Here is a 56,975-nt window from a genome sequence, read left to right on the forward strand (position 1 = left end):
ACGATATGATCCGGATTCCATTTCGCCACGGATACAAAGTAATCCGAAGGAAACTATTGGCAATAAAATCCCGATTTTTATTTTAAAAGAAGGAAAAGTTTTTAGAAACTTTAGAAATCGAATCTATAACCGACTGTATATTTGGTTTCCATTCCGGCAAAGGATCCGCTTCCGGAATATCCTCCCGAAGTTCCTACATTCGCAGGAAGTGCGGACAAGATCATCCCGCGGTTTTGACCGTCGGAAATTTGGACTACAGACTTCACCGAATTTGCAAAAAGATAAGAGTCGATCAAATTCAAAAGATAAATACCGCCTAACACATATAAGGCGCCTTGGTATTCTTTAAAATTCTTGTCCGCTTCGTCTCTTTTCTCGCGGACCAAGCTCATTTGATCGGTTAAGTAGGCATTCAGAGGAGAGAGGGGAGGGGGAGTAGAAGAAGTGCCTTGCCCTGTCGCAGCTAAAAACAAACTATCCTTAGTGTAAGGATTGTCGATATTTCCATAATCTCTTACTGAATTTCTATAAACTCTGAACTTATCGTATGCTATAAATGCGGCTGCAGCCATGAGTGTAGGATACAGAATTCCTTGAAACTTCCTCTCTGTATAAAACTGTCCCCAACCTGGAATAGCAGCGGATCTCATGAGTGCGTTTAGAGGACGTCTTGCTTGTTGTTTTCGAAGTTCTTCCAAACGGCGAGCCTCTTCTTCGGCTTCAGCTTGTTTTTTCAGATCTTCTTCTTTTTGTTTTTGTTCCTCTAATTGTCTTTGAGCAGCGTCTTTATCTTCCTGCTCTTTTTTATCATCCGCAAGTTTCGCTTCTTCTTCCTTGCGGATCCTTTCCTCTTCGTCATCATCTATATCATTGAACAGGACCTTCAATACAAGATCCTTATCTATCTTACGTTTCCCGGATTCGGTTTGGATCAAGATAGAATGTTGGTTTTGGGTGATAATATCACCTTTTACTTTTCCGCCCTCCCTCAATAGGACAGTTACGGGAAAAATTCCCATAGGCGCAAATACTAGTAATAAGATAGGGATGATTTTCCTGATATTCAATGACAACATTCCAGAATGACGAATACTCTTTTGAACCATATCAAAATTGGCCAATGCCCAAAGAATCCTTCCGATAATTGGACGAAAAGAAATTTATTTCCAAATAGGCCCTTCTACTAAAGAAACAGTTCTAGGACCTAGATATTTCAGAAAGAGAGTCAAATCGACTGAGAAAATACCTTAGTTTCCGGACTTTTTCTTCTGAGACGCATGTCCAGACCGGTGCATGCATTCCTTAAGAAGGGTTTTCCCGAATCCGTTAAGATCAGGGTTTTTCCGCTCCACTCGATTAAATTATCGTCTTCCATACTGGCCAAATAGAGGCGAACCTCTTCAAAAATCGATTCCGGCACTTCCACTTTTCCTAATGTGGAAAGTTTTAAGATCAATTCTCTTTGGACCAAGTCTTCAGAGTTTAATTTATGTCCCCTAAGTATAGCTTGACCGTGTTCCAAAATCCGCCTTTGGTATTTTTTCAGGATCTTTTCGTTCTGATAGAAACAATCCCAACTATCGGAAATTGCAGACACTCCCAGGCCCAAAAGTAGATCGGTGGACTTGGTAGTATAGCCCATAAAATTGCGATGTAGGTTTCCATTCTTATACGCAGAGTATAAAGAATCAGTCTCGAGAGCGAAATGATCCATCCCGATCTCCTTGTATCCCGCGTTTAAGAAAAGTTCCCTGCCGATCTCATACAGTTCTCTTTTTTCTTCTCCCTTGGGAAGATCCTCTTCGGTAAATAATCTCTGTGCGGCTTTGATCCAAGGCACATGAGCATAACTATAAAATGCGATCCGATCGGGTCGTAACTCCAACGTTTTTCGGATCGTCTCTCGAATACTATCTTTGGATTGTTTCGGAAGTCCGTAGATCAGATCGAAATTTACCGAATTATATCCTAGCTTGCGCGCACCTTCCGTAATAGTCGCCGTTTGTTCGTACGGTTGTATACGATTCACTAATCTTTGAACTTCCGGATCAAAATCCTGGACTCCCAAACTGATCCTTTTGAATCCGTATTTGGATAAGACCTCCAACTGAGAAAGACGAGTTCTTCTAGGGTCCACTTCCAAAGAAAATTCAGGGGAGTCGGATATATTCCAAGAATCTAAAATAGGTCTTAATAAACTTTCGAGATTGGATTCGGAGAGATAAGTAGGAGATCCTCCGCCCAAATGTAATTCTCTTAGCTCTCTTTTTGTGAGTTCAGGTAGCTCTTCCGTATATTTTCTGAATTCTTTCAGTACTGTTTCAATATAGGGGTCTTCTACAGAATGATTTTTGGTGATAGAAGTATTACATCCGCAAAAGGAACAGAGCGTTTCGCAAAACGGAATATGAAGATACAATGCGACTGCAGAATCGTCCGGAACAAGCCTTCTTCTTATAGCCGAGATCCACTCTTCTCTTGTAGGATTATCTTCCCAGTAAGGCACAGTAGGGTAGCTCGTATATCTAGGCGCCGGAACATCGTATTTACGGATCAGATCTGATTTTGGATTCATACGAACGCCTCTCGAATCGTACTTACGAAAGTTCTAATATTCGCTTCCGGAGTTTTCGGCAATACTCCATGCCCTAAACCGCAAACCCATCCTGCTCTTTTTTCAGGGATAAGATCCAAAAAAGGCCGGATCCAACGATTTAAGTATTTCTTAAATTCTCCAGGTTCCAGAAACAATAAGGCCTGGTCAAAATTCCCTTGTACAAAATGAGAGCCGTTCCCTAAAAAATGTACGATATCCGTTCTATGATCCATTCCGAATCCGATCAGCCCCGGAATTTCTCTAAGAGAACGAAGGGATCCAGGAGCCAAATTTTTGGCATAATACCCGATCTTTCCAGGAAACGCCTCAACAAGCAATTTGATTGATGGAAGTATACCTTCTTCAAAGAATACTGGAGACGCGTCCCCAGCAGCAGTGTCAAAGATCATCACGATCTCGGCTCCACCTTCCAACTGTAACCTTATGTTTTCTTTTAATAAGGCCAAAATTTTCTCGTAAAAACCTTCTCTTAGATCGGTGGACACTTTAGGAAGTATTAAATTTCCATCATGTTTTCCTTGGGTTGCATAACAAAACAGGGTCCAAGGCCCACCCACAAACCCGATCAAGGATTTATCCTTAGGGATCCTTTTGCGAGTGCGGACAACTGCTTCCTTTTGAAATCCCATAAACTCAACAGCTTGTTCTAACGGATAAAATTTCTGAAGATCTTCCACAGAAGAAAGATGCCATCCGAGCTTCGGCCCTTCATCTCCGAAGCGGAGCCCCATTCCGAAAGCTTCTAATGGAAATAATATATCAGAAAATAAAATTGCGGTATCAAAATCGAAATCATCCACAGGACCAAAGGCAACTTCCGCAGCAAGCTCAGGAACCTTACAAAGCTCCTCAAAAGAATATTTTTTTCTTAAATTCTGATAATGCCAATGGTATCTTCCGGCCTGGCGCATCATCCAAATCGGTGGTGTAATCTGCGGCTCTAAACGAACTGCAGCTTGAAATCGTATATTAGACATCTTTTAAGTCTCCGATCCATTGATAACCGACCCCTCTCACAGAACGGATCGCGTCTTCGCCCTTATCCCCAAAGGCTTGGCGTAATCTTACAATGGAATTATCTATAGTTCTATTTGTTGGGAATTTTTCCTCTCCCCAAAGGCGATCGAGTATTTCGTCCCGACTGACTGTCCGTCCTCTTTCCTCGACCAAAAAATTCAAAAGAGCACAATCTCTTTTAGAAAGGTGGATCTCTTCTCTAGTTGGAGTATGGATACAATATCCGTAAAAATCCAATAGGTATCCTTCGTATGAATATTTCGCCTGTTTGATGGAATGTTTATGAGATTCCAGCACATGTTTTACCCTAAGTAGGAGTTCCTTCAGATGAAACGGCTTCGGGATGAACTCTTCTGCACCCAATTCGAATCCTTTCAATCTTTCAGGAGCTCCCGAATGTGCTGTTAAAAATAAGAAAGGAGGGCAGTCTTTTCTGGACTTTAATTCTTCCGCGAGTTCGAATCCGTCCCCATCAGGTAGACGTACATCCAAAAGAATAAGGTCCGGCTTAGAATCTGCAGCCAAAACTTTCGCAGATTGAGCGGAGACAGTCCAAACCATCTCGTAACCTTCTTTTTCCAGGCGTTCCTTTAGAGTTTCTCCAAGAGAACGATCATCTTCTACTAATAATAATTTCGCTTTCATAATATAGTTCTGCTTTTAGAAGAATAAGAAGGAAGGATCAATTCTGCCTGGAATCCGCCGGACTCCGAGTTTTGAACGGAGAAGTTTCCGCCCATTCTTCCTGCTAATTTTTCCGCGATATACAATCCCACACCGGTACCGCTCGTACTCGTATGTCTTAAGAATAATCTTCCTAATAATTTAAAATTTCCGAGAAACCCTTTGCCATTATCTGCAAATAAGAATCTGATCTTATTACCCGGAAGCGATTCTGAAAGAATTCTAACTTTAGTCGCGCCTCCATGTTGCATTGAGTTTTCCAATAAATTCCTAAAAATACTTTCCAAAGCCCTTCTATCCGCCAACACTTTGGTCTCTTTCCACTCGGTCTGGATTTCCAATTCGGACCATTCTTCTTTTAGACTTTCTTCCCAACGTTGGAGGTCCAACTCTTCTAAATATAATCCTTCCGATCTCATTAAACTTGCGAGATATAATGCCTTGTCCATTTGGGATTCGATTCGATCCGAATCCTTAAGCAATCTATGGAGAAGTTTATCCTTTACGGGATCCACTCCTTCTTCTAAGAGGCTTTCCGCTTGCAAACGTAAACTCGCCAAAGGAGTTTTCATCTCATGAGTAACTGTGGAAAAAAAATCATGGATGAGCTTATTTCTTTTTTCTTCTCTGAATGTAAGCCAGACCAACGTTCCGCCCCCGCTTACTAACAAAAATAAGAAGAATGCCCCTTCCATTTTGATCATTGCGCTTTGACGTTCCAACTTTTCCAAAACTTCCTTTTCGATCCCAGGACCAAGTCGGAACGCAAGCTCAGTCGCCATTCTATTTTGGCGAAGACCCAAAAATAACCACCAAACCCCGAGAGAAACAGTGGTCAGTACCCAAATAACGGGTAAGACGATCTTTTTGGATTTGGTGTCTGAGATTTTCATACTTTCAATTTTTTTAATGCGGAGTCTGCCTTCTCTAAGGTTTCCGAAATAATCTTATCATCATGAGCATAACTTAAGAAACCTACCTCATAGCCGGAAGGCGCCAGATAGATCCCTTCGGATAATAGCGCATGAAAAACTTTAGCGAAACCTTCTTTGTGACCTGCAGGGATTTTTTCTACAGTCCGAATAGGGGACTGTGAACGTTTATGGAACCAAAAAAGAGAAGAATGTAAACTGGAATCCCAATTACCCTCCGGATCCCTTTCCTTTAAGATAGAAACCATTCCGGACACAAAGTTTTTGGTCCTTTTTTCAAGAATATCGTAAACATTCTCTTTTTCACATTTTTTTAATGTAGAAAGCCCGGCCCTCATTCCGAAAGGACTCGCGCTCAATGTTCCGGCCTGATATACAGGTCCCTGAGGAGCGACTAAATCTAAAAGTTCCGCTTTTCCTGCATATGCTCCTACAGGAAATCCGCCTCCAATGATCTTTCCGTAAGTCACGAGATCAGGAGAGATTCCGAGTTCACCGCTCATTCCCTTTAAACCGATCCTAAAACCGCTGATCACCTCATCAAAAAGGACAAGGCTCCCGTGCTTTTTCGCGATCTGGACGATCTTGGTTAAAAATTCTTTTCTCTGTATTAATAATCCATAATTTGCAGGCAAAGGTTCTATCACGAGGGCTGCGATAGTTTTGCCTTCTTGATTGAATAATTCCTCTACTGCGCCTTCATCATCAAGAGGCAAAACTAATGTATTTTTGATCAGTTCTGAACCGATTCCTGCGCTATCGGAAGAAGAAACTCCAGCAAGACCCGAGCCCGCCTTTACCAAAAGCGCATCTAAATGCCCATGATAACATCCGTCAAACTTCAAGATCTTATCTCTGCCGGTAGCCGCACGAGCAACACGTAACGCGCTCATTACAGCCTCGGTCCCGCTGTTTACGAATCTGATCTTTTCGACCCAAGGGATCTTGGACACGATCCATTCTGCAAGTTCCAATGAATAAGGCTCTGCAGCTCCGAAACTCCAAGCAAGCTCCGCAGTTTCAGAAACGATCTTCTGCACTTCTTCATCTCTATGCCCAAGGATCAAAGGCCCGAAGCTCAAACAATAATCTATATATTCTTTTCCGGAGACATCGGTTAATCTAGGCCCTTTGCCTGATTGAAAGAAAATCGGATCTCCTCCTACGGAACGAAAAGATCTAACAGGAGAATGCACTCCTCCCGGCGCCACTTTTTTGGCTCTTTCAAAAAGTTCCTTGGAACTTGGAAACATCAGCTTAAAATCTCCTTTCCTCTTCTTGCAGCATACGTAATCAAATACGATGCACCCGCTCTAGAAAATACGAACCAAGTCTCTCTAAGAGCATCTTCAAAATTACAAAATCCATTTTCTGCAAGCATAGCAATCGAAGCATATTCACCACTTACTTGATATGCGCCCACAGGCAGACCCGTTTGTTCCTTGATCGGACGGATCAAATCAATAGAAGTAAGTCCAGGCTTCACCATCAAAAGATCTGCACCCTCTTCCATATCTCTCAAAGAAGAAAGAAGAGAATCTTCTCTATTTCTAACATCTATTTGATAGGAAGAACGATCCCCATGACCTGGACTAGACTCTGCGGCCTCTCTGAATGGCCCGTAAAAATTACTCTTAAATTTTGTGGAATAACTCATGATCGGAACATGTTGAAAACCGTTAGAGTCCAGAATATTTCGATGACTACGAACCCTTCCGTCCATCATGTCGGAAGGAGAAATACCGTCCGCTCCCGCATCCGCATAACAAAGAGCAAGCTCTGAAAGCTTTTTAACAGAGCTAATATTATCGATTCGGCCTTTCGGATCCAAAAGACCACAATGCCCATGAGTTGTGAGAGAACATAAACAAGTATCTACCCAAAGAAAAATTTCCGGAAATCTGGATTTAATCCCATGAATTACTTTTTTATAAAATTCTTTCGGGATCGTTTCATTCGATTTTTTTTCAGGAACCAGGAACAGAAGAAAATGTTCCACGCCATTCTTTACATCCGATTCAATTTGGGAGAGAATAGATTCGGAACTATCCCGAGACACTCCGGGCAAAGAAGACATTTTTTCGGGAGATTTCAAACTTTCAGCCACAAAAATCGGCTGCACCAACTTCTTAGGGCCCAGACTCTCAGACGAAACCAGATTCCGGAGTGGAGAATTGAGGCGATTTCTCCTCAAGCCCAATAAACTCTCAGAACTCATATTGCACCTCTTTTAGTAAGAAAGTCCGGAACTTCTCCCTTGCAGGCCCTTTCCCAGGACTCAAAGTTCGGAAATGCAAAAATTTTCGCATCTGAACCTAATGTTTTTCTAATATATTTATACGTAGCTCCGGTTCCGCAAGAATGGATCTTCTCTGCTATTTCCGGATTTTTTTTATAGGCTCGATCAAACTGAGAAGCACTCATCCAAAAAAAATGAGAATATTCCGAAAGGTCCGGCTGTTCTGAATCGAAATCCACCTTATAGGTTACGAATCTTTTCCAAACACCTTCGATGATATCGCTTTCTTCATGAGTTAATTTGATAAATTCAGGATTTTGTTCGAAGAAACTTACGATCGTTTTTGCGTCTTCTTCTCCGAGCCCGTCTGTCGAACCGTTGACCCATACGTCTTTTGCAGCAAGCTTCTCCCAGGTTTTTGCACCTGCGACAATATAGATCGTCTCCGGCCCTGGCAATTCCCAGTCTCCAGGCAAAGAATCCGCCCGAGAAACAAACCAAAATTTTTCTTTTGGAACGGAAGTAGGCAAGGGAGAACGTTTCATTCTAAACCCTTGTCTTGGTTTTGGAAAAACAGAATCCAAAGAAGAAGGTTTAGGTAAAGCCTCTCCCTTCCAACGATCAAATGCATCTAATTCTACACCTGAATCCGTTTTTCCTCGTACGAATAAAAAATCTGCAGGGCCCCCGAGAATTACGGAAACACCTATCTTTTGATGGCAACCCCCACCAAAATAAGAGAGAATTTTTCTTTCTTCAGATACCGCTTCTTCTTCCTTTAAATTGAATAATGGAGATAAAAGTTTTTTCGTTCTTTCATCACCCTTTCTGATCTCCGCTGCGAGAGCACCTTGAGCAGGTGCATTCGGGTTTTTTGATAGAGGAAGAACCATGAACAATTCGCCAGAGATCGCAGATCGGATCTCTTTCCTAAGCTCTACATATTCTAGGTCGGATGAAAAAGAAAAATTTTCAGAAAGTAAACGATCCAGGGCGGCCTTTGCAACCACAAATCCTGAAATTTCAGGATCCGATTTCCATTTACGGATCCTAGTCTGCACATTTCCTCTTACAGGATGAAAGCTTATCTGCAAATTTTGCAGACGAAAGGGGAGGGCATTAGGAAGAAATGCGGAAAGATTATATTCTCTTCTAGGGCTAGAAGAATGGATCTTAATTTCTTTAGGAGGATGATCGAAAGAAGAACGTTTAAAAAGTAAAACATCCCTTTGATCTGCACGAGGAAGAACCATCAAAATTTCAGTCCCATCGTGGCCTTCCAAATCCAAGTCCTTATACGAGTGAACGACTAGATCCACATTACCTTCTACGAGTTCTTTGGTTAGATCCTGGGTGAATACCCCCTTACTTCCCATTTTCCAAAGAGGAGTGGTGAGATCTTGGTCCCCACTTGCTTCTTTAAAAAAAAGTTGGAGGTCCAACTCGGGATAAAACTTGCGCAAGGAGTCTTGTACGAGGCAGGTCTGTAATTTAGCGAGGGAACTTTTTCGGGAACCGATTCTTAAAACGTCGGACAAGGTAGGTCATCCCAACCGAATACATTTTGATGAGCCTCTAATTCTCTTTCTTCCAAAAGCTCATCCAATACGGATTTTAATTCTTCCCTTACTTTTTTAGTTCTCTCTTCCGTTTCTTTCAAGGAAGAAAGCATTTCTGCAAAGGAAATATAAATAATATCTGAAGGCCAGGACTCTTCCAAAGGTTCTTCCCTAAAATCCAGGACCAGGCTTCCGGGAGAAAGTTTGTCCATCCAGGAGGAAAAATCGATCGGAGCTGCGATCACGCAGGCCTCTCCCTTAGGAGACCAATCTTCCATTAAATGTGAAGAAGCACCGGAAACAGAAGATAAAAATTCCAAACGATGAAGATTACGGCCTATAATCTTTGTTTTTCTTCCGGAGCGAGAAAGCCAAGGTAGAAGTTTTTCTGCGAGTTGGCCAGTTCCGAATAAAGCGACTTCCTCAGGAGAAACTGCAGCGTTTGATAGATATTTTTCCGCCAAACCACCGTAAGATTGTTCTCCCAAATTTTGCAAATAGCCGGAACGTAACTCTCTACAATCTTCTATCAAATTATCTCTTAGCCTTGCGAGATATTCTCCAAAAGCCATATCAGGTAATTCCTGAAATCTTTGTCTGAATTGGGAAAGAACTTCTGTCTCCCCGAATAATTTGGATCTTAATCCGGAGATAATTTCAAGAAGAAGCCTGTAAGCTTCATAACCGGATTTAATTTCCCAATTTCCGGGAAGTTCTTCCGGTTGAAGATGGATCCTTGAATCGGAAACAAGAACAGTACGCATACAAGTCTTCCAGGAAAAAGCATCCGGTATAGAAAATGAATCACGATCAGATGATTCAGAATGAAGAACTTGTAGTGTGGACCACATCTCTATCTTCGATCATACCTAATTTAGGGCCTTATTTGTCAAAATACTGTCAGAGAGATCCGAAAAATATTCCTCTTGCCTGCATTGAGAACGAATTTCAAAATGACCTTATGGTTTGGGACATAGGATTCCAAGATAAAATCGTTTATTTGGTCGTGGGTTCCGCGGCGATTTATCTGGCATTTCCGCTTCTTTCTTCTTTCAAAACTATATTCGGAAAAACTCAAATCAAAGAGACAAGATTCGGCTGTTATGAAGACGCTTGCTCTAGCTGTGTAGTTATCGTGAAAGAAAGTCCGAAAGTTTTATCTAAAAGAAAGCACGGATAATTCCAAAAGGGTCATCGCAATCCCATCCTCATTATTCGAATATTTCGTAATATACGAAACTTCTTCTTTTAAGCTAGGTATCGCATTTTTCATCGCAAACCCAAATCCTGATGAAAATAGCATCTCTCTGTCATTCAATTCATCTCCGAAAGAAATGACTCCAGACTCGTCCAGGCCTGCGATCTTTAAATAGGATTGGATTGCAGTCCACTTAGAGACTCCCTTCTCCAATACTTCTAAACAGTAAGAGACTCCCGGAATTTTTGTGATCACCGTCCTGTATTCGGAAGACTCGGGTAAGGATAGAAGCTCTTTTTCGAGTTCGAGTAATTCTTCCTTCATTAAAGAAAGATAACATATCACCAGGGCCCGATCTCCGGAATGTTCCGACAAATCTTTCACTACCTTGGTCCTCGCAAGATCCCCACCCGAATAATGATGATATTTATCATCCGTGATCGGAGACTCGGTTAGGATATCGATCCCTTCTTCAAAACGATCCACATGGAGTAGGGGAGAATAACCCATTCTTTTGCCGAGAGACAAAACGAAATACGCAGCTTTTTCGGAAATATAAGTTTCCGAGATCCTTTGCCCGTCCGGAGAATTTCTGAGCACCTGCCCATTATTCGCCACCACGGTCACGTTTCCCCGAAACTCCTGTGCATACGGAAGTGCAGAAGAAAACCTTCTACCCGTAGCGATCACAATTCCCAAACCTTGGTCGAGCGCAGATTGCAAAACATAATGATTCAAGCTGGAAATAGAAGCTTTGGAGTCCAGTAACGTCCCGTCCAAATCCATCGCAATCGTATGAAAGGGGAAGGACCCGTTTAATTTAGGAAATTTTGTAAGATAAGAATTCTCAGAAATTTTCAAAGTGAGGGCCCAACCTTCCTCCAATAAGATAAGGTGCAGGAGTTCCTGCCTCCTTTTTTCGTTTTCAAAATTACGGAAACTGATTGCCTGGAAGAATGGAACTGAGTCTGGCATATTCTCCCTGCCCAAACGATACCTTCATCTTCTATCATCTGATTTCCGGAAAAACTAAGGCCCCTTTTTCTATCAAAGAAGAACTATACGATGTGGAACAACTGAATCAATTTGCGAACCAGGGGAAATTCCAAGCCACAAAACTTTCCTTCGCGGCATTATTCCATGTAGCCGATAAATATTCTCTTTTGGACAGCGGCTCTGCACTTGGAAGGAACTGCGGCCCGATCATAATAAAAAAAGCGGGTGCCTCGGTTGGAAATCCGAACGGGAAAAAAATCCTAGTCCCAGGACTTTGGACCACTGCAAATCTTCTCACTCATCTTTATCTAAAAGGGGACTTCACCCCGGTTCCCACTCGTTACGATCTTATCCTAGACAAAGTAAAAAACGGAGAAGCCGATTTCGGGATCGTAATCCACGAAGAAAGATTCACTTATGAAGCAAGGGGACTTGCAAAAGTAGAAGATCTAGGAGAATGGTGGGAAGGAAGTACCGGAGCTCATATTCCACTCGGTTGCATTGCGATCCGCAGAGACTTATCTTCACAGACCAAAAGCGACCTAGACTCGGCAATTAAAGAAAGCCTTTCTTTAGGATATCAAAACAGAGAGACTATGTATGATTATATTCTCAAACATTCCCAAACAACCACGAGAGAAGTAGCCGACGCACATATAGATCTATATGTAAACGAATTCTCAAAAAGCCTTGGGAAAGAAGGAGAAAGGGCCATCCGACTTTTACAGCAGAAGGCCCTCGAGACCGGATTACTCCCTCCGGAGAAAGAAAAGGAACTATTCGTTTAAGATTTCAACTCTCGAACGATATCCAAACTCGCAGGAGATTGGTTCAAGGTGTACAGATGGATCCCTGGAGCGCCCATTTGTACAAGCTCCCTGCATTGATTTACTGAGAACTGGACACTTCTTTTATAAAATTCTTCCGGTTTATCTTTCACTTCTTCTAGATCTGCAACTAACTTGTCCGGAAATTCACAGGCCGCCATCGATTTAAATCTTTCAATCTGGGAGAAAGAAGTGATCGGCATGATCCCAGGAATTACAGGTATAGAAATTCCTTTCTTACGGATTAGATCCAAAAAGGAAGCAAAGATAGAATTTTTAAAAAACAACTGAGAGACTAAGTAGGACGCTCCCGCATCTACTTTTCTTTTCAGATTATCCAGATCGAAATCTAGACTTGGAGCTTCCGGATGTTTTTCGGGATAACAGGCAGCGCCCATACAAAAATCAAAACCTTCATCCTTGATGAAAGAAATGAGTTCGTTCGCGTATCCAAATCCGCCTTCTACCTTTTTAAAAGTTCCTTCTCCTTTAGGAGGATCTCCTCTTAAGGCCATCAAGTTTTCGATCCCGGATTCTCGGATCTGTTTTAGAATAACTCGTATCTCGTCACGATTTCCGCCCACACAGGTAAAATGTGCCGCGGCAGGAAGAGAGAATTTTTTAGCCAACTCGGAAGTGATCCGGATCGTTTTCTCTCTGGTAGAACCTCCCGCACCGTAAGTAACGGTGATATATCCCGGCTCCACCTTAGACAATTCTCCCACAGCTTCGAATAATTTCGTTTCTCCTTCCGGAGTTTTCGGAGGGAAAAACTCGAAAGAGTATACGGGGCCCTTTGCCTCTTTATAAATTTCTAATATCTTTTTCATTCTAACCTTTCCCCACAATACAATACGTGAGGATTTTTATCAGCCGCAGCTTAATAGGACCGGAATAAGCCCTCGGCCATTTCTCTGTAAGCCTAAGGACTTAGCAACAAGCGCGCCCGGTTTTAAATTTTCAGGAGCGACTCTGACTGCAACCCCTCCGGTCAATCCGGAGCATAAAAGATCTCCCGGCTGGACTGGATAAGATTGAGCCTCTACATTCGCAAGAACTACCCCTGCGATCGCAACCAACCATTGCCCTTCCGCCTGAGGTTTTTCCCCCAAGACAAGAGCAGCGGATTTAACTGCAATCCCTACGATATTCGTAGCATTTGGCTGTTTAGATTTATGAAGTTTTCCATCTTCACCCATGGCAAGAAGATCTCCTTCTGCGATCACATCGGAAGATTGGACTGGGAAAAATTTTGCGATACAATCCGTTCCCTTTCCGGTTTGCAGATACACAGTTCCAAGAAAATCGGAATCACCTTCTGCCAAGATCGCTTTTCCGGATCCTGTTTCATTTAAACTTGGGATCCCCTTACCACTTGCATATACTGCATGTCCGGATCTAGAATGGAACCATCCACCAAATCCTCGTTTTGCTAAGCCTAAAATACCAGCAGATTCTTTTTCTCCGGAGGCGCTATCTCCTCTCACTCCGAATTTTTCTCCAAAACCGAGCACTCCCGAAAATCTTCCAGAGCCTACAATTCCGGAGCCTTTTTCACTCTCGTTCCTTGCATAAGCGAGGCCCGAATTCTCAGGAGGAGGGGAGATATTTGCATAAGGAGCCTCTACGGATCCCTTCAACCTTAAGTAACCTGTATGAGAACTGAAGTCATGCTCCTTAGGCGCGTAATCATGAGTATGTGGAAGAGGATGTCTTGCATCCGACAATCTAGGATCATCCGAAGAAACTACATGTCCCGGAATGGATTTGCCCTTAGGAGAAACGGTTACTATTCCAGGATATTCGGTGCTAGCGTTACGCAATCTTTCATCATTACCTTGAACGACTGCACCTTCCTTCGCTTCGCCCGAACGAGCAAGTTTCACAATCCCGTAAGATTGAGGAGTGGAAATTTTTAATCTCTTATCATTTCCTTGAACTGCCGCATCACCTGATTCTTCTCCATTAGAAGCGAATCTTAAAATACCAGGCGCTTCCGTGCTCGCGTGTCTCAATCTAGGATCATCAGAAGTGACTACCTTTCCTGGAGTTGGATCTCCTGGAGCAGCCAATTGTACTAAGCCGAACTTTTGAGTATTTGCATGTTTAAGGCGATCATCATTACCTTGAACGACTGTGCCTTCTTTTGTCTCACCGTTTTCAGCAAGTTCAACAATACCGAAACTTTGAACAGTCGAAGGTTTCAGACGATCATCATTACCTTGCACAACTCGATCTGCCCGATTTTCGCCATTGGCAGCGAGACGAACCAAGCCGTACGCGGCTTCAGTAGAATGTTTTAATCGTCTATCATTACCCTGAACGACGACTCCTTCCTTATCTTCTCCATCGGAAGCAAGTTCGACGATCCCTTTGTATTCAGTAGATCCGTCTCTTAGTCTTCGATCATTTGCCTGAACAGCAGCACCCTCGGAAGTTTCACCATCTACCGCCAGACGAACAAGTCCCGATCTAAGCACAGTAGCATAGGGAAGGGGCTCTGCAGTAGGCTTATGAGTAAGCTCGCTCAAATAAGGAGCGGCATATAATTCCACTTCGACGATGCTTGTGGAATATTTCTCCTTATTCTGTATTTTAAGAGGGCGAGATACAAATTTCAAAAATCTAATATTTGTAGGGAGAAATCTCCATTGGTACCAAGTGCCCAACTCGGAGAGGAATTGGTTCTCCTCTAATAACTGATTCCAGGTCAGATCGTCTTCACTATAATAAACGGTAAAAGTTTCCGGAAAATGCAAATGACCATCTTTCGGCGTAAGAACTCTAAGCTCATTGACCCGGCTAATAGAACCCAGATCCATAAGAAAAAATTCTTCCTTAGGTTGAGAAGATTCCACTGAAGACCAACCATAATCCGGTCTTTCATCGATTAGATTTTCTTTTACCCAAAATCTATCTTTCTCGGAACTTACTTCTAATTTCGTAACGCCAGAGATCCCGACTTCGAGAGCTCCGATAGAAACTTTGAATTTAGATCCGTCTTTCTCCGCAACCTTACTGACCAATTTTAGAAAATTAGCTCGGACCAAGGAGAAGTTCCATTGTCCTACTTTTTTATTTAAGCGCCTAAATCCGGTCTCTTGCAAGATCGGTTCCCAAACTTTTCCATCTAAAGAGATCTCGAATTTAAACGAGTCCGGGAAGAATGCACTTGATGCATCCGATTGATGTAACTTGATCTGATTAAAACTGGATCCAGGATTCAAGGCCAAAGTGAGAACCCCAACTCCGGCATGATCCAATTGTTCCGAATAAGAGCGAAGTCCTCCTTCCTTAAATTCGAACGTACCTTTGGTTTTAATTTCGTTTACTTTAACTTGTCGAGGATGGCTGATCCGGATGGATTCTTCATTCATAAGAGCTTTGCGTTGGTCCTTTTAAACATGTACCCGGTTTTCTTCGGCTTTTGCAGAAAATATAACCAGTATCGACGGGTGGATTTTGTCTGTGAAGTACTTTGTAATGATCATTCTAAGTGTCTCGGGAAGTGGATCCTTCACTAAAAGAGTCTTCCCGTCGGGCTCAACACGAACTTTTTCCAATACTTCCACGCTACTTCTAGATAAGTTTCCCTTACACCAATCTAGAAAACCGATCCAGGAGGCTTCTCTTCCTGAAGAAGAAGGGGAGGCTTGAGTTGTTGTTTGGGCGTGCTCAAAATTCGGCTGCTTGTTCCCAAATAAGTTTCTACAAATTCCGCGTATATAATGTAAATTTTCCCCTAGTCCCTGAGCCTTCGCGATTTCAGTTGCTTCAGACAAAATCTGTTCTCCGTATCGTTCTTTTAATCCATCCAAAGATAATTCTTTTTTCTCAGAATTACTAGGTTTTTGGTTCTGGGTATTATGGATGGTTATATTTATATTGTTTGGGTTTCCCTGAGCCCCCCTCTCCGGGCTACTCCCCAATCCCCCTGGGGTCGCCCCCTGCATCCCTCCGGGGGTTCCAAAAATAACCCCCTGGGGTGGAATCCTGGAACCGGGGTAGTTGAAGCAGAAATAGTAAGTTGAGTTCTTATGGCCAGTGCCTGGGACAAACTGTAGAAGGCCTGCTCTGACTAGGTCTTTCTTTCCTTCATTAATAGATTTTTTAGTCTTTAATCCGGTGAGACGAATTAGGCTTTCGTTGCTTGGCCAAACCGGCTTGAAGGTCTGGTCACTAAATTTAAGCAGGACAAGGTAAAGGGTCTTTGCCGCAGGGGAAAGACTGGCCCAAACTCCGGATTCAATGATATCCGAGAGGAATTTTATATATGGAAAATGCTCGCCCATACCTTGGATCCTCTTTTGCCCCGGGAGCAAAAAAATTAATTTTAAGCAAAAGTTTCGAAGGTAGTTGACATTTATCCGACATAAGGTTACTTATGTCTCATCCAACAACATTCCTTCGGGAAGGTCCGGCCCCTGGGCAAACCAGGGGAGTTTTTTTATCTCGGACCAACGGCAATGCTTCTTCCTTCTCTCTTCCGGGTTGGGAGAAAGTACTACATTTCCGTTTACAATATTATGTCACATATTGAAGATTTTTCCAGGCCTGTCAATCTCATTGAGCCAATTTTTAGAAGAGTACTGTAAAAACTTTTACTAAGTACATGTTTGTTTGAATTTTATTTCGCTTAACAATATATGCTAAGCGATCGGAATATTCTGTTGAGATATTATTTTCCGAATTTTTTGGAAATTTCTTTCTTAACGAATTTATGTAACTCGGAAAGGAAATCTTCGTTCTCAGTCGAGATGATGACAGACCCTCCCTTCTTTGTAATTTTATAAGGGTAGGGGGATTCCGCCGGTTCTTCTTTGGAGTTGGGCTTGGAACTGCTATGGCTGACCGGGAAAAGGCTATCTTCTGCTCGATTGAAAGATTTTGCGTCCTTTACGGTTTTTAATTCACCCGAATTAAACTTTTCAAGGAAGTCCTTTAAGGTTCCTTTTTTTGAAGCAGAGGCTGCTTGGACCAAAAGATTTTTGGATTCAATTCCGGCTTCTTTGCAAACCCGCAAGTCTTCTTTTGAAAGAGAGGAGATCCCCAGAAGCTCGGTCATATAACTTCTACTTTTTCCGAAAAGATTTCCGAGCTCCAGGTCCGTATAGGAGAATGAAGTTTTGAGATGGGTCATCGCCTCTATCTCTTCATATGGAGATAAATTTTCTCTCTGAAGGTTTTCTATGATGGCGAGACGGAAGGTTTCTTTTGCGTCCTTGTCTAGGATCTTACACTCTACTTCTTGCCATTTGAGAAGACTTGCTGCATGGTATCTTCTTTCTCCGGCAATGATCGTATAAAATTCTTCGTCCCCTTGTTTGGTGACCAGGATAGGTTGGAGTAGTCCGTCCTTATCTAAACTTTGGGCAAGCTCTTCTACGCCTTTTTTTCTTTCTTGTCTAGGCTGGCTCTCAGAAGGGCGGATCCTATCTAGGCGGATCTTACGAATTGTACCTTCTAGTTTTTCAGCCTGAAAGACGTCTGCAAGGGATCCGAGCCGTTTACTTTTTGAGCTCATTTAAAAACTCCTCTATGAAGCCTTCGTATTCCTGAGCCTGACGACTGGACTTATTGTACTCGAAAACTGATTTTCTGGCTAAGTGAGATTCTCCCACTGCCACTCCATCCGAGATGCTAGTATCAAAGATCCTAAAATATTTTGTCAGGACCGGAATGATAGTTTTAGTTAATAACGTTTGAGGCTTCAATTGGGTGACTAGAGCTCCCATAATTTCTAGTCCGGGATTGATCCTTTTTTTAATACTAGTGATCGTCTGCTGGAGTCCCAAAATCCCATCTACGGAAAATTTTTCCGCCTGAAGAGGGATAATCACATAGTTAGAAGCTACGAGTGCGTTGATGGTAAAAATAGAAAGACTAGGGGGGCAATCGATTACACAAAAATCGATTTCCTTCTCCAGGTCCGCAAGTGCGTCCCTCAGGATATATGGAGCGTCTACGATTGCCGCAACCGTCTCTGCTTCCGCGAGGGTAAGTCTAGAGGGAGCAATATTTAAATTTTCCACATGTGTTTGCACCATTACTTCTCGGACCTTTGCCTTGGACTGAAAAATATTATGCATGGACTTATCTAGCCCTTCCGGATTCAGAAAAATTCCTGTGGAATTTGCCTGAGGATCGATATCGATCAGAAGAGTTTTTTTGCCTCTTCTCGCGAGACCCCAGGCTAAATTCAGGGAGGTGGTGGTTTTTCCTTCTCCGCCCTTTTGGTTTGCAATCGATACTACAATCATTCTTTTCCCTTGTATCTCAATTGTCGGATGTCCGACATCCAGTCCTTTACTCGCTCCGCTAGAATTCAGAAGAATAAGTGAAAGGATTTTGAATAAAAATAAAAATTAGAAAGCCAGACCCAGATCGGGTGAGGCGATATATTTCCATCTAAGAGAAGGGGTGAGAGCATTCAAACTAATTCTTAAATTTCGAGAAAAATGATAACAAGAGGTCCCAAAATGTCGGACGTCCGACATTGCCTGAAAACTTCAGGTACATGGTTGACACCATGCTTAATTTTAAACATTTTCCCTCTTATGCTATCCGCGCCGGAAGAATTAATTTGGGGGAATCCAAATCCAGAAGAATTGAGATTTCTTCTGCCCCTTGCGTTTCCGGATTGGTTGAAATTTATGGGCGGCTTGGCGGGACTTGCAACTCTTGCTTCCGAATCGGATCCTTCTGCCCTGGAAGAAATCGGATCTTGGGGATATGGGGAAGAAGGATTCTTCTATCCATTTTTAGCAAGAGGATCTTCTGTTCGAGTGGAACTTGAAAAAAGTAAGGCTCCATTTTTCTTACCCAAATCCGATGAAATCGAGTTATTCAGAGAAGATTCTTTCGGCTGCCTACTTTCTTCCGTTTCCCATGAAAGCAGAATGGTCGGTTTTTTTCTGATCGAATTGGATAGGCCGGCGGACGAAAGACAGCTATTACTTTTGCATTTATTCTGCCAAAAGATCTCGGGACTTTTAAAAAAGGAAAATTCGAGACCTGCATTTATTCCGGAGCAGAATTTGAATCAAAAGGATCCTCTTGGAGACTTACTTTTTAAATTGGGGAAGGGGAACGAAACTCATCTGGAAAAGTTCCGGGAGTCCGGCGCCATCTGTATTTCCGCCCCTTCTTCTTCCGGAAAAAAAACTCTTTCGAAATGGATCCAAAAAAGGGAATTTCCGGGGCGGCCTATTTTGACTGTTTCCATTCTTCCGGAGCAATCTTCTAAGTTAGAAAAAGCACTTTTAGATTGGGAGAAAATGGCCGAGTCCGGGACTCTAATTTTAGAGAATTCCGAAAATTATTCCATCGGGCAGCAAAGAATTTTATACGAATATTCTCAGAGAAAGACCGGAAAATCCCGTCTTATTTTTTTAGAAAATCCGGGCAAAAAACCTAAGGAAGAGTTCTTATATTTTCGTTCGCTTTTGGATGGAAATAGGTTAGAATTACCAGCTTGGAAAGAATGGGCAAAATCGGACCGAGCGTCCTCCGTTTTGCCCATTTTTGAAGAAGTCTGCGAATTACATGGGCGTCCGGATCTGGTGCTTTCTGGGGAGGCGATTGAGTCTCTAACGGAAAGTGATTCTTGCCAAAATCTGGAAGATCTCCGAAACGCTATTGAAGAAGCAGTTTTAAATTCCGGCTCCGGGGAAATTCGAAATGCGAACCTTAAAAAAGAAGGTCCCAAGGGAATTTCTCTCCCGGATCCTGAGGACCTAGATTTGCGAAAAGCCGTTGAGGCAGTAGAACGCCAGAAAATTCTCCTAGCGGATAAATTATTTGGCGGAAATCAGATTCGAATGGCCAAGGCCTTGGGAATTTCTCGGGGTTCTTTGCAATATAAATTAAAAAACCTGGGTTTGGGTTAAAATTTTGGAATTAGATTCCTTATACGAAGAAAGAAAAACTCCCGCCGGCTTTTTGGTAAAAGTCCGTTTGGGGAAAATGACGTACGTAGTTTTTACGTCCAAGGGGCCCGAGGTCCCGAAAGGTGCCAGAAACCAATCGATCGTGGTCCCGGTTCCTAGAATTGCATTTTTAGGAGAGGATTTTGACCTCTCACATTTTAGGTTGGGCGATCTCAGTTTTGTGAATGTGAAGCAGGGGAAATTGGTTATTCCTTACCAACATTCCAGTTCCGGAAATGAGGTCCGGACCATCTTTTTGAACAGCGGAAGCGACTGCGATATTCTCCCGGTAATCATCTATCATTATGACAGGATTGATAGTCTTCTTCGCGCGCGGGATCAGGGGGTCGAAATGCACCACCTGGTTTTGGACGAAGAATTCCCTCGCCAGGAATTGGTTGCCCTGAAGATCAGATTCCCTTCCTTAAATATGTTGATCATCAAGAGGAAGGTGGCCCAGAAAATTGGGACGGCTGACGAAAGGCAAAGTCCTGGAAAAGAGGAGTTAGAAAAAAGCCTTAGGGCAGACTCGAATATCGTGGATTTCAATAAGGTCCGGGCTACCGACTTATTGGAAAAAGGGAATCTGAATATGCATTCCAAGAACCCGGTATTTTTAGCTAGGGTTCATCTTCGAAAAATGGAATTGGAAAAAGTAAAACAGCTACTTCTAGAGTTCACCTTGAAATCGGAAGAGGTTGCCTTTATTCGAACTTTCTTGGATGTGATGATCCGAAATGATGATGAGAAAGAAGAGTTAAAAGGCTGGGCCCCTAAATTAAAAAATTTAGATGAAGGCTTCCGTCTTGCGGGTTTAATTTTAGAAACTAGGGAAGAAGAGTTCGAGGCAGAACTGGATAAAGGATTTTCCAAAGACATCGCTAGTATGGTTTATGCACTTTTGGAAAAAGAACAAGACCGTGCCGAGACCAAAGAACAGGAAATTGTGCTTTGGGAATGGAAACTCAGGGCCAAAAGATTATTCCGGAAGATTGCCTAAAAACCTAGAAAAACGGTAAAAAAAGCTTCCATTTCCCTGAAAAATGGTTAAAAATGGGCTATATTACTATGTTTTTTCGAATGAGACATAATTTTTTGGCACAGTTCTTGCTTATTGCCGCCTTGGCTTTGGGCTCGAGTTCTGCCTTTGCAAATGAGGCGTCCGACGTAGATGCTTCTGAGCAATTTATGTCCGAGGCTCAAGAGTCAATTTCGGAAGAACTAAAATCTATCTATCAAGAAGAAGTGGATCAAATTTTATCCGAAGGGATTTCTTATTCGGAAGAAGAGAGGAACTCGGACTTTCCTGATCTAGATTCTTTACTTACCGATGATCATTCCGGATCCAGGATCGCAAAATCTTCCGGACCTAAAAAAACTGAGAGAGAAAATATTTCTCTTTCTGGCGTGAACCGGAAAGACCAAAGGATCGGGATCGAAAAAAACGCGAATTCAATTTGGGCGGCCTTTGGTTGCTTAGCCGGATCCGAAAATCTTCTTAGCCTAAGAAATTTTATCGAGCAGAATGGAGGGGGGTTCCTTCCACTTAAATCTTCCAAAAATGATGAAGTGCAAAAATCCGATATGGCCAGAGGCCTCGGCTATCAATCTAGGAATTTTATAATCTCGGTTTCCTGTGGATTGGAAAATCTCGCTACTTGGGCCATGGGCCAGCATTGGGTAGAAGGGGATTCTCTGGAAAATGATCAAAAACTCGATTTCCTTGCAGGAGTTCCTGCCATCCAGCTCTCACAGGTGGAATTCTCGGCCTACGGTAAGTCGAAGCTGAGAACAGTCCATTTAGGGGCAAATACTCTTGAAAGATCTGCAATCCACTCGGTAAGCTCGAGACTCGCTAAAATTGGCGGAGTAGAAGAGGGCGGGCTGTCCATTATTCTCCCAAGAGTTTCGAAAGTCGAAGGATACAGTGAGCAGGGAGATTTTGCAAAATTCGGGAGAGGTATAAGCCAAGAAATCGGAGAGGCCTCTTGTTCCTCAGGTGAGTATAAATTTTCTTCTGGTCGTCCGACCCCTGAAATTCTAACATAACAAAATATGGCCATTAAGATCAAACGAACCTCTTTTCAGAGGCTTTTGAATGCGATGAAAAAAGTCACAAGTGAAGTGAATGATCATGAAATTCTTCGCAGACTAGAGACTTTAATGGTCACAAGCAAAGAAGATTTAAATCAAGCAACCGTCCGATCTCTTCTGGAAAATCCTTTGGACTTCGATCCGAAATCAGTTCCCGAGCCTTATGCACAATATGTTCGTCACTTCGTATACATGGTGAAGAGAAACAAGAAGATGGGACTGGACGTGAATTTTGATGCAAGCTCCATCGATTCTAAAAAAGAGAAAAAGAAGTTAGTCGCTTCTTCAAAAAAATCAATTTCCGCTAAAAAAACCGCCCCCGCACGCAAAAGAGCTTAATTCCATCAAAACTCCCTGTGCTGCCCACAGGGGAAAATGCAAAGTCCTGACAACGGCGCCAACATGGTTTAAATGCCCGTAATTCGGCGCATACGATAGAAAAACGGCAGACTGCGCCCAGGATCGGGCTTTAGGGGCCGGAATTTCGACAAATAGCTAAATGCCTATTATTAAGCAATCCAAGTAAGGTAACTGCCTTTGAGATATGGCCTCTTCGATGCCGGGTCGAAGCAGGCCTTCTGCCCGCAAAGCTCAGATTCTCTCTACGTAAAAAATTCATCTCGGCGTCGAATGGCCTTGAACTCGGTGGGATAGCACCTGTCCATCCAGAAGAATTTTGCTATTGGAAGAGCTGCCCAGAATAGGGCACCCAGATTTGATAGCAAATGAGGGGTCGGAGCAGGTATTTTGAAGAATATTGGCTTTCTGCTCAGAAATTTCAAGCCCATTGAGAGTTTCTTGCACGAGGGCGCTTTTAGGCCCCAGGACGGGCGTAAAACAAGATAGTTTGAGGAAGTTCCTGTGGGAAGGCCATCCTTAAGAAGGTCCAATTTAGGCCCAGAATAGGGCGTTAGCTGGGCAATTAGCGAATTAAAGGGAAAATTGAAATACTTGGTTTGGCTTCAATCGCTTAAGGATTCCAGCGGTTATTAGTATATAAAACCTCCTTAAATAAGTGTCATAATGTCATGTGTATCTATTTTTCATTCCTATGTACAAATGGCAGCCTCAGAGTTAGTTTCTGGTTGCGAAAGCTGGCCCCATCGTAGATCCTCAACGAATGGCCGAAGTTATCAAATTAAGAGTTAAATGCCATGCCTGCTCAAATTTAATCGAAGGTTCGGCAAAGTATGGGGGCGGACATTATGTCCCAGAAGGCGTAAATTTCGAATTTGTCGCGATTGGGAAGGTGGAAACTCCTAAGGGAAAGAGGGTAAAAGCTGAAATTACGGCTGATTGCCCTAATTGCGGAGTCCGTTGTAAATGGACCATATAACTGCTTAATAATAATCTTTATTTTTACGATTATTCGATTGATAGTACTCATATTTTAGATTAAATTTAATCTTTTTGTATAATGCTTAAAATTAAGTAAATGAATTTCATCACTCCAATCTTTTTTCTCTTTTTTCTGCTTATATTTAGTCTAAGATGGGCTATTTCGTGTTTCCCTACTGTCCCAATATGGGTTTTAAGATTAATTCTTCTTTCCGGAAGTTATTTTTTCTATATGTCTTGGAATCCAAAATTCGGGGCCCTTTTATTAGGGACGACTCTACTGGATTTTTGGATCGGAAGATGGATGGAGAGCCGAGAGGGTAAGACAAGGGTTCTTCTTCTTTGCATTTCTCTCTTTGTGAATCTAGGGGTTCTGGCCTTTTTTAAATATTTTATTTTTCTTATGGAGTCTGGAAATGCCCTATTTTCGGCATTTGGGCTAAATTTGACTTTTCCTGTATGGCGCATTGTGCTTCCCGTAGGGATCTCTTTTTACACTTTTCAGTCTCTAAGTTATACGATTGATGTGTTTCGGAGAGAAATTCAAGCGGAGAAGAACTTTTGGAATTATGCATTATTCCTTTCTTTCTTTCCTCAGCTAGTTGCGGGACCTATCGTTCCGGCTAAGACATTTTTGCCTCAACTGAGGTCTTGGAGCAATTGGCAGGAACTCCCTCTTAAAGAAGGTATTGTACTCGTTTTGATCGGGATTTGGAAGAAGGCTGTTTTAGCCGATCAAGTATCCTTTCTTTCGGATTCTTTTTATCTTTCTCCGGACTCTTATTCTACTGCCTATGCTTGGGCGGCAGTTTTTGCATATTCTTTGCAGATTTACTGTGATTTTAGCGGATATACTGATATTGCTTTAGGTTGCGCTCTTTTATTGGGGTTTAGGTTAACTGAAAATTTCAGGATGCCTTATATCGCCTCCAGTTTTTCGGACTTTTGGAGAAGATGGCATATCTCTCTATCTTCGTGGTTGAAAAATTATTTGTACATTCCTCTGGGTGGAAATCGAAGATCAGAAGTTAGGACATATATTAACTTATTTGTAACGATGTTGCTTGGCGGCCTTTGGCATGGTGCGAGTTGGAATTTTGTGATCTGGGGAGGTTTTCACGGGATTTTTTTGGCAGTAGAAAGATTCGGAGCTCGATTTCTTTCTGTTCCTTTTTTCAAAAATGAGAAGATCTTCTCTTTCGGAAAATTCTCTTATCGTTTGATCGTTATTCTTGCGGTTATTCTTTGTTGGGTGTTTTTTAGATCTCCTGATTGGAATACAACTGGAATCGTTTTTCAAAAATTATTTAGTCTTTCTTCCGGAGCAGATCCTTCGTTTTCTTCTTTGAGAAATCTTTTCTCAACGTTTGCTCTTTTTTTTATAGCAACTTGGATCGGGAATAAGGATGAGGCTTCAGGTTCTTTTCGGAAATTTTATGAAAATTTACATCCGGTTTTGTTCGGAATAATAATCGGTATTGGCTTGGTATTTGCTGTGGTACTTTCTTCCGACTCTCAACCTTTTATCTATTTTGTTTTTTGAATCGGCCTTTGTAGATAATCTCTGATCTTATCCGTTTCTTCATACACCCAGATCTTTCCGTTTCCGGAGCTACATTCTAAGATCCTAGATGGTTCTCCATAAAATGATTTTACTCTAGATTCTCCTAAGCCGTCCGGTAATACTGCGACTGGGCCTTCTGGAGGAAATAAAAACCATTCTTTGTTGGAAACTGAATAAGATCCTTCTAGTGTGCTGAAATCTATCGGATAAGCTAAGACTCTTTTTTCTGAATAAGTCAGGATACGTTTCGCTTTTCTGGATTCGGATAGAACGAAAACGAAAGAATCTTTCTCTTTCCATTCATCCACACAAATGGTTTCTTCCGGTTGGATGGTTTGAGTCCAACTTCTGATATTTGTAGGAGGTTCTACAAATGCGCTTAGGATCCCCAAACTTAAAATAAGTCCTAAAAGTGCAAAATTTCTGGAGTGACCTAAGTAGGTCGGATTTTTGACGGAAGGTAAAATCCCGAAGAATATTGGTACGAATACGAAAGCAGGAATACTGTATTTTAGGGCGTTTTCACTGGAATATAGCCCGAATAAAGGAGGTAAAAAGCATAGGCTGAGTTGAAAATACCCTAGAAATCCGTAGCTATGCCCTGATTCTTTTCCTTTTCTCAGGCATAATATCCCGCCTAAAATCGCAAATAATAGGAAGATCGCTGAGAGCTTTAAGCTTAATATCCCGGTTATTAGGTCGTTTCCCCAATTAGATAAAGATTCAAGAGTAGGTATTTTGTTCGGAGAATTGACCGTTAAAAATACTTTTACTAGGGACTGAAGCCCTAAACCGATAAGCCCTGTTGCAAAAAATCGGATCGATATCAGTGGGAAAGAAATTCCCCATCTTCCGTATCTTCTCGCCCATGCCAAGACTGCCGGAAGATATAACTCTAAGATCAAAATTCGGTCCGAAAGTGTAAGGATCGAGAGTAACGGGAAAACGGAATATTTCGGTACCTTCTCCCTTTTCAAATATGGCCAGATCCATAGTGTAGCTAAGAAGGCGCTGATATGAACGGAAGGGAAATATAAATAGTATAGCATCGGGAACTTATCCGCGATCAAGAGTAACGAGGAAACAGTTAGTAAGCTCAGGCTATAACTATGGGTATAATGCATCTTTGGTTCCAGGACTCGGATAAATTTTCCGAGTAGGAATGTTAAGAGTGATGTTTGGAGTATTGCATACAGTAACAATGCTCGAAATACATTCTCGGTGATACTTCCGAATAGAAATATTACCGGAAGGTCCGGAAAAAAATACGGGGTTGGAGCGAAGGACCAGGTCCTTAAGGAACCTCCATCTCTGATTACGTCGATTAAGACGGATGGTAAATATAAGGCGTCAGAATTCCAAAAAATTTCTTTGGGCGAGGAAAGTAGGGAGAATATAAGTGAGCAGAGGAAGATTATAATCGAAGTCCAAAGCCAAACCACTCTGGAATCCTGGCGAATGGCTCATCCTGGGTAAAGTAGAAAACTAAACAATTTCTGGACAAAGAGGCATTTGCATCCAGTTTATGGTGCTAAAAACGAATGCAGTCTTCATCAAAACATCGTTACAAAATAACTATTTTACTTTCTATCACTCTCTCCGTTTTTCTGTCGGACTTCCTTCTTTTTAGATATTCGTTTTGGGAATTGCCGAACGAATCCTCCTGGGGTGCTGATTTTTTTTATAATTTCCTGAATGAAGTAAAGGTCCACGAACGATCTCAAAAGAAAAAATTCAGGGTAGTCGCTATCGGCTCAAGCGTTGCCGGGTATTCTTTTAATCCTCAAGGTGTGGAAGAAGAACTCCGTAAGATCACAAATAAAGACGTCGAAGTGATCCTACTTTCTTATGCGGGAATGCCGCCTCTAGATGCGTATTTAATGCGGAAAAAAATCCTAAGTTTATCCCCGGATCTAGTAGTATATCCGATCAATTTTGTGGATTGGAGATTATATCGAGCTTATGTTTTAGATCCGAAAAACGGTAAAAACGAAACGATGGAAGAAGGGAAACTGATCTTAGATGCATTGGATCTAAGGGATGCTCCTCAATCTAAAGTCATTTTTCCTTTTGAGACTTTTTTGGAATTTTGGGATCTACTCGGTTTCAATAAAAATGCGGAGTATCTGACTGCTTCTCTTTTCGGCTTTTATCAATATAAGGAAATTTATTGGAAGATCACTTCTGCTTTGTGGGAACATCGTTTCGGCAGAAATACGAAGTATGGAGAATACAATGGTGTCCAAATTCCGGAACGAGTCACTTTTAGAGGTTGGACCGGAAAATCTTTCTCTTTTCTGCCTAGATCCTATATGGCAAAGAAAGGTTTTTATATTCAGGTAGTAGAAGAGATCCTGAGAGAAGGAAAATTGATCGTATCTCTTCGAAATTCTTCCGGTAAAACTCAAGACATAGAGTTCTCAAGTCCTGGCTGGAAGAAGATCGTATTGAACCCTGCATTTTTGGATCTTCCAAATAAAAATAATGATCACCCGGAAATGGTCCAAGCGGAACTTTCCCAAACTTGGGTTCCTTATTTTGCAGGACCCGAGCATAAAGATTGGTCTAGAGATGAACTTGGAGTAAGGCTTCAGCAGATTTTTGGAATGGAAGACGAACTCCCCAGTCTAGATCGTCAGCCGGTAAGAGAGGAGAGGATAGAAGATCTTCGCTATTCTAAAATGTCGGAAAAGGAATACGAAGAATACTTTTACTTTCGAATGTTAACCGACTTGAAAAAAAGGCCCGGCCTCGGATACATCCAGGTGCTCGCGGATTCCAAAAAAAGGATCGCTAAAGAGAAGTTCCATCCGGCTCTACATTTTCGTTATATGAAACAACTGATAGGTTATTTTAAGGAGAAAGATTTACCTGTTCTTCTGATCAATAATCCTGAAAATCCTATCACTCTTTCTTGGTATGAGGGTTCGGATTGGTATAAGGACCATATCTCTTACCTAAAGGATATTACCGGAGCAGGGAATCATTTTGTGGATTTCAGTCGAGAGCTGCCTTCCCAAGACTTTTGGGATTTTCATCACCTTACTTTCCAAGGTTCCAAAAAGATGAATTCTAAATACGCAGTCGCCATATCTAAATTTGTCGAATGACATTCCATGGACTTGGAAAAAAATAGATAAAAAGAACGAATGTGGACTCTAAAGTCCAGGAGCGGTTGAATAAGTTTCTATGAGCAAAATTAACGTAGCTGTTTTGGGAGCCACAGGCTCCGTCGGGCAAAGATTCATCCAACTTTTGGAGGATCATCCTTATTTCCAGGTAACCCATTTATGTGCATCTGAGAATAGCGCTGGCAAAACATATGCGGAAGTTATGAAGAAACGTTGGAAGATCTCCAGTGATATTCCTAAATACGCTCGAGACATAATGATCACGTTGCCTGATCCAAAAGTGACCCAAGGTGTGAAACTAGCATTTTCCGGCTTGGACGCTTCGATCGCGGGAGAAGTGGAAACTTCTTTTGCTGAAGCTGGCATTCATATTATTTCGAATTCTAAAAATCATAGAATGGTGGAGAATGTTCCTCTTCTTTCTGCGGAAGTGAACGCAAACCATTTGGATGTTCTCTCAAGTCAAAAAACTCCGGGAAAGATCGTTACAAATTCGAATTGTACGATCATGGGAGTTACAATCTCTTTAAAACCTCTGCTCGAAAAATTCGGGATCGAGTCCGTTATGTTATTCTCCATGCAAGCGATCTCAGGAGGAGGTTATCCTGGAGTTCCTAGCATGGATATTCTAGGTAACGTGGTTCCTTTCATCGGGGGAGAAGAAGATAAGGCAGAGATCGAACCTCTAAAATGTTTAGGAAAGGCAGAAGGTGGGAAGATCGTGAATGCGGATTTCAAAATTTCCGCTCATTGTAATCGAGTTCCTGTGTTCGATGGCCACACGGTTTGTGTTTCCGTGAAATTCAAGAAGAAGGTGAGCGAATCCGAAATTCTAGAGGCTTGGTCTTCTTTTAAGGGAGAACCTCAAGAATTAAAATTGCCTTTAGCTCCGGAAATTCCAATTCTTTATCGTCAAGAAGAAGACAGACCCCAACCTCGCTTGGACCTGGATACAGGAAAAAGTATGACTACAGTTGTCGGAAGACTCAGACCGGATCCGATTTTAGATTGGAAATACGTGGTCCTAAGTCATAATACGGTCCGTGGGGCTGCCGGTGCCGCGATTTTAAACGCGGAATTAATGTATCGGAAAAACCTACTCTAGTCGAAGAGGATGACTCATGCTGGATCCCCAATCTCCGGAACTCAAGGTAGCTGATTATAACTCGACGTTACAGTTGACCCAAGCTCTAGAGGCCCGTGGGGATTTCCAGTACAAGGGAATTCATAAATTAGTCCTGATCGTAGGCGATTGGACTGAAAAATACGTAGCAAATAAGATCCTACCAAGCACAGAGCAGCTTGCGAGAGAACTTACCTTGGATAAAGAAAGGGTAAGCGCTTACCTCAAGGAAATGACCGCGCGTCATAATCCTCCATTGGTAAAAAAAATCTGCATGGTCGATTATAATCCGACGGGAGATTCTTCCGATGGTAGGATCACTTCTTTCTTAAGATTGATCACTGTATTCGCCAGGCCTTCTCAGACGGATGCCGGTTCTAGCCATAGATATGTGGATGGAGTCAATCAAACTTCATTTAGTTCTATCCAGAGATGGGTGAAAGAGAAGAGGCAATTCCCTGGAAAGGAAAACTTCCAGAAATGGATCTTTGATTGTATAGATAATAACAAACTTAGTGAGACTTATGCTTCTTCTGAGATCGGGAACCTTTTCCAGGACGGTTTCGACGTAACTCCCGTTTTGAAACAAACCACGATCAATATTCATCTAAAGCCGGTACTTAAAAAACTCGTGGATGCTCGCACTTTGTATTTTTATAGGAACGAGAATGCTTTAAGTCCAGGAAATCGTTCCGTCTTTTATTATAATGCTCATGACGAGATCATCGCGAGATTGGAATCTTATAAAAGATATCTAACAGAGAAGATCATTCCGGAATTACAGAGGATTGGTGTCCTTGGGAATTTTTCGGAACAGGACCTTCAAAATACTCGCTCAATCGCAAACCAGGTACTTCCTTTTTTAAGTCCTGCCTACGGAGATCAAAAAACTGCCGTAGAAGAACTTCTTTCTTTGATCCATTTCGAAGAAGAAGAAAAAGAGAAAAAAGAAAAAGAAGAGAAGAAGGCAAAACTTTCGGAATTATTAGATTATATAAAATCCGCGAACCGTCTAGTGGATTTGAATTACCTTCGTTTTAGAGGTGAGCCGATCGAAGAAGAGATCAGGAATTTGATCGTGAATCATGATATGATCTTAAGCGCGGAATTTGCCGACAAGAAAGGCATGTATATTTTCGTTTTGCATAAGGAATGTGTTAACGGCGCGGTAGAAACTGCAAAGCGTGTTTTTGCGGCGACTGGGAACGATAGCGAGATCCGAGTTTTAGCGAAAATGAATATTCGTGACCTGATGGAATCCAGAGAGGCTAGTTCTCAGTTCGAAAAATTAGAATATTCTTCCTTATTTAAATATCTTCCGTTTGTTACCCGATTCTTCCGATCTCTTTTCGGGAATAATGTGGTCCATAGGTTCGAAGCAGAAGAGATCCGTGCGCGACTCGCTGCGGAACAGAATAAAAAAGTCCTAGAAGCCAAAACTAAAGCAGCTCAGGAAGAGAAAGTAAAACTCGCCGAAAGAAGGATCAAGGATCGTGAAGTTGCGGAGGCCACTGCAAAAGCACGTGCTGCGGCTGCGGTTGCAAATTCGGACTCTGGGCCTTCTTCTTCCAGAAGTTCCGGAATGACCTCGGAACAAGAAGCAGAAATTAAACGTACTCTTTCTTCCGTTTTGGATGTTCTGGATCATGCTTGGGGGCACGACGAGCTTCCTGATAGAGATTATCTTTTGCAGTCATTAGGCGGAGATATGGATGAAAATACGCTCATCAACTTCCTGAAAAAGAATGCAAAAAAGGAAATCCATTCCTTTATGGTAAGAAATCAGGAAGAACAATATTCTTTTCCGATACTTGTTTCTAGAAGGTTTTTAAAAAAGAACGGCAAAGCTCTTTTGGATAAGGCTAAGAAGATCGTAGACGAACAGAAAAATGCCGGCATGCCGGAGCAGGAAAAGTTCGATTTTTATATTTCTTTGGAAGATTTTTTGAATAGGACCCTTCCTAAGATCTAAACGAATTAATTTTGTATCTTATATTAAATAAAACGTATATACATGAAGAGTGAATTAGTTAATTTCAGAAAGACTAAAATTATCTGTACGATCGGCCCCGCTACCGCCGATAAAAAAATGATCCAATCCTTGGCCGAGGCTGGGATGAATATCGCACGTTTGAACATGTCTCATGGAAATCATGACTTCCATAGGTCAATAATTCGAGCTATTAAATCCCTGAATAAAGATGTTTTAAAACATCCGATCGCGATCTTATTGGATACCCAAGGACCTGAGATCCGTACAGGGGATCTGCAAGTGGATCATCTCGATTTGAAAGTAGGGGAATCTTTTACTTTTCATATTATTCCTGGAGAAGAATCGGAAGAACAATCCGTTTTCGTGAACTATCGAGATATAGTAAAAGATCTGAAGATCGGAGATAGAGTAACCGTTGATAACGGTTTGATCAATCTTGTAGTCGAAGAGATCCAAGAAACTGCTTTAAAATGTAAGGTAGTCGACGGGGGAAAATTAGGTTCTCGTAAACATATTAATCTTCCTGGTATCCGAGTGAACTTGCCTTCCATTACTCAAAAAGATCAGAAGGATATTCTATTCGGATTGGAAGAAGATGTGGATTTTATCGCTCTTTCGTTCGTCCGCTCCGCAGAAGATATTCATCAACTTCGCAAAATTATCGAAGAGAATAATGGTCATACGGATATCATCGCAAAGATCGAGGATCAAGAAGCCGTTAAAAACATGGTGGAAATTGTAGAAGCCGCCGACGGAGTTATGGTTGCTCGAGGAGATTTGGGAGTTGAACTACCGATTGAAGAACTTCCTTTGATCCAACGCGCCATTATTCGAGAATGTGCGATCAAGGGTAAACGTGTAATCGTAGCGACTCACTTATTGGAATCGATGATCAATAATCCTTCTCCTACTCGTGCCGAAGTGACTGACGTCGCAAACGCAGTCTTTGAGGAAGCAGACGCGATTATGTTGTCTGGAGAAACTGCTGCAGGAAAATTCCCGGTTCGATGCGTAGATATGCTGCATAAGATTTCCGAGCGTGTGGAAAAAGCGCCTGGGCTTGGATACGTTTTGGAAAGAGTTCCTTCCAACAAGAAAGAAGAAATGGCAAGATCTGCGGCTATGCTCTCGGATTCCATCAAGTCACCCGCGATTATTGTGATTACGAGAAGGGGAACTACCGCTTTAAATGTGGCGTCTTTTCATCCTAGATTTCCTCTGATCTATGCCTTTACTAATATGACCACGGTTCGCCGAAAACTTTGGCTGACTCGAAGCGTAATTCCTTACCGAATCGATTTTTCTAGCGATCCGGAAAAGACGATTAAACTCGCGATTGAAACTTTGAAATCAAGTGGAAGAGTTAAGGATGGGGACCAGGTGGTGATCCTTTCGGATATTATTGCGGGTGCGGATCGCGTAGAGACCATCCAGATCCGAGAAGTCAAGTAAGGGGTGGAAGGAACTCCTTACTAATCTGCGATGTCCGGGGCATCCGGATTGAGTAAATTTAATATCCACTCTTGCAGACCGAGGCTTTGAAAAGCCTCGATTACCATTCCAGTATAGCTAATTGAAGATTGGAGCCTCTCGAAATTGATTCGAACCTGTAGCCTTTTTATTTGAAGGTATAGCTTGAGTTCTTCCTTGCTCATTTCGGAGGGATCTTTCCAGGGGATGTAATCTTCTCCGGAGAGTGGGTTTAACTTGAATGGAAGATCTTCTTTCTTTGAGCTGCCCATAGAGGGGAGTTCCTGCCATTAGGCCTTTAGTTTTCTGACAAGGGCCAGAACGCCTAAAAGTGAAATAAAGAGGCAAAGTCCTCCGGTGCCTAAAGCAGCCATAAGGGGATCACCTCCGAATTGTCGCTGTAGAAAAAGAAAGAAAGCAGCTAGAAAAAATAGAACACTTAAACAAATGAAAAATAATGCGATCCTGAAGAATATATAGGCTTGTATACCTATTACAATCTTTTCAGTTGCAACTTTTTTCGCGTAGAGAAGAAGGGTCTCAAAGTATTCTAAGATTGAATTGATAAATGCGAGCAGGTGTTCCTTCATTTCAAAATTTGAAAAGGCGGAATTTGCCTGCTCTTCGGTGTTTCCGTTTGGAAACTCTTCGGAATCCTTTTTCTTTGCAGCCAATTTGGGTTATGATTTCCGTTTTACTTTCTTCTACCGAGAAGCATTCCTATAACAACGCCAATGCCGACACCAACGCCTAAGCCGATCAAGGTTGCCTTTTGAGGATTTTCTTTGATATAAGTTCCAGTTTGGTCGATGATTTGCTTAGCCTTTTCGCTAGTTTCACCAGTAACTTGCTTTAATTTTTCTTTTAAATCAGATACGTGTTCCAAGTATTCCTCCCGAGCCTTTCCGGTAATTTTTTTGGCCTTATCTTTTAAAATTTGGAGTTCCTCGCTTAGACTATCACCTTTAGACATAAGAACGCCCTCCAATTACTTTTATGTTCTATAGCTTGCCAATTTCAAGAATTTTACATCTTGAAATCATTCTATTGTAAAAATTAAGGGCTTTAAATTTGACTGTGGTGGAAAATATATCGATATATTAGGTCTAACTGCAAAACGGCCAAGAATTTAAAGCGAAAACCATCCAATCTATTTAAAGGGATTATTTCAGGAGGATGGCATGAATTTGATATCTAAAATAGCTAAAATAAGAAGAACTCAAAAACAAAGAATTTATAATAGAGCCTATCGCCAGGCTCTAAAACATCTGAAGCGGGAATTTAAGGCTGAGGCGGATCGTCACGCTCAGGCAGAAAAGGAGCTTGAGAAATATTATCGAAAGGATGTTGATAGCGAGGCAAAAAAGACCCGTAAAAAAATACAAGAGTTGGAGAATTATAAACTTCTTCTGGAAAGGAAAGAAATGGAGATAGAGTCCAAACTTGCCTTTTTGAATGACCAACTACACAAAATAGAAGAGCTAAAGGCCAGAATGGATGGCGCAGTCAACTTGATGGCGAGAGCAGGTTCGTTATCAAACGGCGCAATTGATGATGCTGAGAAGATCAAACAAGCTTTGAAAAAGGTACTGTAATCCTAACCCTATATGAATGGGCCGATTCCCATATCTATTGAAAAGATGAGGCAGGAACTCCCTCCTTTATGGAAAGTAGACTCATCAACGGAAATTCCGAAGATTGTAAGAGTTTATAAACTTTCTAGATACCTGGATGGGTTACATATTGTGACTGAGCTTGCAATATTGGCAAACGAATTAGATCACCATCCTGATATTGCCCTTTCTTATGGGTCTGTTGAAGTAAATTTATATACTCATAACGTACGTGGGCTTTCAAGCTATGATCTAAAATTTGCGATTTCAGCAGAAGAGCGATTGAAAAGCAGGTATGAATAAAATTGCTAAGCTATCTTAGGTCCATTTCGATTTCTTATTTTGGGAGAAGAAGTCTTCGTAATTTTATATTCTAGGATCCATAACTCTCTAGAAAATGTATTCAATTTGAAGTTTGAATGTATAGCCGCCTTGATCTGCCAGATTACTTTTTGATCAAAGCCATCCTTATTGTTTTTATACTCTTCTATCATAAAAGCGAAGAGATAGCACATGGAGACACCGTGACTTAAGGCAAGGCCTCGTAGCTGAGCCCATTCCGAAGTTGTTGGTCTTGCGTTAAATTTTATATATTTTCTTTCCTTAGTTTTTCCACGCATTCTCTGATATTTGGTATTTGCTGATTCTTTATTGATCCGATTCCCTGTTTGTAAAATTCTACGTTGCGATTTTAGAGTTTTTCTGAGAAGAGATGTTGCTCCATTCGAACGAACATATTTGGCCAGATGTGGAGGAACAAGTAACGTAGAAACTTGCCGTTTCTTCTTTTGGTTCGATTCTAAGGATATATTTTGCGAGAAGGATCTGTGAAATGTAGGTTTTAGTTTTTCCATACAAGAAACGGGTCTTGCAACAATATGGATGGTTAAACTTTTTTGGAAAAACTTTAGAAATTTGAAAGAGGCAGGAACTCCTGATCTGATCCGACCTGCTTGAATTTGCAGATCGGTCGAATCTACTAATTCGAACTAAAGATCAGTCGATAATCACAATGCCGTCGTAATTATCAGTAAATCTATATCCAATTCCCCAAATCGTTTCAATCCATTCGGGTTGGGCAGAATTCTTTTCGAGTTTAGAGCGAATTCTCTTTATATGCGAATCAATCATTCTCTCGAAGCCATCCCATTCCATTCCCCAAACGGCTTCCAAAATCATTTCTCTAGAAAAAACTTTCCCTGGAGACGTTGCCATTAACTGGAGAATATCGAATTCCTTTCTGGAAATATTGATTACTTGATCTTTAAGAGTTACTCTACGACGGACAGGATCGATTTTTAAGGATCCTCGGATGATTTCGCCACCGCTTCCGATATTCGGTTTAATTCCCGCTTTCTTATCCCATCTACGAAAGAAAACATCCACTCGGGTTTTCAATTCTCTGACAGAGAATGGTTTAGTAATATAGTCATCGGCCCCTAATTCAAGGCCCATAATTCTATCAATTTCTTCGTTTCGAGCTGTAACTATAAAGATAGGAGTATTTTCATCGGAGCGTCTGACAGTCCGACATACATCCATTCCGTCAATATCTGGCAATGAGAGATCTAAAATTAAGAGGTCCGGATGATTAGCTTTATAGTATTTTAATCCTTCTTCGCCGGAAGTCTGGATTGTAGTCCGATAATGAGCAGAATCTAATGACTTTCGTATTAAATTTCCTATATCCGGATCATCTTCAATTACCAGAATATTCTTCATAAGCGCCTCAGGAGTATTGGATGTTAAATTTAACCTCATTACAACATATTATTCCCACCAAAAATGCAACATAGCAAAAAATGAAATTTTAATTGTATTGCTGGGAAAACAAAATTTTTGAAAATGCGGAATGATTGGCTTTTTTGAAGGCTTCCTGTCCGTTATTAATGGCATTTCCGAAGAATTCTTCTTCATACATGTGAAAATTCTGTTTTAGAGCATTTTATGAAATACAATAATCCTTCCTTCCCGAGAAGCTGGGCGTTAATTGCGGTTTCCGAGCCTGGGCTGGATGTTCACGAAGTGACTAGATCGACAGGAATCCGTCCTGACTTGTCTGTTAATAAAGGAGTTCCTTCCATTTCAGGGAATCCGATTGCTTCCCCTCTATGGCAAATTCACTCGAAAAAGGATGCCAGTTCTCCTATTGAAGAGCATATCAGAGAACTTTTAGAAAGAATAGCTCCCCACCGAAAGGAATTTCAGAGTTTTTGTGAAAAACATAATGTAGTTCTTTATTGTTCAATAGAATTTAATAATGGAAGTCTCGAAGAGGCTTCGTTAAGTTCAAAAACTCTTTTACTAATCGGTAATTTAGGTTTAAAGCTATCCTTTCATGCTTGGCAAATCCAAGAAAAAAGGCGGCGATCAGAGGATTAAAACTAAATCTTCTAATGAGAAAGTTTTTATATACTTCCGAATTGGCGGCTTTGGTTTGGAAAGAATAAGAACTCGGTTTTTTTCCCTCAGATCCATAGCGTATTTAATCAGCTTCTCTATTACTGAGAATGGTAAGGTCTCGAAATTGGACATTTCCAGCTTTACATGCCGGTTTGTTTCATAGAATGCCATTGCGAGAACCGAATTTAATTCGTTAATAATTTGTTCGTTTGTCTCTGCGAGGAGAGGTTCAATTTCTACTGCTTTTGGTTTTTTACGTATTTCGAAATAATTATATTTTCGGATATGCTCCACAAGCGTTTCCTATTCTAAAGGATTAAATTGTTAATCTCTAACTTTCATTTTTAAAGATGAAGCTAAATAACTTAAATATACTATCATTTCGATCTAAATTTCTACATGCTACGAGAACTTTTTTTAGCGAAAGAGGGTTTCTTGAAATTGATACCCCTTCCTTGAAAAAGATTCCAGGAATGGAGCCCTATTTAGACCCTTTTTTGGTTAGATCTCCTTCTTCGGATAATGAGAAGGGTTACTTAATCACTTCTCCTGAATATTCACTCAAGCAAGCTTTATCTTTAGGTGCTGAAAGAGTCTATGAGATTGCCCACACTTTCCGTTCGGGAGAAAAGGGGAGTTCCTTCCATACAGCAGAATTCCTCATGCTTGAATTCTACCAAGTTGGGATAGACTTAGGTCAGGCAATGACCCTTCTTGAGGAGTTAATTCGTTCAGTGGCTAAAGAACTAGGCATTCTTCTCCAGACTGGGCCGTTCATACGCAACTCTGTGCAGGAACTCCTTTCAAAAAATGCTGGGATCCAATGGGATAGGAATTCTCTAGAACGCAAAATCCAAGAATTAGCTCTGACGAATCTTCCATTGGACTCTATGGAATATGAAGATTGCTTTTATCTTATATTTCTGAACTTGTTAGAACCCAATTTTCCACCTGAATTTCAGTTCGTTTATGATTATCCGCCGGAAATGGCCGCTTTATCTAAAATCGAGAACGGTGTTGCGAAAAGATTCGAATTATATTTTGGGAATATTGAGTTAGCAAATGCTTTCTATGAATTGTTAGATCCAATCGAGCAGAGAGGGCGATTTCAAAAAGAGCAAGAGCTTCGAAAGAAATTGGGGAAGGAAGTCTTTCCAATTCATGAGGAGTTCCTGCATGCTCTAGAGAAAGGAGTTCCTGCATGTTCCGGAATTTCTATCGGATTGGATAGGTTGCTTATGGTCCTTTTAGGCAAGAATTCCCTTTCCGAAGTTAGCCCGTATTGGCGCGAGATCTAAAAGCTGCACAATTATTCTCAAATTCCTTCGATTTCGGATCAAGAATACATGATGAAGGGTTCGATAATCGAATTGGGCCTCGCAAAACTTTTGTTGCACGGATTGTCTATCAAATTAACTTAAGATTCATCGAATCCTATCTTTAAAATGGATTTTGATTCGGGATCCTGGCCTTTCGTACGGACGGAGAATATGACTAAGAAACAGAATTATTACGTCACTATAAAGGGCAAAAAGTATGATCGTGGTTTGGTGGAATTAGCCGGAAAAGCTACTTCGGGAAAGAAAGACGGTCGTATCTCGATAGCAGACGCAAAAAAACTTCTGAATGCAGTAAAAGACAATAATACGTACACAGATATCGAAAAGAAAACGATAGAATATATCCGTGAAAATTTTACGTTTACTGCAAAAGCTGACGAATGGTTTCGAACCGAAATTCGTAAATGGGCTGCAGAAAAATCTTCTCATTCTAAGTTGTCTCATCAGGAAGAATATACTTCTCATGACGAGGCCATTAGTCTAGTGAGCGATCACCATTCAGATTTACATTCTAAAGGGTATACGGGATATATTCCTACTCCATCTGCTGGGCAGGCCAAAAAACAAAATCGCCTTCCAGTTTTAATTTTATCCTTAATCATTTTGAGTGGGTTTGGGGTCGGGATATATTATGCGTTCCGTCAAAAAAGCCACCCTTCTTCCATATCGCAATCTCAAGAGGTCACTGAAAGTAAAGCCAAACCTGTTGAGGAAAAAAAGCCTGAATCTTCGAGTTCCGAGAACGGAAGTATCTTAGGATTTTTTTCTACGAAACATGAGGCTGCGGATTTTTCGGGTAAGGACGCAGAGCTTGTTCAGAAAGTCCAGTCCTCTCCTATTCTTTTTGAAAAGAATGATATTAAAGTTCCTCAATCCCATAGACGGACTCTGGATTCTCTTACCTTAGTTTTAAAAAAGCATTCTGATGTTAAGGTCGTTTTGACTGGACATGCTTCTAAAGAAGGGACAGAAGAAGTTAATTTGAAAGTGTCTCAACTGCGAGCTGAAATGGTTCGAGATTATTTACTGGGAAATGGCTTAGACAATTCTCAGTTCATCTTAGAGGCAAAAGGTTCTTCTATCGTGTCCTCGGTTGAGGAAAAAAAACAGGATATTAAGAAGAGTCGGCGAGTAGATATTCTAATCGTTAAGTAAGCAGAGATTTCCGATCTCTCTCATTTTAAATTATGGAAGGAACTCCTTTCTCCATAAACTTTTCCGTCTAATAGAGTGGTAAACGGATATTCCGTATTCTTAAAATTGTCCTTTTGGCGGAAAAATCCTATACAAGCACCCCGACCTTAAGAGACGATGAAACCATCATCGGAGATGACAAATGGCATTTGATATAGATATGATTCGTGCCCGGTATGAAAAACTCGGGAATTTGGTAAAAAAAGCAAGGGAAGTGGCCGGTCGACCTCTGACTCTGACCGAAAAGATCCTTTTTTCCCATCTCTGGGAAGGAACTCCCTCCTCAACTTTCGAAAGAGGAAAATCTTACGTTGATTTTGCCCCCGACCGAGTCGCAATGCAGGACGCGACTGCGCAGATGGCTTTACTACAGTTTATGTCGGCAGGAAGAAGTAAGGTAGCAGTTCCTTCCACTGTTCACTGTGACCACTTAATCACAGCAAAAATAGGTTCGAACGAAGACCTTGCAACAGCTTCGAATGAAAACAAAGAAGTTTACGATTTTCTTTCTTCAGTCTCCAACAAATACGGGATCGGGTTTTGGAAACCTGGTGCTGGAATTATCCACCAAGTAGTTTTAGAAAATTATGCATTCCCTGGTGGAATGATGATCGGAACAGATTCCCATACAGTGAACGCGGGTGGACTTGGAATGGTTGCTATCGGTGTTGGTGGAGCGGATGCTTGCGACGTGATGGCCGGACTTCCATGGGAATTAAAATGGCCTAAATTGATCGGAGTCAAACTAACCGGAAAATTGAATGGTTGGACTTCTGCAAAAGACGTAATTTTAAAAGTAGCAGGTATCTTAACTGTCAAAGGTGGAACTGGAGCAATTGTAGAATATTTCGGGGAAGGAGCTTCTTCTCTTTCATGTACTGGAAAGGGAACAATCTGCAATATGGGAGCAGAGATCGGCGCCACTACTTCTACATTCGCATATGACGAGTCCATGGAAAGATACCTTCGTTCGACAGGAAGAGCCGATATTGCTGAATTAGCTAATGGAGTGAAGGAACACCTTACAGCTGATGCAGAAGTTTATTCAAGTCCTGAAAAATTTTTCGACCAAGTGATCGAGATCAACCTTTCGGAATTAGAGCCGCATGTGAACGGGCCTTTTACTCCGGATCTAGCGACTCCGATCTCTAAAATGAAAGAAGAAGCTAAGAAGAACGGTTGGCCTACAAAAGTAGAAGTTGGTCTGATCGGTTCATGTACAAATTCTTCCTATGAAGATATTGCTCGTGCTGCATCTCTTGCAAATCAGGCTGCTGAAAAATCCTTAAAACCTAAGGCAGAATTTACAATTACTCCTGGTTCCGAGCTTGTCCGTTTTACGATCGAAAGAGACGGATATATTAAAGTTTTTGAAAAGATCGGCGCCAAGGTTTTTGCAAATGCCTGTGGTCCTTGTATCGGGATGTGGTCTCGTGTAGGAGCGGAGAAAAAGGAGAAGAACACAATCGTTCACTCCTTCAACAGAAACTTCCAGTCTCGTAACGACGGAAACCCGAATACTTATGCGTTTGTTGCTTCTCCTGAACTTGTAACCGCTTTGGCGATTGCGGGAGATCTAACTTTTGATCCGAACAACGATACCTTAACGAACGAAAAGGGAGAAAAAGTTAAGTTAGATCCTCCTAATGGTGATGAACTTCCTAAAAAAGGTTTCGATGTGGAAGATCCCGGATACCAAGCGCCGGCTGCCGACGGGTCGAACATCCAAGTGGTTGTAGATCCTAAATCCAACAGGCTCCAATTGCTTTCTCCTTTCGTTAAATGGGAAGGGACAGACCTAAAAGGTTTGAACATACTTATTAAAGTGAAAGGAAAATGTACTACGGACCATATTTCTATGGCAGGTCCTTGGTTGAAGTTCCGTGGGCATTTGGATAATATTTCCAATAACCTATTGATCGGAGCGACCAACATATTTAACGAAAAGATCAATAGTGTTAAGAACCAGTTAGATGGATCTTACGACGAAGTTCCTAAAGTACAACGTCAATACAAAGCAAAAGGGATCGGTTCCATAGTTATCGGAGATGAGAACTACGGGGAAGGTTCTTCTAGAGAGCATGCCGCTATGGAGCCTAGATTTTTGGGTGTAAGAGCGGTCCTTGTGAAATCTTTTGCACGTATCCATGAAACAAACCTGAAAAAGCAAGGGATGCTTGCGCTTACCTTTGCGGATAAGGCGGATTACGACAAAATCCAAGAAGACGATAAGATCGATATTCTCGGCCTGACCGACTTTAAGGAAGGAACTCCTCTTACTTTAGTTTTAAATCATAAAGATGGAAGTAAGGACGAATTCAAAGTGAATCACACTTATAACACTCAGCAAATCGAATGGTTTAAGGCAGGCAGTGCTTTGAATCTGATCGGTAGCAAAAAGTAATTTGCTAAAAGAAAAGCCGGAGACGATGAAAAGTTTCCGGCTTTTTATTTTGAATCTGGTTTTAATCCTTTTTGTAGGATTCTTACCATCTCCTTAATAGTCGCCCGAATTTCCGAATCTGGAAACTTATATACAACTTGGGCCATAAATCCTAAAGCGAAAGTCAAAGAAGAGATGCCGAATGCTACGGATTTTAGATCTGCCTTAGAATCAATCTCGCCTGCTTTTTTAAATTTCTCTAATTCAAGTGTCATCTCGGGAATCGCTTTCGAATAGATCTTAGTTTGAATAATCCTACTTACATCCGGATCTAGAATGATCCTACTAACTGCGACTTTCATAAAGTCCGAATAATGTTTAAAATCGGAACATCTTTCCATAATGGATTCGAATAAGGCTTCGTCTAGGTGAAGGTCTGATTTTAATTCGGCTTCTCTTTTGATAGAAGACTCTTCTCCCAAGTCATCTGTCCTTGTAAGTATTGCTTCTAAGAGTCCTTTTTTGCCGCCAAAATACCTCATGATCAGAGCTTCGTTTGCTCCTGCAGTCTTTGCTATGTCCTTAGTGGTCGCGGCATCATAACCTTTTTTGGCAAATACCTGAATTGCCGCCTTCATCAAAGCGGTTTCGGTCGCTTTTCGGTCCCTTTTTTTAGCTCCCTTGTTTGAGCTATGGGATCCGGCTTTTGCGACCTTGCTTTTTTTGACCTTCTTTTTAGGTATTCGAACCATCTAACTGCCTATATGGGATGTATCCCGACCTTTGACTAATCAGCCAAGCGCATTTTTGTTTTTTAGAGAACGCTTTCATCTTGCCTATCCTGTTTCTGTTTGAAATATGGTGATAAGTAAGTAAATGATTACATCTTAGGTTTCTCATATTTCTAAATATGGGACCTTTAAAAAGGGAACTTTTTTCAAATTTATGACTAGGAATCCGGTTTTTAAGAAAAAATTGAGCGGCGACAAATTATTCGTCTCTTTGCTCGTTTTGTTAAACGTATTCTTTTTACTTCCTGGCTCCGGGGGGAATGCAATTTTAACCCAAGGGGATGAGGCGATGCATGTCGCCACGATCCGTGAAAGTTTAAGCACTTCTTCTTTTCTTTTTCCTAAATTTGAAGGAGTCCTAAATCTTTACAAACCACCGGCTCTTTTTTGGCTCGGAATTTTTTCGGATAGCCTATTCGGTGTTAGTTTTTTTGCGGAAAGATTTCCTTCCTTCTTACTCTTTTGTGGAACCTCTCTCTTAATCTATTTAGGGCTAAGAAGAGGAAGTGCTACCGCTAAACTGTCGTTCACGATCTCAATTGCATACACTCTAACCTTGGGAGTGTTTAAATTTTCGAGACTTGTGATGATGGAATCTTTACTGACTTTTTTTATCATACTTGTCTCCGTTTCTATTTTAGAATTTAGGATTTCCAAAAATCGATTCTGGCTCTTTGCAGGCGGATTATTTTCCGGGATTGCAATTTTGATCAAGGGGCCGGTTTTTCAAGTTTATAGCGGGATTATCTTAGGATCTTATTCTATTCTTAGAATTTTCATTCTTTCACCTAAAGGGGTATGGACAGGGAAGAGAAGAATATGGCAGGAACTCTTCTCTCATTCGTTATTCCATTTTTCTTCTCTAATCGTCCCTGCGATCTGGGTTCTAGTATTAGTCTCTTATTCCGATTTAGGAAAAGAGTTCCTAAAAGTATTCTTCTTCACAGAGAATCTAGGTAAATTCTCCACGGCGACAGCAAATCAGGGAGAATGGATCATCCCTGTCGGATTCTTCCTTTACAGTTTTCCGTTTAGTTTGGGCATTTTCTATGGATTTTACTCCAAGTTATTCTTCAGAACTCGATCTGTAAGAGAATTGGTAGGGAGTTCCTTCCTATGGGCGACGGTTGCAATTTGTTTAGTCCATTTAAGCCCGAATCGAAAGGATTTTTATTATCTTCTGCCATTGATCCCTCTCGCTTTTTTGGGGATCGGCTTGTTCTTAGTTAGAAAGAATGAATTAGAATTTTCGAAACTACTTTCTATTAATTTTGCATTTTGCCTTGGCGCGGCTGTTTTGATTTTAGGTGGAATGTGGACTTTCGGGATCCTGCTCGAGCAAAAGATCTGGGCGGAATTAGTATTTTCTGCATTTCTACTCTTAGTTTTTGTTTGGAAAAGGAAACTTTCGGCAAAAAAGGAGGGAGTTCCTTCCATCACAGCAGCAAATTTAATCTTAGCCGCAGGTTTACTCGCTTACATACAATTCTCCATTCTTCCCAGATTGAATTTAAACGAGGTCCCGGAAGAAGGTCCCATTCTGCAAGCGAAGCATCTCTGCGTAATTTCGGAAAATCCTTGGACCGCGCTTACATTTAAGAATGCATTGCCTGACGCAGAAATTGTTCATTCTGTTCCGGGAGCAGATCGCAACTGTGTGGATGGTTCCAGATATCTCGTGTTCTTTCAGGAGCAACTTCCAATCCCATCAGGATATGAGCTTATTCAAACACAGGCGGTATGGAAACGAGATGTTACTCTGCAGGAACTCCTGAGCCCTACTAAGGGAAAAGAATATGTGTATTTTTATAGGCCTACTCGGAATCAGAATTCCGAATTGGAGAGTCGATGAATCTAATCTCTTTCAGAAAATTTTTACCTTATCTCCCGATTTTCGTATTGGGACTTTGTGTCGGCACTTTTATCGCATTCAAATATTCTCGGGGGACGGTCATTCAATCCGGAATGGACTGGGAAGGAAAAGAGATCTGTTTGGATTATTGCGATAATCTTGCAAAATGTACTCAGAAAATGTATCCTCAAAGTTCCGAAGATCAACTATACAAAGTGGAAAATTCCTGCTTGAGAGGATGTAGAAAACATTTTGATAAAATGCAAGTATGTCTTCAGCCTGAGAAAATGGCGAGTTGTTCCGAGTTGACTTCCTGTTTGTTCGGAGAATTAAAAAAATATTATTAAAGTTTTCTTAATTTTCTCCCTTCCAGAATCTGTTTACCTTTTTTACATAATCTTTAGTTTCTTTATAAGGCGGTATCCCGTCATACTTTTGGACAGCGCCCGGCCCAGCATTATATGCCGCGATCGCCATATCCGTATTCCCGAATTTTTTCATCATATCGGCTAAAAACTTAGTGCCTCCGGCGATGTTCTCTTCCGGATCAAAAGGATTTTCGACCCCCAAAATATCCGCTGTGCCAGGCATTAATTGCATCAGACCGATTGCGCCCTTTGGAGAAACCGCGTTTGCCTTAAATCCGGACTCAGCCTTGATAACTGATTTTACTAGATTAGGATCTAGATGATTTCGAAAAGATTCTCTTTCTATGATCGGCGACAATTCTGCCGGAGTGGGATCGCTCTCGCCGGAGAATAAACCCCCCATTCGAGCTTCTAATTCTTGGGAAAATGGTGACTCAATTTTTTTCGGCTCCGGATTTGTTTCTTGGACAGGAGGTTTCGGCTGAAATCTTTCCGTGATCCCTTTGATCTCCTCCATTCTGGAGACGATTCTTTGATAAGATTCTAGATCATCTAACTTCATAAGATACCTCAGGAGTTCCTGCCTACGCCGAAAGGATTAATCTCCACCGTATTATTATGTCTCTCGGTAGAAAATAGAGAACTCTGAAGTCTTTTTTGCAGGTTTTCGAATGGAAATCCAAGGGTTTCTTGAAAAAAGCCGGTGCTAGAGAACGATAGGCCGCGTGATAGAAATAGAAATAGTCACAACCCCAAGGCTCACAGCGTTCCCGGTATTTTTGGCGTTTAGCCGAGGGTATTTTGAAGAAGAAGACGTACTAGTCAGAGTTAGGGCTCTCAAGAGTTACGAGGCAGTACTTGCACATTTGAGAGAAGGTAGAGCGGAAGCGGGAGAAATTCCCTTCACTGCATGGGTAGATCAACAGCTCAGAAAGACATCTCCTCATTGGACATTTTATAGAGGGATCGTACTTTCTTGTTTGGTGCATGGATTTTATTCGGCATCATATATGGAAGCTGAAGCGATCCGTGATTCGTATCATAGTTTTTTACCGATCTTACATCCGTATTCATTAGATAGATTTGTAGCAGAAGAATTTTTTCGATCCGAAAATTACCACAGAAGAAAACCGGTCCCTTATTTAACCACAAGGCCTACGTTACTCGCTCATGAATTCATTCGTGCGGAATGTTTGGGAGCCGCTGCATCCTTACAGGAGTATCCATTTTTTGGGGAGAAGGGATACTGTCTCACTGTAGAGAATGAGATCCCGCCGTATTATCTTCCTACAAATATGTTAGTTTTTACCGGAAGATTTGCATCCAAGTTCCCGGAAGAAGCCAATCGAGTGTCTAGAGCGATCAAGAAGGCAATGGAAGATCTTGCAAATCACGTTGCTTATGAAGGAGATTCTTTCGTAGCGGATTGGGTCGGGCCTTGTCCTTGGAAACCCGGGGAGCTGGACGGGTTTTATAGAAGGCCTGTTCCTGAATTAGGAAGGATACTCTCCGGAATGCCTTCTTTGGAAGATGTACGTTTCGTAATGGATATTTACGGAAAAACTTTCCCAGGTTTGGACGGAGGGAAGAAGGTCCTGGAAAATCTTGCACATTCGGTCGCGGATAATCCTTTTCCTAAATTTCCTTCTTCTATCACGCAAATAAATTCTAAACTGAATCATAGTTATTATTCGAACGGCAAAACTAAGTTCGGGAACCAGGTAAAGGATATCGCTCCTTTGAGAAGTTTGGTTTCTGAAATGAAAGAATTGGCCTTGGCGCTTTTTTCGGGTAGAAGAGAGGTTGCACTCGATACCCAGCTCCCTAAAAGCCCGTATCTGTTCATACGTTCGACAGTGAATGGAATATTAGATTATTTGAATCAAGAGATCCGGGATATAGAGGAAAAGAATAAAAGATTATCCGAAGACAATTATCTTTTGGAGACAAGGCTGGATATCAGCGATCTCAAAAGACAAACTACCGAAGAAAGATATCGTTACATGTTCGAGTTCGCAACGGATGCGATGATCATCGTAAATGCGGATACTCGGATGATCGTGGATGCGAACAGAAGATTTAGGGAAGTTTCCGGTTACCAAACCTCCGAGATCAAGAATATCCGACTTGCCAGGGTCCTTCCTGATATTTTGGAACAAACGGAACTGAAATCTCCGGGGGGAAAAGATCAGAATATGACCTTTATCCCGGAAGCCGGATTGATACTGAAGGACGGCACAAAATTTTCAGTAGGCCTGAGTGTTACCGGATTTAGTGCAGAGACAAAAAGATTTTATCAGATCCAAGTGAATGACAATGCTTTGATCTTAGAATCCGAAAGGATCAAACATGAGTTTATATCCAATATATCTCATGAACTTAGATCTCCAATGACAAATATCCAAGGATATTTCGATCTTCTTTTTGCGGATCCAATACTTTCTTTGAACGACGATCAAAAAGAAATGGCGGATGTGATCCGTAAGAATGTTCGTAGATTGAATTTCTTAATAGATAATCTTCTCCAGTTGGAAAAGAAAGAATCCCAAACATCGGAAGAGATGTACGAAATTTTCGATCCTTTAACTGTGATAGAAGAAGTGCTTTATATAAATTCTCCTTCCGCTTCCGAGAGTGGGCTCACAGTCACCACGGATCTTTCTCCCAATCTAAAACTTAAAGGAGTTCGATTCGAATTCTCTCAGATCATTACAAATTTTTTCGTGAACGCGATAAAATATACGGAAAAGGGAGGAATAGATGTCTCTCTCAGAAAAATTTCGGATAGAAAAGTAGAAGTCCGATTTACCGATACAGGGATCGGGATAGATCCTAAATATAAGGATTTGATCTTCGAAAGATTTTTTAGGATCCCGGATCAGAGAAACAGGACCGTCGGAGGTACTGGACTTGGTCTTTCCATCAGTCGGACTTTAATAAATAAAATGAGTGGAGAAGTCATCGTAGAGCCAAACCAAAAAGGTGGCAGCATTTTTAAGGTGATTTTACCTTTGTATTCTGAATGAGTCAAAAAAAAACATATATAGTTATCACATTACTTATCATTTCTCTGATCGGGATATTTTATCTCTTATTCCCAGGGGCTTCCGAACATAAAGAAAATACGAACTATCAAGGTGGACTTTCCGAGGAGACATTACTCAGAAAGGAAAGTTCGGTATTTGAAGGGGGATCCTTTTTGGATTTTTCCGGACATGTAGAAGAGACTGCATCCGGCCCGGTCGCAGTACAATCCGAAACGGAACCTACTAAAAAGAAATCTTATTTAGAAAGTCTTACTCCGGAAGAGAGGGCGAAACTTTACGAACAAATGTACGAAAAATTTAAACCTCTTACCGAAAAATTCCCGAACAATTCTCTCATTCCTAAAAAACTTACGGAAGAACAAACAAGAAAGAAAAAGGAAGATGAGGATAATTACTACAGGATCCAAAGGGAAATTTTAGAAAGAAAGGACGTTCCGAAAGAAGAGATGACTTTCTATCTGAGTACTAAATTAAAAAGATCCGATGATATGCTCGAGATCTTGAATTATGGAATGGAAAATTACCGTAAACTTGTATCGGATAACCCGAAAAGTTCCAACCTAGAATATGAGAAACTTCTAAAGGAAAGATTGGAAAGTATTTCTAAGAGTAGGGAAGAAGTTTTAGCGGCTCAGAAAGGAAATTGATTCTAGCCCGGAACAACTTAACGTTTTCTTTTTCCGGCTCTTTTTTCCGTTTTGGTAGGCTTTGATTTTTTAGCGGCGGGTTTCCTAACGGAAGGTAATTTCATTTTATTCAAAGTATGGATTAAATGTACTAATTCGTCCTGGTTTAAAACGGAAAGTATGGAGAGCACTTTTTGAAACCCTACTTGTTGAAGTAACCCTATTGCATTTTTGGTCCCAAGTGCTTTTAGCAATGCTGGGATCTCCGAGATGGATCTTTTGCGGATCCATTCCGCGCATTCCTGTGGAGTTAAAGCTTTTGTAAGAGGAACAAAATCTTTTACAGGTAAAGACTTAGTTAACTCCAAGAAAGAATCCACTCCGATTGCGTCCAGATATGCGAGAGCAGAATGCGGCCCTATATTTGTTAAGATCTCAACGATCGTTTTGGAACCGATTGTAGAATTGATCTTGGACACATCCGAAGGTGAAATAGATTCCGCCAAAAGTTTCAGATCCTTCAGGCCCAAATGTTTTACATAAAATACAAGATCGGAAGGAACAGTGTTTTGGATCAGATCCACTAGAATGGATTCTTGGATAGATTGTAGTAAACTCACAATCTCTTGTTCGCTTAGATTTTGACTTAAGAAAAGAAGGCTTTTATGATCCACTTTCTCCGAGATAGAGAACAAAGCCTCATAACCCAGGTTCCGAAATAATTGGAATGATTTCTGAGGACCTAATTTGTCCAAATACTCCAAAGCATTCTGGATTGTGGAAATAACCTTCTTCATCCCAAAATATCCGAAAGAATATCCAAGACCAAAGGAGAAAGTGGTTTTTTAGAATGTACTTTTCTAATATTCGAAGCGGCATCGTCCGCGATCTTTCCGATCCAAAGCTCTAATTCCGGTTCAGAGAGTCCTATGAATTCTTTCAGAGTTTCTTTTCTATAATGATTCAGTAATGTATCTCTTCCTACAGAATATAGATTTTCCATAGCTGATTTTACTTTTTCATCGCTTGCGATCGCTCTTCTGATCCTATCGGAGCCTGCTCCGAATTTGGAGGTTTCCAATCTTCCTAGATCATAAAAGCCAGTTTGGAATAAAATTTTAAGAGTGTTTCGGATCACAGACTGGATCTCTTGAGTTCCGGATCCGATGGAAATAAAATCTGCAATTCTTTCTGTAAATGTAGGAAGTAAGGAAGATAAGAACTGAGAGATCTGTTTTTCCAAACCGGCGGCTTGAAAAACTCCGTGGAGTGGATTTATCTTTTTATGGAATTCACTTAGAACTTTTTCCAGACCTTGGGAAAAGATTCCCTGAACTTCCGGTTGATTTAGAATTCCTAGAATTAAATTTTTAGAAGGAGCTGCCTGTGTCCCCGCAATAAACTCTACGATCGCGTCTCTGGATTCTTCCGACAAAAATTCGTCCAGAGAAGAGTAGGGGAATGCCTTTTCAACCGGGAATTCTTCCGCTAAAACTTTCAGTTTTTCCTCAGGAAGACGAACAAGTCCGATAACGGAAGGAGAGATAGAAATATCTTCCGGAAAAATTTCCTCTAGACTAGATTGAAATAAGAAGTTTAAACTCTTACGTATGCTGTTTTCTAGAGTTCCTGGTTTTGTGATCCAGTTCTCAACTCTAGTTTTACGGGAAACAAATCTTTTCCAAAAAGCCAAAAGTAACTCCTCTTAGGCGTGAATCGAAGACCAAACTTTATCAAGTTTAGGAAGATGATAAGTCAGTTGATTTCTATGATATAAGACCAGGTTTTTCTTTTTTAGATTATGCAAATCTTTCGGGATCTGAAATAATTTTTCTAAGAAGACGATGTCATTGCCTTCTAATTTTAGGAATCCAGCTTTTTTGGCCTTTTCCAAAAATGAATCGAATGCATGTTTCAATGCTTCGGTCTTGAATTTTTCAGAGATATAAATTTCAGGATGAGAGTTCTTGATCTTCTCCGCAAAGGAAGTAAGAGTAGAAAATAGTTTCTCCTTACTTTCTTTTGCCTTTCCTTCGAATTTTAACACTATGTATGATGCTAAATTTCCTGCAGTGATCGTGTATCCGCTTCCCAGTTTTTCTTTTACGATACTAGAGACCTGATCCGCATCTGCATTTTCAGGGATCGGGAATTGCGCCCCGTAGCCTATATGTAGTTCCGATTTTTTGGAAGAAAAATAATCGTAGGTCAAAGTGAAAGAAGTGAAGTTGATGTTCTTAAATTTATTTCTTAGAAAGAACACTCCCTTCTTCACCTGAGCCATATAACCGTCTTGGTTAAAAACTCCTTCCGGGAACATGAATAAGTTCCTACCTTCGGAGATCCTGTCGGAAAGATATCCCCACTCTTGTTCTACCATTTCTCTTAAGAGTCCTTTTTTTAGGAGTTCTCTCGCATTGTCTCGAAAAGGTCTTTTGATCGGAACACAACCTATATAATCCAAATATTTCGGAATGATCCCTGATTTATCAATGAGTAAGAAGAAAAATTTTAAAAGACCTTTCGGTTTGAATTCCTTCACTAAAAAATCTTTTCCTAAAATATCTTCTCTCGCAGGAATCGCGAACTTGATAGAAGGATGAACGTGAGGATATACCGCTGCAAGTGCAGGAACATCTCCTTCCCAAACATGGTTTGCGATCAAGACGGAAGGATAGGGCGCATCCAAGATCTTCTTAGGATTATTCGTAGGGAAATGTTCCTCGAAACCGTCGAACAAAACTCCTCTCGCCTTAAATACTATATTGATCAGAAAGCTGTACGTTTTTGTAGTATAAACGGGTCGTACTTCTTTCGTGATCTCTTTTTCTGAGTTAGAACTCATAGAATATATCCTTCTTCACTATTTGTTTTAAATGATCTTTTTCGGGACCGATTCGCTGATTCGGGTAGTAACTTCGTAATTGATCGTATAAGTCCAATTTGCGTAATCATCTGCAGAGATCTCTTCTTCTCCGTCTTTTCCGATAACGGTGACTACGTCCCCGATCTTTGCGTTCTGAATATGTGTGATATCCAACATGGTCATGTTCATACAGATCCTTCCTAGGATCTTCGCACGTTTTCCTTGTACGAGCATCATTCCGTTATTCGAAAGTTTACGATCTAAACCTTCGTAATAACCTACAGGCACAACTGCGATCCTAGTCGGAGCGCTTGTTTGGTAGGTGGATCCGTAACCTACGAAACTATCTTCCGGAACTGTCTTTATATGAACGATCCTGGACTTCCAAGAAAGAACCGGAGAAAGATTAAAATCTTTTTTACCGCTTAGATGCAAAGAAAGTCTAGTCTGTAAACTCGGCCAAAGACCGTATAAGGAAATTCCGACTCTCACTAGATCGTAATGAGCTTCCGGAAATAACATGGTAGAAGCAGAGGCACAAGAATGTTTCAGAAGATCCTTGAATCCGAATTTTTCCGCGAGAGAAATCGCTTCAGAGAAAGACTTCATCTGTTCTTTGGAATATTTTTGTTCCAACACATCTTCCGTGCTTGCAAAATGTGTAGCGATCCCATCCAGACGAAGCCCTTTCGATTTGATCTCCGAAAGAGTTCTTTCTAGATCCGATCCGGAATAACCAAGTCTCGCCATTCCCGTATCCACCTTTAGATGGATCTTAGGAGAAGGTTTACAATTCGATAAAATACGTACTTCTTCAGTTCTAGATACTATGATCCAAAAATTCGGATCCGAAACTTCAGATGTCCTTTCTGCAAGACCCGGAATTTCTCCCATGATTAGGATTTTGAAGTCAGGATATTTCCCACGGAGAAGTTTTGCTTCTTCCAAGGAGTTCACTCCGAAAAGATCCGCTCCACCTTCCTTGGCAAGTTCAGCGATCTCCAAAAGACCATGTCCGTACGCGTTGGATTTAATGACTGCAGTCAGTAAGGTTTTAGAAGAAAGTAAGGCGCGAAAGTTTTTCAGGTTCTCTCTGATCGCCGTTCGGGAAAGTTCTATCCAAGTTCTGTCTTTCATTCTTGAAATTAAGAGAAAAGTAGGGGATTCGATGTTCGCATTCTATCGGACTTGAGCATCCAGCTAATAAAAAGGGGTTAGAAAAGCCTCTGGACCTTCAGTCATAAGGCTCTTTTACGCGCCGCCTGTCATTCTGATTTTTCCTTTCGACCGGAAGGAAAAAAGGGTTTCCCGACCGGGGAAATACGAACAAACTGCCCGAGAAACGGCTAAACAAGTTCCCAGGAATCCCGGATGAAACAATATAAAGTAGTGCAAACTTTCCCAGTTCCCCTTCAAGATCTGCTTAGAGCAAGAGAAGATAGATACAAATATTTGGATCGTTTTCCAGAATTGAAGAATGTAGAACTCTTAGAGGAAAGAAAAGAGGGAAATAAAGTTTATCAAAAAAGAAAGGTAAAGTTAGCCGAATCCCTTCCTAAGGTACTTGCCACATTACTTTCCGATCCTTCTCTATTGGAAGATTCAGTATTCGATATCGTTACGAATACTCACGAGTTTACCATCGCTCCTCCAGGAAACGATTCCATTGTAACGATCAAAGGTTTCTCAGTGTACAAAGAAATCGGCCCGAATGAGTCTGAAAGAAGTTACGACGTAAAAGTCAACTCCGGAGTATTCTTAATGGGCTCCGTAATCGAAACTGTCATCGAAGAGATCCATAGGCATTCTTTAGAAAAAGACAAAAACTCAATCTCCGACTTCCTAAAAAAGGACTAAGGGCTGTAGGCACTTCGACAAAATCCAGAAGCGAAACCCATTAGTTTCGCACAGAGAACACGGAGCACACAGAGTTATTAATGTAGGAACAAGCCCACTCAGTGAACTCTGTGGCCTCGGTGCGAAGCTTCTTGGTAGCTTACAGATTTAGATCCGATTTGGCAGGTAAGCCGGGCTTTATCAGAAGAAGTTCTTCTCCCAAATTCAATATTCCCCAAGCTGGTTTGGATCCTTGGATTACTGGCAGTATTTCTGAGAATCTATCATCGGAGAGGATCGTTTCGTAATCTGGATCTTCTTCTCTTAAAACCAAGATCGTCCATCCAAGAGAGTCTAGCTCCTTAAGAACTGTGGTACTTACGCCACATTCTCCGCAGGCTTTGGGCGTTAAGATAAGTACGATTCCTTTTTTTTCATTCTTCTCTGCACTCGAAATTGCTTCTTGTTTGGAATGAAATATAAAAGAAGAAGTATTCCAAAGTACGATTCGATCCGAATTTATATAAACTAGCGTACCTAAAAATACCCAAAAAAGCCCGAAAAAGCTCAAAAGGACCCATTTTTGAAATCGTAGATTTTTGATGTGGAAGCTCCTTGTGGAATTTCTATCTGAGTCTCGTCAGAAAATTCTAATGTAAAACATTTCTAACTTCTTCCGATCTTAGAAAAAGCGACACAGAAAAAATAAATATAAATTTACGTAGAGAGTTGACAAAAAAACATAGTCATACGCATGCTCGGTTACTAACCAGAATCGGTTCGGAGGTGTCAGGCAGTAGATGAACGCATTGGGAAAGCACGTAATTGCAGAGTTTTATGAGTGTGATTACGAGACCATCAACAATCACGAATTGGTAGAAGATATCATGTTGAAGGCAGTCGACCTCTCCGGTGCCACCACAGTTAAATCTGTTTTTCATAGATTTAGCCCGTTTGGTGTGAGCGGTGTGGTTGTCGTGAGCGAATCCCATTTCGCCATACATACCTGGCCCGAATACGGTTATTGCGCTATCGACGTCTTCACTTGCGGAGACTTGATCGATAATCAGGCAGCTTTGGAATATCTCAAGGAACGCTTCGGCTCAAAGAGCATCTCCGTAGTGGAAATGAAGCGCGGTTTGTTGAAACTTGGCGTAGACCTACCTCACAAACCAGTTGGGAAATAAGAATCTTCTCTCCGGCAGAGCCGGAAACACCCAAATTGATAAAGATCAGTTCCCCTCTCCAGGAGGAAGGACTGAGTCGTCTTATTTTCAGATTTTTACGAGGAGAGGTATCAGAGTATGAGCCTAAATACCCAAGACAAACTTAAGATCGTTAATCGTTTTTCTTATATCAGAAGCAACATCGAAGTCGGTACAACCGATAAGGGAGAAGCTTTCCTTTTCACTAAGGAAAATATCTCTGCCGGAGAGGTAGTAGCTGTTTGGGGAGGCAAAGCAGTTCATAAGAACGAGCTTGCAGGTCTTTCCGGACTTTCTTCTCCTCATAGAGTGCATAAGGACTTTTACTTAGTTTCTCCTTTGCATGATGACGGGATCGACTCCGTGCATTATATCCGCCAATCTGCGGACGCAAACTGTGGTTTCCAAGGGGATATCACTCTGGTTGCTCTTCGTGACATCGAAGCTGGAACAGAGATTACTTATCATCCTGCGATGAAAAACCCAGAACTTGCATGGGCTCGCAACGAAGAGGCTGAGATCGTTCGCAAACGTTTTAATGGAAGTTTCCCTACTTATATCCAATCCAAGATCGAATCCGATCCTGAATTGAAAGTATACGAGCCTTTCAAAGACGGAGCTTGGGGACTTCTCACTTCTATCGACCTGGAAAATTGTGACGCGGCTCTAATTCGTGACGCAGATGCGATCAAACAATATGTGATCGAGCTTTGCGACCTGATCGAAATGAAACGTTTTGGCGAGACCCAAGTAGTTTATTTCGGAGAGGACGATCGTGTTGCTGGTTATTCCATGGTGCAGTTGATCGAGACTTCTTGTATCTCCGCTCACTTCGCAAACGATACCAATACTTCTTATATCGATATCTTCTCTTGCAAGGGATACGATCCTAAAGTAGCGGCTGAGTTTACTCGCAAATTTTTCAAAGGCGCTGCAATGCGTCTTACAGTAACAAACCGCTTCTAAGAGGGGACTATTGGAACTTTGGCTGGACGAGACCCTCGAGTTACCTAACGGAAGGGCTCTCAAGATTAGAGTGAAGGAGTTCTTACATTCCCGTAAGACTCCTTTCCAAAAAATAGACGTATTCGAATCCCAAAGTTTCGGCAGAATGTTCACTCTGGACGGAGTGGTCATGATGACCGAGGCGGACGAGTTTGCGTATCATGAAATGATCGCTCACGTTCCTATGATGAGCCACCCGAATCCTGAGAAAGTTCTCGTGATCGGCGGCGGTGACGGTGGAACGGTTCGTGAGATCCTAAAACACCCTTCCGTAAAAGAAGTCCATCTTTGCGAGATCGATAAGGGAGTCGTAGACGTATGTTACGAATACTTTCCTGAGATCGCAAATGCGATGAAAGACCCAAGAGTAGTTCACGCGTATGAAGATGGAGCGAAATACGTTCAGGATTATAAGGAATACTTCGACGTTATCTGCGTGGATTCTTCCGATCCTGTTGGCCCTGCAGAAGTTTTATTCAAAAGACCTTTCTACGAGACAATGGCGGCTTCCTTGAAACAAGGTGGGATCTGCACCAGTCAGGCGGAAAGTTTTTACTATCACGGAAAGATAATTAAGGAATTATTCCAATTCATTCCTCAGGTATTCGATCATTGTGGATACTATTTCACAGTTGTTCCTACATATCCTTCCGGGATCATCGGATTCACTTATTGTTCTAAAGGTCCGGATCCTTATAAGGTCCAACCTGATCCGAATAGAGTTCCGAAAGGTTTAAAATACTACTCTGCCGAGATCCATAAGGCTGCGTTTACTCTTCCTCCATTCGCGCAAGAGTACATCGTAAGAAAATAATGGATTTCTATTCCAAATTCGTAAAAAGAAGGGAGAAGCTAAACTCCCTTCTTTGCGTTGGAATCGATCCTGATATCTCCAAACTTCCTCCTTCTCTAGAAAAAGTCCCGGATAGTCTCTACGTATTTTCCAGAGAGATCGTAGATGCTACCGCAGAATATGCAGTGGCTTATAAACCGAATATCGCCTTCTTCGAAGCTTTCGGATCGAAGGGAATAGAGCAGTTCGAAAAACTAATCTCTCATATCAAAACGAATCATCCTGAGATCCCGATCGTAGCAGATGCAAAACGAGGAGATCTGGATAATACTGCAAGACAATACGCTAAATTCTTTTTTAAAGAACTTGGAGTGGATTCTCTTACTCTTTCACCATACATGGGTTCCGATACCATCAAACCGTTCATAGAGGACGATTCCAGAATGGTGTTCTTACTCTGTTTGACTTCCAACCCGGATTCTGCGGAACTCCAACAAAAAACATTCTCAGAAACCGGCAGAACTCTATATAGGGAAGTAGCTGCTCTAAGTGAAAAATTCCCTGCAAAGAATGTAGGTTTAGTAGTCGGAGCAACACATCCAAAGGAATTATTAGAAATTCGTAAAGCTCATCCAGATCGGATCTTTTTAATCCCGGGTTACGGTGCTCAAGGCGCCTCCTTAGAAGAAGTTATCTCTGTTTGTGGAAAGAATTCACTCGTGAATTCTTCTAGAAGTATCATTTTCTCTTCTTCCGGTCCTGACTTTGCAGAAGCGGCCCGAAAAGCGGCAGCCTCAGTCACGGAGCAGATGAGAAAACTTTTAGTCTAAAAATCCGATCGGATTGTTTTTCAGGTCTGCAAGGCCTTTCCGGATCAAATACGGAAGTATAAGGACAAGAAAAACTGAAGAAGAAACTAAAATAATCCCAATGATACTCACGA

Annotated in this window: 58 protein-coding genes (2 of these 58 only partly in view); 27 read left to right on the forward strand and 31 right to left on the reverse strand. The window is 41.4% G+C overall.

Annotation, left to right across the window (positions count from 1 at the left end; translation table 11 throughout):
• The 10 genes from EHQ64_RS17860 to EHQ64_RS17905 all read right to left on the reverse strand — a co-directional run.
• Positions 1-29 carry the 5' portion of a protoporphyrinogen/coproporphyrinogen oxidase gene (locus EHQ64_RS17860; RefSeq protein ID WP_135651154.1) on the reverse strand. Its footprint begins 1,273 nt before the window's first position, so 29 of the gene's 1,302 nt are visible here — the first part of the coding sequence; the start codon lies at positions 27-29; the stop codon falls past the left edge of the window.
• An 81-nt stretch (positions 30-110) separates the two neighbouring features.
• The gene (locus tag EHQ64_RS17865; RefSeq protein WP_135651242.1) at positions 111-1,076 is read right to left on the reverse strand and encodes an LA_0442/LA_0875 N-terminal domain-containing protein; all 966 of its coding nucleotides are present in this window, start codon (positions 1,074-1,076) and stop codon (positions 111-113) included.
• A 149-nt stretch (positions 1,077-1,225) separates the two neighbouring features.
• Positions 1,226-2,575 (reverse strand): oxygen-independent coproporphyrinogen III oxidase, encoded by a 1,350-nt coding sequence (gene hemN / locus EHQ64_RS17870; protein ID WP_135651155.1) that lies wholly within the window; start codon positions 2,573-2,575, stop codon positions 1,226-1,228.
• Positions 2,572-3,594, reverse strand: a complete 1,023-nt coding sequence (locus tag EHQ64_RS17875; protein WP_135651156.1) for a uroporphyrinogen decarboxylase family protein — start codon at positions 3,592-3,594, stop codon at positions 2,572-2,574. Before EHQ64_RS17875 ends, hemN begins: the two co-directional genes overlap by 4 nt.
• Positions 3,587-4,279: a response regulator transcription factor gene (locus EHQ64_RS17880; RefSeq protein WP_135651157.1), complete on the reverse strand. Its 693-nt coding sequence runs from the start codon at positions 4,277-4,279 to the stop codon at positions 3,587-3,589. The genes EHQ64_RS17875 and EHQ64_RS17880 overlap by 8 nt, the downstream gene beginning before the upstream one ends.
• Complete coding sequence (locus EHQ64_RS17885; protein WP_135651158.1) at positions 4,276-5,211, reverse strand: sensor histidine kinase; 936 nt, start codon at positions 5,209-5,211, stop codon at positions 4,276-4,278. Before EHQ64_RS17885 ends, EHQ64_RS17880 begins: the two co-directional genes overlap by 4 nt.
• Positions 5,208-6,503 (reverse strand): glutamate-1-semialdehyde 2,1-aminomutase, encoded by a 1,296-nt coding sequence (hemL, locus tag EHQ64_RS17890; protein ID WP_135651159.1) that lies wholly within the window; start codon positions 6,501-6,503, stop codon positions 5,208-5,210. Before hemL ends, EHQ64_RS17885 begins: the two co-directional genes overlap by 4 nt.
• On the reverse strand, positions 6,503-7,468 hold the full coding sequence (gene hemB / locus EHQ64_RS17895) for a porphobilinogen synthase (RefSeq protein ID WP_135651160.1): 966 nt from the start codon (positions 7,466-7,468) through the stop codon (positions 6,503-6,505). Before hemB ends, hemL begins: the two co-directional genes overlap by 1 nt.
• Positions 7,465-9,027, reverse strand: coding sequence for a hydroxymethylbilane synthase (gene hemC, locus EHQ64_RS17900; RefSeq protein ID WP_135651161.1), 1,563 nt, complete (start codon positions 9,025-9,027; stop codon positions 7,465-7,467). The genes hemB and hemC overlap by 4 nt, the downstream gene beginning before the upstream one ends.
• Positions 9,012-9,899 carry a glutamyl-tRNA reductase gene (locus EHQ64_RS17905; protein ID WP_135651162.1) on the reverse strand — a complete coding sequence of 296 codons (888 nt, stop codon included), beginning with the start codon at positions 9,897-9,899 and terminating at the stop codon, positions 9,012-9,014. The genes hemC and EHQ64_RS17905 overlap by 16 nt, the downstream gene beginning before the upstream one ends.
• On the opposite strand from EHQ64_RS17905, the gene EHQ64_RS20545 reads away from it, so the two are divergent.
• Positions 9,863-10,228, forward strand: coding sequence for a hypothetical protein (locus EHQ64_RS20545; RefSeq protein ID WP_246048830.1), 366 nt, complete (start codon positions 9,863-9,865; stop codon positions 10,226-10,228). The two genes, EHQ64_RS17905 and EHQ64_RS20545, sit on opposite strands and share 37 nt — an antisense overlap.
• On the opposite strand, the gene EHQ64_RS17915 is transcribed toward EHQ64_RS20545, so the two are convergent.
• Positions 10,205-11,032, reverse strand: a complete 828-nt coding sequence (locus EHQ64_RS17915; RefSeq protein ID WP_246048837.1) for a Cof-type HAD-IIB family hydrolase — start codon at positions 11,030-11,032, stop codon at positions 10,205-10,207. The two genes, EHQ64_RS20545 and EHQ64_RS17915, sit on opposite strands and share 24 nt — an antisense overlap.
• Before the next feature lie 170 nt (positions 11,033-11,202).
• Between EHQ64_RS17915 and EHQ64_RS17920 the strand changes: the two genes are divergently transcribed.
• A complete protein-coding gene (locus EHQ64_RS17920; protein WP_135651164.1) occupies positions 11,203-12,030 on the forward strand; it encodes a 1,4-dihydroxy-6-naphtoate synthase in 828 nt (275 codons plus the stop codon).
• Here the strand turns inward: EHQ64_RS17920 and metF are convergent.
• From metF to EHQ64_RS17950, 5 genes are all read right to left on the reverse strand, one after another.
• Complete coding sequence (gene metF / locus EHQ64_RS17925) at positions 12,027-12,899, reverse strand: methylenetetrahydrofolate reductase [NAD(P)H] (RefSeq protein WP_135651165.1); 873 nt, start codon at positions 12,897-12,899, stop codon at positions 12,027-12,029. The two genes, EHQ64_RS17920 and metF, sit on opposite strands and share 4 nt — an antisense overlap.
• A gap of 39 nt (positions 12,900-12,938) precedes the next feature.
• Positions 12,939-15,446 carry a discoidin domain-containing protein gene (locus EHQ64_RS17930; protein WP_135651166.1) on the reverse strand — a complete coding sequence of 836 codons (2,508 nt, stop codon included), beginning with the start codon at positions 15,444-15,446 and terminating at the stop codon, positions 12,939-12,941.
• 21 nt (positions 15,447-15,467) lie between these two features.
• Positions 15,468-16,361 carry a helix-turn-helix domain-containing protein gene (locus tag EHQ64_RS17935; protein ID WP_135651167.1) on the reverse strand — a complete coding sequence of 298 codons (894 nt, stop codon included), beginning with the start codon at positions 16,359-16,361 and terminating at the stop codon, positions 15,468-15,470.
• A 386-nt stretch (positions 16,362-16,747) separates the two neighbouring features.
• Positions 16,748-17,593, reverse strand: coding sequence for a ParB/RepB/Spo0J family partition protein (locus EHQ64_RS17945; RefSeq protein WP_135651168.1), 846 nt, complete (start codon positions 17,591-17,593; stop codon positions 16,748-16,750).
• Positions 17,577-18,329 carry a ParA family protein gene (locus EHQ64_RS17950; RefSeq protein ID WP_135651169.1) on the reverse strand — a complete coding sequence of 251 codons (753 nt, stop codon included), beginning with the start codon at positions 18,327-18,329 and terminating at the stop codon, positions 17,577-17,579. Before EHQ64_RS17950 ends, EHQ64_RS17945 begins: the two co-directional genes overlap by 17 nt.
• Before the next feature lie 393 nt (positions 18,330-18,722).
• On the opposite strand from EHQ64_RS17950, the gene EHQ64_RS17955 reads away from it, so the two are divergent.
• The 6 genes from EHQ64_RS17955 (at position 18,723) to EHQ64_RS17980 (ending at position 24,972) form a co-directional block, all read left to right on the forward strand.
• A complete protein-coding gene (locus tag EHQ64_RS17955; protein ID WP_246048831.1) occupies positions 18,723-19,958 on the forward strand; it encodes a helix-turn-helix domain-containing protein in 1,236 nt (411 codons plus the stop codon).
• A gap of 4 nt (positions 19,959-19,962) precedes the next feature.
• Positions 19,963-20,997, forward strand: coding sequence for a hypothetical protein (locus EHQ64_RS17960; protein ID WP_135651170.1), 1,035 nt, complete (start codon positions 19,963-19,965; stop codon positions 20,995-20,997).
• Positions 20,998-21,092: 95 nt separating this feature from the next.
• On the forward strand, positions 21,093-22,046 hold the full coding sequence (locus EHQ64_RS17965) for a hypothetical protein (protein WP_135651171.1): 954 nt from the start codon (positions 21,093-21,095) through the stop codon (positions 22,044-22,046).
• Between the two features lie 6 nt (positions 22,047-22,052).
• Positions 22,053-22,430, forward strand: a complete 378-nt coding sequence (locus tag EHQ64_RS17970; RefSeq protein WP_210410883.1) for a phosphatidylinositol phospholipase — start codon at positions 22,053-22,055, stop codon at positions 22,428-22,430.
• A gap of 781 nt (positions 22,431-23,211) precedes the next feature.
• Positions 23,212-23,427 (forward strand): hypothetical protein, encoded by a 216-nt coding sequence (locus EHQ64_RS17975; RefSeq protein WP_086445707.1) that lies wholly within the window; start codon positions 23,212-23,214, stop codon positions 23,425-23,427.
• Between the two features lie 99 nt (positions 23,428-23,526).
• Entirely contained in the window at positions 23,527-24,972 is a 1,446-nt protein-coding gene (locus EHQ64_RS17980; RefSeq protein WP_135651173.1) for an MBOAT family O-acyltransferase, read from the forward strand.
• Here the strand turns inward: EHQ64_RS17980 and EHQ64_RS17985 are convergent.
• Entirely contained in the window at positions 24,957-26,435 is a 1,479-nt protein-coding gene (locus EHQ64_RS17985) for a hypothetical protein (protein ID WP_210410884.1), read from the reverse strand. The genes EHQ64_RS17980 and EHQ64_RS17985 overlap by 16 nt on opposite strands.
• 99 nt (positions 26,436-26,534) lie before the next feature.
• On the opposite strand from EHQ64_RS17985, the gene EHQ64_RS17990 reads away from it, so the two are divergent.
• The 4 genes from EHQ64_RS17990 (at position 26,535) to pyk (ending at position 32,692) form a co-directional block, all read left to right on the forward strand.
• Positions 26,535-28,103 (forward strand): hypothetical protein, encoded by a 1,569-nt coding sequence (locus EHQ64_RS17990; RefSeq protein WP_135651174.1) that lies wholly within the window; start codon positions 26,535-26,537, stop codon positions 28,101-28,103.
• 79 nt (positions 28,104-28,182) lie between these two features.
• Positions 28,183-29,229, forward strand: coding sequence for an aspartate-semialdehyde dehydrogenase (gene asd, locus EHQ64_RS17995; protein ID WP_135651175.1), 1,047 nt, complete (start codon positions 28,183-28,185; stop codon positions 29,227-29,229).
• Between the two features lie 16 nt (positions 29,230-29,245).
• On the forward strand, positions 29,246-31,219 hold the full coding sequence (locus EHQ64_RS18000) for a hypothetical protein (RefSeq protein WP_135651176.1): 1,974 nt from the start codon (positions 29,246-29,248) through the stop codon (positions 31,217-31,219).
• Between the two features lie 42 nt (positions 31,220-31,261).
• Entirely contained in the window at positions 31,262-32,692 is a 1,431-nt protein-coding gene (gene pyk / locus EHQ64_RS18005) for a pyruvate kinase (RefSeq protein ID WP_135651177.1), read from the forward strand.
• Positions 32,693-32,712: 20 nt separating this feature from the next.
• Here the strand turns inward: pyk and EHQ64_RS18010 are convergent, their stop codons facing one another.
• From EHQ64_RS18010 to EHQ64_RS18020, 3 genes are read right to left on the reverse strand one after another with little or no spacing between them, the layout of a single operon-like run.
• Positions 32,713-32,982, reverse strand: coding sequence for a hypothetical protein (locus tag EHQ64_RS18010; RefSeq protein ID WP_135651178.1), 270 nt, complete (start codon positions 32,980-32,982; stop codon positions 32,713-32,715).
• 18 nt (positions 32,983-33,000) lie between these two features.
• Positions 33,001-33,384 carry an LBF_4227 family protein gene (locus tag EHQ64_RS18015; protein WP_135651179.1) on the reverse strand — a complete coding sequence of 128 codons (384 nt, stop codon included), beginning with the start codon at positions 33,382-33,384 and terminating at the stop codon, positions 33,001-33,003.
• A gap of 20 nt (positions 33,385-33,404) precedes the next feature.
• Positions 33,405-33,683: a DUF883 family protein gene (locus EHQ64_RS18020; RefSeq protein WP_135651180.1), complete on the reverse strand. Its 279-nt coding sequence runs from the start codon at positions 33,681-33,683 to the stop codon at positions 33,405-33,407.
• A gap of 208 nt (positions 33,684-33,891) precedes the next feature.
• On the opposite strand from EHQ64_RS18020, the gene EHQ64_RS18025 reads away from it, so the two are divergent.
• Both EHQ64_RS18025 and EHQ64_RS18030 read left to right on the forward strand, forming a co-directional pair.
• Positions 33,892-34,305, forward strand: coding sequence for a TraB/GumN family protein (locus tag EHQ64_RS18025; RefSeq protein WP_135651181.1), 414 nt, complete (start codon positions 33,892-33,894; stop codon positions 34,303-34,305).
• A 12-nt stretch (positions 34,306-34,317) separates the two neighbouring features.
• Positions 34,318-34,626, forward strand: a complete 309-nt coding sequence (locus tag EHQ64_RS18030) for a 4a-hydroxytetrahydrobiopterin dehydratase (protein WP_135651182.1) — start codon at positions 34,318-34,320, stop codon at positions 34,624-34,626.
• Positions 34,627-34,631: 5 nt separating this feature from the next.
• On the opposite strand, the gene EHQ64_RS18035 is transcribed toward EHQ64_RS18030, so the two are convergent.
• Together EHQ64_RS18035 and EHQ64_RS18040 are read right to left on the reverse strand one after the other, a co-directional pair.
• Positions 34,632-35,177 (reverse strand): DUF1564 family protein, encoded by a 546-nt coding sequence (locus EHQ64_RS18035; RefSeq protein ID WP_135651183.1) that lies wholly within the window; start codon positions 35,175-35,177, stop codon positions 34,632-34,634.
• Positions 35,178-35,319: 142 nt separating this feature from the next.
• On the reverse strand, positions 35,320-36,045 hold the full coding sequence (locus tag EHQ64_RS18040) for a response regulator transcription factor (RefSeq protein ID WP_135651246.1): 726 nt from the start codon (positions 36,043-36,045) through the stop codon (positions 35,320-35,322).
• A 225-nt stretch (positions 36,046-36,270) separates the two neighbouring features.
• On the opposite strand from EHQ64_RS18040, the gene EHQ64_RS18045 reads away from it, so the two are divergent.
• Entirely contained in the window at positions 36,271-36,705 is a 435-nt protein-coding gene (locus EHQ64_RS18045; RefSeq protein WP_135651184.1) for a DUF4279 domain-containing protein, read from the forward strand.
• Here EHQ64_RS18045 and EHQ64_RS18050 read toward each other — a convergent pair.
• Entirely contained in the window at positions 36,694-37,020 is a 327-nt protein-coding gene (locus tag EHQ64_RS18050; protein WP_135651185.1) for an STAS domain protein, read from the reverse strand. The genes EHQ64_RS18045 and EHQ64_RS18050 overlap by 12 nt on opposite strands.
• A gap of 56 nt (positions 37,021-37,076) precedes the next feature.
• Here EHQ64_RS18050 and epmA point away from each other — a divergent pair, with 56 nt between their 5' ends.
• The 3 genes from epmA (at position 37,077) to EHQ64_RS18065 (ending at position 41,664) form a co-directional block, all read left to right on the forward strand.
• Complete coding sequence (gene epmA, locus EHQ64_RS18055) at positions 37,077-38,024, forward strand: EF-P lysine aminoacylase EpmA (RefSeq protein WP_135651186.1); 948 nt, start codon at positions 37,077-37,079, stop codon at positions 38,022-38,024.
• 192 nt (positions 38,025-38,216) lie between these two features.
• The gene (locus EHQ64_RS18060; protein WP_135651187.1) at positions 38,217-39,221 is read left to right on the forward strand and encodes an OmpA family protein; all 1,005 of its coding nucleotides are present in this window, start codon (positions 38,217-38,219) and stop codon (positions 39,219-39,221) included.
• 181 nt (positions 39,222-39,402) lie between these two features.
• A complete protein-coding gene (locus tag EHQ64_RS18065; protein ID WP_135651188.1) occupies positions 39,403-41,664 on the forward strand; it encodes an aconitate hydratase in 2,262 nt (753 codons plus the stop codon).
• Positions 41,665-41,708: 44 nt separating this feature from the next.
• On the opposite strand, the gene EHQ64_RS18070 is transcribed toward EHQ64_RS18065, so the two are convergent.
• A complete protein-coding gene (locus EHQ64_RS18070) occupies positions 41,709-42,395 on the reverse strand; it encodes a TetR/AcrR family transcriptional regulator (RefSeq protein WP_135651189.1) in 687 nt (228 codons plus the stop codon).
• 193 nt (positions 42,396-42,588) lie between these two features.
• On the opposite strand from EHQ64_RS18070, the gene EHQ64_RS18075 reads away from it, so the two are divergent.
• Complete coding sequence (locus EHQ64_RS18075) at positions 42,589-44,286, forward strand: ArnT family glycosyltransferase (protein ID WP_135651190.1); 1,698 nt, start codon at positions 42,589-42,591, stop codon at positions 44,284-44,286.
• The gene (locus EHQ64_RS18080) at positions 44,283-44,633 is read left to right on the forward strand and encodes a Cys-rich protein (RefSeq protein WP_135651191.1); all 351 of its coding nucleotides are present in this window, start codon (positions 44,283-44,285) and stop codon (positions 44,631-44,633) included. The genes EHQ64_RS18075 and EHQ64_RS18080 overlap by 4 nt, the downstream gene beginning before the upstream one ends.
• Positions 44,634-44,640: 7 nt before the next feature.
• Here EHQ64_RS18080 and EHQ64_RS18085 read toward each other — a convergent pair whose 3' ends face one another.
• Positions 44,641-45,216: a lytic transglycosylase domain-containing protein gene (locus tag EHQ64_RS18085; RefSeq protein ID WP_135651192.1), complete on the reverse strand. Its 576-nt coding sequence runs from the start codon at positions 45,214-45,216 to the stop codon at positions 44,641-44,643.
• Positions 45,217-45,379: 163 nt separating this feature from the next.
• On the opposite strand from EHQ64_RS18085, the gene EHQ64_RS18090 reads away from it, so the two are divergent.
• Positions 45,380-47,680 (forward strand): sensor histidine kinase, encoded by a 2,301-nt coding sequence (locus EHQ64_RS18090; RefSeq protein WP_135651193.1) that lies wholly within the window; start codon positions 45,380-45,382, stop codon positions 47,678-47,680.
• A complete protein-coding gene (locus EHQ64_RS18095; RefSeq protein ID WP_135651194.1) occupies positions 47,677-48,348 on the forward strand; it encodes an LIC_20245 family lipoprotein in 672 nt (223 codons plus the stop codon). The genes EHQ64_RS18090 and EHQ64_RS18095 overlap by 4 nt, the downstream gene beginning before the upstream one ends.
• Positions 48,349-48,365: 17 nt before the next feature.
• On the opposite strand, the gene EHQ64_RS18100 is transcribed toward EHQ64_RS18095, so the two are convergent.
• The 4 genes from EHQ64_RS18100 to alr are packed head-to-tail and all read right to left on the reverse strand — an operon-like array spanning position 48,366 to position 52,330.
• Positions 48,366-49,124, reverse strand: coding sequence for a hypothetical protein (locus EHQ64_RS18100; protein WP_135651195.1), 759 nt, complete (start codon positions 49,122-49,124; stop codon positions 48,366-48,368).
• Positions 49,121-50,020, reverse strand: coding sequence for a hypothetical protein (locus EHQ64_RS18105; RefSeq protein WP_135651196.1), 900 nt, complete (start codon positions 50,018-50,020; stop codon positions 49,121-49,123). Before EHQ64_RS18105 ends, EHQ64_RS18100 begins: the two co-directional genes overlap by 4 nt.
• 12 nt (positions 50,021-50,032) lie before the next feature.
• Entirely contained in the window at positions 50,033-51,172 is a 1,140-nt protein-coding gene (locus EHQ64_RS18110) for a lysophospholipid acyltransferase family protein (protein ID WP_135651197.1), read from the reverse strand.
• Between the two features lie 27 nt (positions 51,173-51,199).
• A complete protein-coding gene (alr, locus tag EHQ64_RS18115) occupies positions 51,200-52,330 on the reverse strand; it encodes an alanine racemase (protein WP_135651198.1) in 1,131 nt (376 codons plus the stop codon).
• 234 nt (positions 52,331-52,564) lie between these two features.
• Between alr and EHQ64_RS18120 the strand changes: the two genes are divergently transcribed.
• A complete protein-coding gene (locus EHQ64_RS18120; RefSeq protein ID WP_135651199.1) occupies positions 52,565-53,050 on the forward strand; it encodes a DUF2505 family protein in 486 nt (161 codons plus the stop codon).
• Between the two features lie 139 nt (positions 53,051-53,189).
• Here EHQ64_RS18120 and EHQ64_RS18125 read toward each other — a convergent pair whose 3' ends face one another.
• Positions 53,190-53,600 carry a hypothetical protein gene (locus tag EHQ64_RS18125; RefSeq protein WP_135651200.1) on the reverse strand — a complete coding sequence of 137 codons (411 nt, stop codon included), beginning with the start codon at positions 53,598-53,600 and terminating at the stop codon, positions 53,190-53,192.
• A 229-nt stretch (positions 53,601-53,829) separates the two neighbouring features.
• Between EHQ64_RS18125 and speD the strand changes: the two genes are divergently transcribed.
• The 4 genes from speD to pyrF all read left to right on the forward strand — a co-directional run bounded on the left by speD (position 53,830) and on the right by pyrF (position 56,862).
• Positions 53,830-54,216: an adenosylmethionine decarboxylase gene (speD, locus tag EHQ64_RS18130; RefSeq protein WP_008596834.1), complete on the forward strand. Its 387-nt coding sequence runs from the start codon at positions 53,830-53,832 to the stop codon at positions 54,214-54,216.
• Positions 54,217-54,333: 117 nt separating this feature from the next.
• Complete coding sequence (locus EHQ64_RS18135) at positions 54,334-55,200, forward strand: S-adenosylmethionine decarboxylase (RefSeq protein WP_135651201.1); 867 nt, start codon at positions 54,334-54,336, stop codon at positions 55,198-55,200.
• Positions 55,201-55,210: 10 nt separating this feature from the next.
• Entirely contained in the window at positions 55,211-56,053 is an 843-nt protein-coding gene (speE, locus tag EHQ64_RS18140) for a polyamine aminopropyltransferase (RefSeq protein WP_100725017.1), read from the forward strand.
• Positions 56,053-56,862, forward strand: a complete 810-nt coding sequence (pyrF, locus tag EHQ64_RS18145) for an orotidine-5'-phosphate decarboxylase (protein WP_135651202.1) — start codon at positions 56,053-56,055, stop codon at positions 56,860-56,862. The genes speE and pyrF overlap by 1 nt, the downstream gene beginning before the upstream one ends.
• On the opposite strand, the gene EHQ64_RS18150 is transcribed toward pyrF, so the two are convergent.
• Positions 56,854-56,975 carry the end of a HAMP domain-containing protein gene (locus EHQ64_RS18150; protein WP_135651203.1) on the reverse strand. The gene runs 1,150 nt beyond the window's last position, so the window shows 122 of its 1,272 coding nt (coding positions 1,151-1,272); its start codon lies off the right edge, out of view; the stop codon is at positions 56,854-56,856. The genes pyrF and EHQ64_RS18150 overlap by 9 nt on opposite strands.

The sequence above is a fragment of the Leptospira sarikeiensis genome (assembly GCF_004769615.1).
GTDB lineage: Bacteria > Spirochaetota > Leptospiria > Leptospirales > Leptospiraceae > Leptospira_B > Leptospira_B sarikeiensis.

Coding starts and splice junctions, on each gene's coding strand:
- EHQ64_RS17865 (WP_135651242.1), bottom strand. CDS start 1,076: ATGTTGTCATTGAATATCAGGAAAATCATCCCTATCTTATTACTAGTA.
- hemN (WP_135651155.1), bottom strand. CDS start 2,575: ATGAATCCAAAATCAGATCTGATCCGTAAATACGATGTTCCGGCGCCT.
- EHQ64_RS17875 (WP_135651156.1), bottom strand. CDS start 3,594: ATGTCTAATATACGATTTCAAGCTGCAGTTCGTTTAGAGCCGCAGATT.
- EHQ64_RS17880 (WP_135651157.1), bottom strand. CDS start 4,279: ATGAAAGCGAAATTATTATTAGTAGAAGATGATCGTTCTCTTGGAGAA.
- EHQ64_RS17885 (WP_135651158.1), bottom strand. CDS start 5,211: ATGAAAATCTCAGACACCAAATCCAAAAAGATCGTCTTACCCGTTATT.
- hemL (WP_135651159.1), bottom strand. CDS start 6,503: ATGTTTCCAAGTTCCAAGGAACTTTTTGAAAGAGCCAAAAAAGTGGCG.
- hemB (WP_135651160.1), bottom strand. CDS start 7,468: ATGAGTTCTGAGAGTTTATTGGGCTTGAGGAGAAATCGCCTCAATTCT.
- EHQ64_RS20545 (WP_246048830.1), top strand. CDS start 9,863: ATGATTCAGAATGAAGAACTTGTAGTGTGGACCACATCTCTATCTTCG.
- EHQ64_RS17905 (WP_135651162.1), bottom strand. CDS start 9,899: ATGTGGTCCACACTACAAGTTCTTCATTCTGAATCATCTGATCGTGAT.
- EHQ64_RS17915 (WP_246048837.1), bottom strand. CDS start 11,032: ATGGATTTGGACGGGACGTTACTGGACTCCAAAGCTTCTATTTCCAGC.
- EHQ64_RS17920 (WP_135651164.1), top strand. CDS start 11,203: ATGGAACTGAGTCTGGCATATTCTCCCTGCCCAAACGATACCTTCATC.
- metF (WP_135651165.1), bottom strand. CDS start 12,899: ATGAAAAAGATATTAGAAATTTATAAAGAGGCAAAGGGCCCCGTATAC.
- EHQ64_RS17930 (WP_135651166.1), bottom strand. CDS start 15,446: ATGAATGAAGAATCCATCCGGATCAGCCATCCTCGACAAGTTAAAGTA.
- EHQ64_RS17935 (WP_135651167.1), bottom strand. CDS start 16,361: ATGGGCGAGCATTTTCCATATATAAAATTCCTCTCGGATATCATTGAA.
- EHQ64_RS17945 (WP_135651168.1), bottom strand. CDS start 17,593: ATGAGCTCAAAAAGTAAACGGCTCGGATCCCTTGCAGACGTCTTTCAG.
- EHQ64_RS17950 (WP_135651169.1), bottom strand. CDS start 18,329: ATGATTGTAGTATCGATTGCAAACCAAAAGGGCGGAGAAGGAAAAACC.
- EHQ64_RS17955 (WP_246048831.1), top strand. CDS start 18,723: ATGGGCGGCTTGGCGGGACTTGCAACTCTTGCTTCCGAATCGGATCCT.
- EHQ64_RS17970 (WP_210410883.1), top strand. CDS start 22,053: ATGGCCATTAAGATCAAACGAACCTCTTTTCAGAGGCTTTTGAATGCG.
- EHQ64_RS17975 (WP_086445707.1), top strand. CDS start 23,212: ATGGCCGAAGTTATCAAATTAAGAGTTAAATGCCATGCCTGCTCAAAT.
- EHQ64_RS17980 (WP_135651173.1), top strand. CDS start 23,527: ATGAATTTCATCACTCCAATCTTTTTTCTCTTTTTTCTGCTTATATTT.
- EHQ64_RS17990 (WP_135651174.1), top strand. CDS start 26,535: ATGCAGTCTTCATCAAAACATCGTTACAAAATAACTATTTTACTTTCT.
- asd (WP_135651175.1), top strand. CDS start 28,183: ATGAGCAAAATTAACGTAGCTGTTTTGGGAGCCACAGGCTCCGTCGGG.
- EHQ64_RS18000 (WP_135651176.1), top strand. CDS start 29,246: ATGCTGGATCCCCAATCTCCGGAACTCAAGGTAGCTGATTATAACTCG.
- pyk (WP_135651177.1), top strand. CDS start 31,262: ATGAAGAGTGAATTAGTTAATTTCAGAAAGACTAAAATTATCTGTACG.
- EHQ64_RS18010 (WP_135651178.1), bottom strand. CDS start 32,982: ATGGGCAGCTCAAAGAAAGAAGATCTTCCATTCAAGTTAAACCCACTC.
- EHQ64_RS18020 (WP_135651180.1), bottom strand. CDS start 33,683: ATGTCTAAAGGTGATAGTCTAAGCGAGGAACTCCAAATTTTAAAAGAT.
- EHQ64_RS18025 (WP_135651181.1), top strand. CDS start 33,892: ATGAATTTGATATCTAAAATAGCTAAAATAAGAAGAACTCAAAAACAA.
- EHQ64_RS18030 (WP_135651182.1), top strand. CDS start 34,318: ATGAATGGGCCGATTCCCATATCTATTGAAAAGATGAGGCAGGAACTC.
- EHQ64_RS18035 (WP_135651183.1), bottom strand. CDS start 35,177: ATGGAAAAACTAAAACCTACATTTCACAGATCCTTCTCGCAAAATATA.
- EHQ64_RS18040 (WP_135651246.1), bottom strand. CDS start 36,045: ATGAAGAATATTCTGGTAATTGAAGATGATCCGGATATAGGAAATTTA.
- EHQ64_RS18045 (WP_135651184.1), top strand. CDS start 36,271: ATGAAATACAATAATCCTTCCTTCCCGAGAAGCTGGGCGTTAATTGCG.
- epmA (WP_135651186.1), top strand. CDS start 37,077: ATGAAGCTAAATAACTTAAATATACTATCATTTCGATCTAAATTTCTA.
- EHQ64_RS18060 (WP_135651187.1), top strand. CDS start 38,217: ATGACTAAGAAACAGAATTATTACGTCACTATAAAGGGCAAAAAGTAT.
- EHQ64_RS18065 (WP_135651188.1), top strand. CDS start 39,403: ATGGCATTTGATATAGATATGATTCGTGCCCGGTATGAAAAACTCGGG.
- EHQ64_RS18070 (WP_135651189.1), bottom strand. CDS start 42,395: ATGGTTCGAATACCTAAAAAGAAGGTCAAAAAAAGCAAGGTCGCAAAA.
- EHQ64_RS18075 (WP_135651190.1), top strand. CDS start 42,589: ATGACTAGGAATCCGGTTTTTAAGAAAAAATTGAGCGGCGACAAATTA.
- EHQ64_RS18080 (WP_135651191.1), top strand. CDS start 44,283: ATGAATCTAATCTCTTTCAGAAAATTTTTACCTTATCTCCCGATTTTC.
- EHQ64_RS18085 (WP_135651192.1), bottom strand. CDS start 45,216: ATGAAGTTAGATGATCTAGAATCTTATCAAAGAATCGTCTCCAGAATG.
- EHQ64_RS18095 (WP_135651194.1), top strand. CDS start 47,677: ATGAGTCAAAAAAAAACATATATAGTTATCACATTACTTATCATTTCT.
- EHQ64_RS18100 (WP_135651195.1), bottom strand. CDS start 49,124: ATGAAGAAGGTTATTTCCACAATCCAGAATGCTTTGGAGTATTTGGAC.
- EHQ64_RS18110 (WP_135651197.1), bottom strand. CDS start 51,172: ATGAGTTCTAACTCAGAAAAAGAGATCACGAAAGAAGTACGACCCGTT.
- alr (WP_135651198.1), bottom strand. CDS start 52,330: ATGAAAGACAGAACTTGGATAGAACTTTCCCGAACGGCGATCAGAGAG.
- EHQ64_RS18120 (WP_135651199.1), top strand. CDS start 52,565: ATGAAACAATATAAAGTAGTGCAAACTTTCCCAGTTCCCCTTCAAGAT.
- speD (WP_008596834.1), top strand. CDS start 53,830: ATGAACGCATTGGGAAAGCACGTAATTGCAGAGTTTTATGAGTGTGAT.
- EHQ64_RS18135 (WP_135651201.1), top strand. CDS start 54,334: ATGAGCCTAAATACCCAAGACAAACTTAAGATCGTTAATCGTTTTTCT.
- pyrF (WP_135651202.1), top strand. CDS start 56,053: ATGGATTTCTATTCCAAATTCGTAAAAAGAAGGGAGAAGCTAAACTCC.